The sequence below is a fragment of the Streptomyces sp. S.PNR 29 genome, from assembly GCF_030386795.1.
GTDB lineage: Bacteria > Actinomycetota > Actinomycetes > Streptomycetales > Streptomycetaceae > Streptomyces.
In genome coordinates this window covers 2,601-60,271 of the sequence record NZ_JANUQM010000006.1, presented here as the reverse complement: position 1 = coordinate 60,271, position 57,671 = coordinate 2,601, and the positions used below count along the sequence as shown (strand labels likewise).

The 57,671-nt window shown below is 69.6% G+C and carries 40 protein-coding genes, 2 tRNA genes and 1 pseudogene (1 of these 43 only partly in view); 31 read left to right on the top strand and 12 right to left on the bottom strand.

Annotated features, from left to right (window positions below; translation table 11 throughout):
• Together NW895_RS17590 and NW895_RS17585 are read left to right on the top strand one after the other, a co-directional pair.
• Positions 1-362, top strand: partial view of a PP2C family protein-serine/threonine phosphatase gene (locus tag NW895_RS17590; RefSeq protein WP_289936625.1) — the 3' end only. The gene continues 823 nt to the left of window position 1, outside the view; 362 of the gene's 1,185 nt are visible here — the last part of the coding sequence; the start codon falls outside the window, past its left edge; it ends in the stop codon at positions 360-362.
• Between the two features lie 51 nt (positions 363-413).
• Complete coding sequence (locus NW895_RS17585) at positions 414-905, top strand: HD domain-containing protein (RefSeq protein ID WP_289937014.1); 492 nt, start codon at positions 414-416, stop codon at positions 903-905.
• Here NW895_RS17585 and NW895_RS17580 read toward each other — a convergent pair whose 3' ends face one another.
• The gene (locus NW895_RS17580; RefSeq protein ID WP_289936623.1) at positions 906-2,138 is read right to left on the bottom strand and encodes an acyltransferase family protein; all 1,233 of its coding nucleotides are present in this window, start codon (positions 2,136-2,138) and stop codon (positions 906-908) included.
• Between the two features lie 624 nt (positions 2,139-2,762).
• On the opposite strand from NW895_RS17580, the gene NW895_RS17575 reads away from it, so the two are divergent.
• From NW895_RS17575 to NW895_RS17565, 3 genes are all read left to right on the top strand, one after another.
• The gene (locus NW895_RS17575) at positions 2,763-2,957 is read left to right on the top strand and encodes a hypothetical protein (RefSeq protein WP_289936621.1); all 195 of its coding nucleotides are present in this window, start codon (positions 2,763-2,765) and stop codon (positions 2,955-2,957) included.
• A gap of 78 nt (positions 2,958-3,035) precedes the next feature.
• Positions 3,036-5,276 (top strand): serine/threonine-protein kinase, encoded by a 2,241-nt coding sequence (locus NW895_RS17570; protein ID WP_289936619.1) that lies wholly within the window; start codon positions 3,036-3,038, stop codon positions 5,274-5,276.
• Positions 5,277-5,298: 22 nt separating this feature from the next.
• Positions 5,299-5,907 carry a DJ-1/PfpI family protein gene (locus NW895_RS17565; RefSeq protein ID WP_289936617.1) on the top strand — a complete coding sequence of 203 codons (609 nt, stop codon included), beginning with the start codon at positions 5,299-5,301 and terminating at the stop codon, positions 5,905-5,907.
• 22 nt (positions 5,908-5,929) lie between these two features.
• On the opposite strand, the gene NW895_RS17560 is transcribed toward NW895_RS17565, so the two are convergent.
• The 3 genes from NW895_RS17560 to NW895_RS17550 form a co-directional block, all read right to left on the bottom strand.
• Positions 5,930-6,643 (bottom strand): maleylpyruvate isomerase family mycothiol-dependent enzyme, encoded by a 714-nt coding sequence (locus NW895_RS17560; RefSeq protein ID WP_289936616.1) that lies wholly within the window; start codon positions 6,641-6,643, stop codon positions 5,930-5,932.
• An 11-nt stretch (positions 6,644-6,654) separates the two neighbouring features.
• Positions 6,655-7,164, bottom strand: coding sequence for a GNAT family N-acetyltransferase (locus tag NW895_RS17555; protein ID WP_289936614.1), 510 nt, complete (start codon positions 7,162-7,164; stop codon positions 6,655-6,657).
• A 193-nt stretch (positions 7,165-7,357) separates the two neighbouring features.
• Positions 7,358-7,428: transfer RNA gene (locus NW895_RS17550), tRNA-Gly, on the bottom strand.
• A 166-nt stretch (positions 7,429-7,594) separates the two neighbouring features.
• Here NW895_RS17550 and NW895_RS17545 point away from each other — a divergent pair.
• The 5 genes from NW895_RS17545 (at position 7,595) to clpX (ending at position 12,536) form a co-directional block, all read left to right on the top strand.
• Positions 7,595-7,671 (top strand) — tRNA-Pro (locus NW895_RS17545).
• Between the two features lie 170 nt (positions 7,672-7,841).
• Positions 7,842-9,242, top strand: a complete 1,401-nt coding sequence (tig, locus tag NW895_RS17540) for a trigger factor (protein ID WP_289936613.1) — start codon at positions 7,842-7,844, stop codon at positions 9,240-9,242.
• Between the two features lie 393 nt (positions 9,243-9,635).
• Complete coding sequence (locus NW895_RS17535; RefSeq protein ID WP_289937013.1) at positions 9,636-10,241, top strand: ATP-dependent Clp protease proteolytic subunit; 606 nt, start codon at positions 9,636-9,638, stop codon at positions 10,239-10,241.
• A 111-nt stretch (positions 10,242-10,352) separates the two neighbouring features.
• On the top strand, positions 10,353-11,033 hold the full coding sequence (locus NW895_RS17530; RefSeq protein WP_289936610.1) for an ATP-dependent Clp protease proteolytic subunit: 681 nt from the start codon (positions 10,353-10,355) through the stop codon (positions 11,031-11,033).
• A 216-nt stretch (positions 11,034-11,249) separates the two neighbouring features.
• Complete coding sequence (gene clpX / locus NW895_RS17525; protein WP_289936609.1) at positions 11,250-12,536, top strand: ATP-dependent Clp protease ATP-binding subunit ClpX; 1,287 nt, start codon at positions 11,250-11,252, stop codon at positions 12,534-12,536.
• 74 nt (positions 12,537-12,610) lie between these two features.
• Here clpX and NW895_RS17520 read toward each other — a convergent pair whose 3' ends face one another.
• Positions 12,611-13,594: a hypothetical protein gene (locus tag NW895_RS17520; protein ID WP_289936607.1), complete on the bottom strand. Its 984-nt coding sequence runs from the start codon at positions 13,592-13,594 to the stop codon at positions 12,611-12,613.
• 137 nt (positions 13,595-13,731) lie between these two features.
• Between NW895_RS17520 and NW895_RS17515 the strand changes: the two genes are divergently transcribed.
• The 11 genes from NW895_RS17515 (at position 13,732) to NW895_RS17465 (ending at position 29,258) form a co-directional block, all read left to right on the top strand.
• Positions 13,732-16,356, top strand: coding sequence for a valine--tRNA ligase (locus NW895_RS17515; protein ID WP_289936604.1), 2,625 nt, complete (start codon positions 13,732-13,734; stop codon positions 16,354-16,356).
• Between the two features lie 99 nt (positions 16,357-16,455).
• A complete protein-coding gene (locus NW895_RS17510; RefSeq protein WP_289936602.1) occupies positions 16,456-17,976 on the top strand; it encodes a folylpolyglutamate synthase/dihydrofolate synthase family protein in 1,521 nt (506 codons plus the stop codon).
• A gap of 9 nt (positions 17,977-17,985) precedes the next feature.
• Entirely contained in the window at positions 17,986-18,345 is a 360-nt protein-coding gene (locus NW895_RS17505) for a DUF4233 domain-containing protein (RefSeq protein WP_289936601.1), read from the top strand.
• Positions 18,346-18,412: 67 nt separating this feature from the next.
• Positions 18,413-18,826 carry a nucleoside-diphosphate kinase gene (gene ndk / locus NW895_RS17500; RefSeq protein WP_289936600.1) on the top strand — a complete coding sequence of 138 codons (414 nt, stop codon included), beginning with the start codon at positions 18,413-18,415 and terminating at the stop codon, positions 18,824-18,826.
• 304 nt (positions 18,827-19,130) lie between these two features.
• Positions 19,131-20,150, top strand: coding sequence for a rod shape-determining protein (locus tag NW895_RS17495; protein ID WP_006133575.1), 1,020 nt, complete (start codon positions 19,131-19,133; stop codon positions 20,148-20,150).
• A 144-nt stretch (positions 20,151-20,294) separates the two neighbouring features.
• Entirely contained in the window at positions 20,295-21,242 is a 948-nt protein-coding gene (gene mreC / locus NW895_RS17490) for a rod shape-determining protein MreC (protein ID WP_289936578.1), read from the top strand.
• A 13-nt stretch (positions 21,243-21,255) separates the two neighbouring features.
• On the top strand, positions 21,256-21,927 hold the full coding sequence (gene mreD, locus NW895_RS17485; RefSeq protein WP_289936576.1) for a rod shape-determining protein MreD: 672 nt from the start codon (positions 21,256-21,258) through the stop codon (positions 21,925-21,927).
• 236 nt (positions 21,928-22,163) lie between these two features.
• The gene (gene mrdA, locus NW895_RS17480; RefSeq protein ID WP_289936574.1) at positions 22,164-24,434 is read left to right on the top strand and encodes a penicillin-binding protein 2; all 2,271 of its coding nucleotides are present in this window, start codon (positions 22,164-22,166) and stop codon (positions 24,432-24,434) included.
• A complete protein-coding gene (rodA, locus tag NW895_RS17475; RefSeq protein WP_289936572.1) occupies positions 24,431-25,630 on the top strand; it encodes a rod shape-determining protein RodA in 1,200 nt (399 codons plus the stop codon). The genes mrdA and rodA overlap by 4 nt, the downstream gene beginning before the upstream one ends.
• Positions 25,631-25,719: 89 nt before the next feature.
• Positions 25,720-27,222, top strand: coding sequence for a CYTH and CHAD domain-containing protein (locus NW895_RS17470; RefSeq protein WP_289936571.1), 1,503 nt, complete (start codon positions 25,720-25,722; stop codon positions 27,220-27,222).
• Between the two features lie 71 nt (positions 27,223-27,293).
• The gene (locus NW895_RS17465; protein ID WP_289936569.1) at positions 27,294-29,258 is read left to right on the top strand and encodes a TIGR03960 family B12-binding radical SAM protein; all 1,965 of its coding nucleotides are present in this window, start codon (positions 27,294-27,296) and stop codon (positions 29,256-29,258) included.
• Positions 29,259-29,356: 98 nt separating this feature from the next.
• On the opposite strand, the gene NW895_RS17460 is transcribed toward NW895_RS17465, so the two are convergent.
• From NW895_RS17460 to NW895_RS17450, 3 genes are all read right to left on the bottom strand, one after another.
• Entirely contained in the window at positions 29,357-30,049 is a 693-nt protein-coding gene (locus tag NW895_RS17460) for a triacylglycerol lipase (protein WP_289936566.1), read from the bottom strand.
• Positions 30,050-30,381: 332 nt separating this feature from the next.
• Positions 30,382-31,224, bottom strand: coding sequence for a hypothetical protein (locus NW895_RS17455; protein ID WP_289936562.1), 843 nt, complete (start codon positions 31,222-31,224; stop codon positions 30,382-30,384).
• A gap of 385 nt (positions 31,225-31,609) precedes the next feature.
• Positions 31,610-33,289 (bottom strand): SpoIIE family protein phosphatase, encoded by a 1,680-nt coding sequence (locus NW895_RS17450; protein ID WP_289936561.1) that lies wholly within the window; start codon positions 33,287-33,289, stop codon positions 31,610-31,612.
• Positions 33,290-33,816: 527 nt separating this feature from the next.
• On the opposite strand from NW895_RS17450, the gene NW895_RS17445 reads away from it, so the two are divergent.
• From NW895_RS17445 to NW895_RS17430, 4 genes are all read left to right on the top strand, one after another.
• Positions 33,817-35,874, top strand: a complete 2,058-nt coding sequence (locus NW895_RS17445) for a restriction endonuclease (protein ID WP_289936559.1) — start codon at positions 33,817-33,819, stop codon at positions 35,872-35,874.
• A gap of 289 nt (positions 35,875-36,163) precedes the next feature.
• Positions 36,164-36,559, top strand: coding sequence for a hypothetical protein (locus NW895_RS17440; protein ID WP_289936558.1), 396 nt, complete (start codon positions 36,164-36,166; stop codon positions 36,557-36,559).
• Positions 36,560-36,732: 173 nt separating this feature from the next.
• Positions 36,733-38,118: an FAD-binding oxidoreductase gene (locus NW895_RS17435; RefSeq protein ID WP_289936556.1), complete on the top strand. Its 1,386-nt coding sequence runs from the start codon at positions 36,733-36,735 to the stop codon at positions 38,116-38,118.
• A 65-nt stretch (positions 38,119-38,183) separates the two neighbouring features.
• Positions 38,184-39,641, top strand: coding sequence for a hypothetical protein (locus NW895_RS17430; RefSeq protein WP_289936554.1), 1,458 nt, complete (start codon positions 38,184-38,186; stop codon positions 39,639-39,641).
• 15 nt (positions 39,642-39,656) lie between these two features.
• Here NW895_RS17430 and NW895_RS17425 read toward each other — a convergent pair whose 3' ends face one another.
• The gene (locus NW895_RS17425; RefSeq protein ID WP_289936553.1) at positions 39,657-40,694 is read right to left on the bottom strand and encodes a hypothetical protein; all 1,038 of its coding nucleotides are present in this window, start codon (positions 40,692-40,694) and stop codon (positions 39,657-39,659) included.
• Positions 40,695-40,764: 70 nt separating this feature from the next.
• Between NW895_RS17425 and NW895_RS17420 the strand changes: the two genes are divergently transcribed.
• A complete protein-coding gene (locus NW895_RS17420) occupies positions 40,765-41,010 on the top strand; it encodes a hypothetical protein (RefSeq protein ID WP_289936551.1) in 246 nt (81 codons plus the stop codon).
• Between the two features lie 375 nt (positions 41,011-41,385).
• On the opposite strand, the gene NW895_RS17415 is transcribed toward NW895_RS17420, so the two are convergent.
• Entirely contained in the window at positions 41,386-42,837 is a 1,452-nt protein-coding gene (locus NW895_RS17415) for an MFS transporter (protein WP_289936549.1), read from the bottom strand.
• A gap of 249 nt (positions 42,838-43,086) precedes the next feature.
• Between NW895_RS17415 and NW895_RS17410 the strand changes: the two genes are divergently transcribed.
• Entirely contained in the window at positions 43,087-44,829 is a 1,743-nt protein-coding gene (locus NW895_RS17410) for a fatty acyl-AMP ligase (RefSeq protein ID WP_289936547.1), read from the top strand.
• The gene (locus NW895_RS17405; RefSeq protein ID WP_289936545.1) at positions 44,826-51,623 is read left to right on the top strand and encodes a type I polyketide synthase; all 6,798 of its coding nucleotides are present in this window, start codon (positions 44,826-44,828) and stop codon (positions 51,621-51,623) included. The genes NW895_RS17410 and NW895_RS17405 overlap by 4 nt, the downstream gene beginning before the upstream one ends.
• A 73-nt stretch (positions 51,624-51,696) precedes the next feature.
• Here NW895_RS17405 and NW895_RS17400 read toward each other — a convergent pair whose 3' ends face one another.
• On the bottom strand, positions 51,697-52,518 hold the full coding sequence (locus NW895_RS17400; RefSeq protein WP_289936543.1) for an IPT/TIG domain-containing protein: 822 nt from the start codon (positions 52,516-52,518) through the stop codon (positions 51,697-51,699).
• 472 nt (positions 52,519-52,990) lie between these two features.
• Positions 52,991-54,319 carry a crotonyl-CoA carboxylase/reductase gene (gene ccrA, locus NW895_RS17395; RefSeq protein ID WP_289936541.1) on the bottom strand — a complete coding sequence of 443 codons (1,329 nt, stop codon included), beginning with the start codon at positions 54,317-54,319 and terminating at the stop codon, positions 52,991-52,993.
• A 277-nt stretch (positions 54,320-54,596) separates the two neighbouring features.
• Here ccrA and NW895_RS17390 point away from each other — a divergent pair, with 277 nt between their 5' ends.
• The 3 genes and pseudogenes from NW895_RS17390 to NW895_RS17380 all read left to right on the top strand — a co-directional run.
• Entirely contained in the window at positions 54,597-55,622 is a 1,026-nt protein-coding gene (locus tag NW895_RS17390; protein WP_289936539.1) for an alpha/beta hydrolase family protein, read from the top strand.
• 39 nt (positions 55,623-55,661) lie between these two features.
• On the top strand, positions 55,662-56,906 hold the full coding sequence (locus tag NW895_RS17385; RefSeq protein ID WP_289936537.1) for a glycosyltransferase: 1,245 nt from the start codon (positions 55,662-55,664) through the stop codon (positions 56,904-56,906).
• 58 nt (positions 56,907-56,964) lie between these two features.
• A pseudogene (locus NW895_RS17380) lies at positions 56,965-57,671 on the top strand (hypothetical protein); the annotation flags it as partial.

Genomic DNA, 57,671 nt, shown 5'->3' with positions numbered 1-57,671 from the left:
ACTCCGCCGGCCATCCGCCGGGGCTGCAGCTCAGCGCCGGCACCGGCCGCTGGGAGGAGAAGGCGGCCGAGGGCCCGCTGCTCGGTGTGTACGACGGTGCGCAGTTCGACCCCGTGAAGGGCTCGCTCCGCCCCGGCGACGTGTTGATGCTGTTCACGGACGGCCTGGTGGAGACCGCCGACCGCGACATCGTCGAGGGCATCGACCGCCTCACCGGCGAGGCCGACCGCTATGTCGCGGGCGGTTTCCACGGAGCCGCCTGGCATCTCATCGAGGCCGTGGCGAAGGACGTCAACGACGACCGGGCGCTGCTGCTGATCTGTCGCGAAGGCCCGACGGCCCACGCGGCCGCCGCCCGCTGACCCACCGCCACCCGCTGACACACTGGGGGCGTGACGCACATCCCCCAGCCGATGACCCTGCCGGAAGTGGCGGCCACCGCCCGCGCCGCCCACGACGGCCAGACCGACAAGGCGGGACGGCCGTACGCCGAGCACCTCCGGGCCGTCGCGGAGGGCGTCCGGGAGCGCGGCGGCGACGACGACCAGATCGCGGCGGCCTGGCTGCACGACGCCGTCGAGGACCACGCCCTCTCCGAACGGTGGCTGCACGAGGCCGCGCTGAGCCGCCGTACGAAGGACATCGTCCTCGCGGTCACCAAGCGGACCGGGGAGCCGCCCGAGGCGTACGCCGCACGTATCCTCGCCACCCCCGGCGCGCTGCTGGTCAAGGAGGCGGATCTGGCGCACAACGCGGATCCGGAGCGCCTCGCGGTCCTCGACGAGGCCACCCGCACACGACTGACCGAGAAGTACGCACACATGCGCGCACTTCTCGGTCTCGATCCGAGCGGCGGGTCCGAGCGGCGGGTCCGAGCGGCGGGTCCGAGCGGTGACCGGGAGTGACTAGGCGTTGACCTTCTCGCGGTTCTCCCGCGTCTCACCCTTGTCCTGCTTGTCCTGCCTGTCCTGCTTGTCCCGCCTCTCGCGCTCCCGCGCCAGTTCGGCGGCGTCCCGCTTGAAGGCCCACTCCATCTTCGGCTCCATCACGAACCGGAACACGCGCTGCACGGGCTTGGTGCACAGCAGCGTCACGACGGCGGCCGCGAGGACGGTCACGAAGATCTCACCGAGCGGCCGGTGCAGCCAGGCGGCCTCGTACCAGCCCTGGTAGTCGCCCGCCTTGACCAGGAAACCGTGCAGCAGGTAGCCGTACAGCGTGCCTGCGCCGAGCGCCGTGAACCACATGTGCCGGCGCGGCACCCAGGCGAAGAAGCAGGCGGTCAGCACCAGCGAGCAGCCGAAGAGCGCGAGCACCATGACCGGCCCGGTCCACCACGGCGCATTCATCTCCTGGGCGGCGTCGCGGTGGTAGAACCACGCGGTGTTCATCCGCGGCACCGCCCACCAGCTGACGGCCAGCGCGGCCGCGAACACCGGCACCGACGCGATCCGCACCGAGCGGCGGCGCACCATCTGGAAGTGCTCGGGCTTCATCGACAGGCCGAGCACGAAGAAGGGGAGGAACTGCAGCACGCGCTGCAGGTCGAGGTCGTCGCCGATCTCCGGCGTCGCGGACGCCAGCATCGCGATGCCGAGCGCGAGCGGCAGCGGCCAGCGCACCGTCTTCCAGATGGGGGTGGTCATCCGCCAGATGAACAGCGCGCACAGGAACCAGGTCAGGTACCAGGGATCCAGCAGGCTGATCTCCTGGCCGGGGTCATGGTCGATGACGCGCTTGAAGAGCGGGTAGGCGGTCTCGAAGACGATGTACGGCACGGCGACGCCGGTGATCAGCCGCCTGAGCCGGTCGGGCCGCATGTCGAAGCTGCGCGAGAAGAAGCCGGAGATGATGATGAACGCCGGCATGTGGAACGCGTACACGACCTGGTACGCGGCTTCGAGGATCCGGCTGTCGCCCTTGAGCGGTTCCCAGGCGTGGCCCATGGCCACCAGCGCGATCGCCAGGTACTTGGCGTTGTCGAAGAACGCGTCGCGCTGCGTGCCCGACTTGTGCTGGTTCTTCTGGTTCTGCTGGTTCTGCGGCGTGCGCCGCGGGCTCGGCACTCCCGACGCCGGCGACTGTGCCGGGGGAAGTGGCGTCCTGCGGTTGCCGTACGGTCGCAGCGAGTTCGTCACAGACCCTCCCACCAGGAACTCGGTGAGACGATCCGGGACCTCGCTGCGCTTGCGGGGGACGAGGCAGCGTGGAACATCTGAGGCACCCTAGCGTCGGCTCTGTGATTTCGTAAAACCCTGGACGTCATTCCTGCATATCGATCCCGGGTACCCGCTATTTCGGGGAGGTTGACGCCATTGCCGACGTGACGGCTCACACACTGCCGGATGTCGGGCGGCTGCATCATATGTGCCCCTCTTGTCGTCATTCATCATGACTAAGCGACGCATAAGACCAGCAGGCGACTCCGGTGATATGTCCGCTTCAGGTGTGCTTTGGCGGTCCGCCGGTCGCCCGCTCCTGTGGCTGCCGCAACAATTCGAAATAGCTGCGGGCACGTTGTGTGGACACGGAAACGACACGGGTGAAATTCCTGTGCGGGTTCACCCTCGAATTGCTGTGCGGAGTACGGCTGTTGAGTGTTGCTCGCGGGGGTGGGCACGGGTGGTCCGGTAAGAGCCGGCCGGACGTTGTGTCACGGGCCGCATAGCGTGGCCGGGTTGGTGGCACGATGGTTCTGGCGGGGGTGCGCGGGATTGCACCTCTGGGCCGGGAGAGCGGACCGACCGAGGGTGTGATCAGTTGTGGCCATTTCACTGTCCGTAGTCCTGCTGTTGGCGATCATCCTGGTGGTGCTGGTGAGAGGGGGGAACCTCAAGGCCGGCCCCGCGATCGTCGCGATCCTGTTCGGCTTCTTCCTCGCCTCGACCGGCATGGCCCCGTCGATCAATCGTTTCCTCAACTCGATAGCGGACACCATCAACTCGATCAGCTTCTGATCATCAGCCGCCGGCCGGAGTGACCACCCGGGGTGCCGAAGCGGGCGGATACGCTCGTCCCTGACCGTGGGACGGTGCGTGACGGGGGGACGTACGGGGATGGCGCTGCGCGAGACGGACCCGGCGGAGGTGGGCGGCTACCGCATAGAGGACCGCCTGGGCTCCGGCGGCATGGGCGTGGTCTACCTCGCCCGCTCTCCCTCCGGCCGCCGCCTCGCCGTCAAGGTCGTGCACGGCCAGTACGCGGACGACGACGAGTTCCGCACCCGGTTCCGCCGCGAGGTGGCCGCCGCCCGCCAGGTCAGCGGCGCCTTCACGGCCCCCGTCGTGGACGCCGACGCGGACGCGCCGAGCCCCTGGATGGCCACGCTCTTCATCCCGGGCGAGGACCTCGGCACCCACGTCCGCAACCACGGCCCCCTGTCCCCGCAGCGCCTGCGGGAACTGGCCGCCGGCCTCGCCGAGGCCCTGCGCGACATCCACCGCGCCGGAGTCGTCCACCGCGATCTGAAACCGGCCAACGTGATGCTCGCCGAGGACGGCCCCCGCGTCATCGACTTCGGCATCTCCCGCGCCGCCGAGTTCGCCGCCTCCGACGTGCTGACCCAGACCGGCCGGGTGATGGGCACCCCGCCCTACATGTCCCCGGAGCAGTTCTCCTCCCCCCACGACGTGGGCCCGGCCGCCGACATCTTCTCCCTCGGCTCGGTCCTGGTGTACGCCGCCACCCGGCGCGGCCCCTTCGACAGCCCGAGCGCCTACGAGACGGCGGTCAGGGTCGTCGAGGGCGAACCCGAGCTGTCCGGCGTGCCGGACGAACTGGTCCCCTTCATCCGCCTCTGTCTGGAAAAACACCCGAAGTCCCGTGCCAGCCCCGACGAACTCCTGACCCTGCTGCGCGACGGGCGCCTGCCGGCCCCACGCCCCGAACCGGAGGGAGCGCGGTCCGAGCAGGGGAGAGGGCCGAGGAAAACGGTGCCCGTGGACGCGCGGCCCGAGCCCGCCCCGCCGCGCACCCGACGCAGGTCCGGGTGTCTCATCGCCTCCGCCGCGGCGGCCGTCGTACTCGCCGCGCTGGCCGCCGGCACCATCGCCGTCACCCGGGCCCACACCCCCACCCCCTCGCCTTCCGCCGCCGCGGGCGACCTCCCCGAGGGCTGGCGGCCCTGGGCCGCCAAGGCCAAGGCCCCGGCGGGGACCGAGAAAATACTGGGCCCCGACACCTCCTTCCGGCGCTGCGCCGCCGTCAGCGAGTCCCTGGTGTGTGCCGGCGCCAACCTCATGGCAACCCGCTTCGACCTCGCCGACGGCCGCAACACCTGGTCCCGGCCCGTCGACCCCACCACGGACAGCGGCTCCGGCGACGAGGGCACGATCATCGGCGCGGACGGCGGCCGCGTCTACGCCTACGCGGCCGACGACCGGAACGGGGCGGACGGAGCCCTGCTGACCCGCTACACGGTCCACGCCCTGGCCGCCGACACCGGCGAAGTGCTCTGGCGGACCGCGACCGGCGACGGCGGATCGGCCACCGTGCCCGACAGGGACCAGGGCTCCGCCACCACCGTGCCCGAAGGCGTCGTCACGGCCTACGGCGACCAGGGCCGCCAGTACGCCCTGCTCGACGGCGAGAGCGGCCAGGTCCGCTGGAAACGCCCGCTTCCGGACTCCCCGTACGACTGCCTGCTGCGCTCGGCGGCCGAGCGCGCCTACCTGGTCTGTGCCACCGACATGGAGAAGAGCACCGCCCGCAGCAACGTCTCCCTGCTCGACATGGCCACCGGAAAACCCCGCTGGACGGTCCAGGTCGGGGGCGCTGTGGATGTGCTGGGCGAGGACCGGGGGCGCCTGGTGCTCGGCGACGCCTACCACCCGGGCGACCGGCTGACGCTGATCAACGTCTCCTCACACGTGCTCACCGTGGTACGGCTCGCCGACCCGCAACCCGACGGGGCCAACGCGTACATGACCGGCGGCACCCTCTACTTCACCCGCTCCAGCGGCAGCGTCCGCGCGGTCTCGCCGCGGACCGGCCGGACACTGTGGGAGACCAACTCCACCGTGGAGCAGCAGGGCCCGCCGACCGCCTCCGCCACCCACGTCTACCTAGCGTCCCCCAGCGGGCGCCTGGCCGCCCTGAACGCCCGCACCGGGAAGGTCGAGGCCACCCGCCCCGGCCGCGACGACGGCGGCCCCGCCGGGTCCGGCTTCGTCACCACAGGCGGCGCCCCGCTCGTCCTCGACGGCGACGCACTGTACGTCCCGTACGGCGTCCGCTCCGTCTTCGCCGTCGACGTGAACAACCTTGCGGATCTGTGATGCCGCGCTTGGAGGAGTCGTGATGCAGGTAGCCGTGGTCACCTTCGACGGGTTCAACGAACTCGACAGCTTCATCGCGTCCGCCCTGATCAACCGGTGCCGCAAGGACGGCCTGCAAGCTTTCGTCACGACACCGACGCCGGTGGTCACCTCCATGAACGGTGTCGAGGTGACCGGTCAGCGCCCGATGGAGTTCGTGACCGAGGCCGACGTCGTGCTGATCGGCAGCGGGGTGAAGACGCGAGACGTGGTCGCCGACGACCGGCTGATCTCCAGACTGGTGCTCGACCCCTCGCGACAGCTGATCGGTGCGCAGTGCTCCGGCGCGCTGGTGCTCGCCCGGCTCGGGCTGCTGGAGGGCATGCCCGCCTGCACGGACAGGAACAGCCGCCCGTTCGTCGAGGCCTTGGACGTCACCGTGCTGGACGCGCCGTTCCACGCCGAGGGCAACATCGCCACGGCGGGCGGCTGCCTGGCGTCGCAGTACCTCGCCACCTGGGTGATCACCCGGGTACTCGGGGAGGACGCCGCGCGCGCCGTCATCGACTACGTGGCTCCGGTCGGCGAGAACCGGGAAACCGTCGAGCGCGCCGTGCGTGCCGTCCACGCGGGCGAGGTCGCACCGCGCTGACGCGTCCGCTCCAGGAGCGACGTCAGGGGATTCCGCCCAGGCGCTGTGGAGGGTGGGGCGGCCAGGGCCCGAGAGCGGGCAGCCCCGCCGTCGCCACGGGTGGGACCACGGGCGTACGTCCGGCCAGCCAGGCCGCCAGATCGCGCACCCCTCCGGTGACCACCGTGTCCGGCGGCCCGTCGCCGACGGACCACTGGCGGCGCACGTCCTCGGCGCGCACGTGTGTGCCTGCCGGAAGGCGGACCAGGAGGAAGTCGATGGCATGCGCGGCCAGACCCTCGGGCCAGTCGTCCGGCCGCACGCCGAGTTCCAGATCGACCATGTGGATCCATGCCTCGCGCCAGCGTGCGAAGACGGTGGCGGCGAGGTCCGCGTTGCGGAACGTGACCGGACGCCTCCAGTCGGTGCCGGCGGCGCGTGCCCAGGCCGCCTCCAGCCTGGCCGTCTGCGCGGCGAGTTGCGCGCGGTGCTCGGCGGCGCTGCGGCCCGCGGTGGCCGCGATGATCGCGTTGCGCTCGTCCGTCCCGCCGTCGTAACCCGCCACGAGCTCACCGCGCAGGGCATGCTCCGCCAGACGGGCGAACATCCTCGCGTTGTCCGTGAGATGCGCGAGGACGTGGCCGCGTGACCAGCCCGGAAGGGCGGATGCCGCGGAGACCTGCCGGTCATCCAGGCCGGCCACGAGCCTCTTCAGTTCGAGATGGGCCTCGATCACCGCTGCGACTGGAGGTTGCACGGCTCTCCCTCCTACGGGGCGGAGGTCCGGTCGAGGGGTGCCGGGGCCCGGTCGGCGAGTTCCCCGAGGGGGGCACCGCTCAGCCGGCATACCGTCCACTCGTTCAGGAGCTCCGCGCCGAGCGACTTGTAGAAGTCGATCGCCGGTTGGTTCCAGTCCAGGACCCACCACTCGAAGCGCTCGTAGCCGTTCTGCCGACAGACCGCCGCGAGGGAGGCGAGCAGAGCCTTTCCGTGTCCTCCGCCCCGGGCGTGCGGCCGTACGTAGAGGTCCTCCAGGTGCATGCCGCGCGTGCCGGTCCAGGTCGAGAAGCGGGGGAACCAGAGGGCATAGCCCACGGCCTGACCCGTCTCGTCGTCCTCCGCGATCAGCGCGAACGCGGCAGGATGTTCCCCGAACAGCGCCTCACGGAGCTGCTCCTCGGTCGCTCGGGCCTGCTCGGCGGCCCGTTCGTACGCAGCGAGTTCGCGGATCATCGCACGGATGTCCGCGATGTCGTCCACCATGGCGGCCCGGATCATGCCGGAGATCATCGGCCACCGCACCGCGCCGTGTCCATCGGGTTTCGAGCGCGAGCACGGTCGCATCCCGCGGCGAGCGGTGGCGGCTGGGCGACTCCATCGGGATGTCGGGATGTACGGCCGATCCCGTCCGGGACACGACTGAGGCCCAGGTGCGAGGATTCCTCCTCCGGCCTGGGCCTCAGTCCCACAGAGCGGGCGACGGGAATCGAACCCGCGTAGCCAGTTTGGAAGACTGGGGCTCTACCATTGAGCTACGCCCGCACACAACGCGCCGCAGGTCAGCCGACCGCGGCACTGCACTGCATCGTAGCGGGTGGACCCCCTTCGCCGCACATCCCGTCCCCGTGCGCACCGGACCTTCACCGGCGCTACGGAAATGCGGCGGGCCCCACGGCCTGGCGGCATGTACCCTACGTGTCGCACCAGACGGGGTGTGGCGCAGCTTGGTAGCGCGTCCGCTTTGGGAGCGGAAGGCCGTGGGTTCAAATCCCGCCACCCCGACCAGCCACCTGATCAACTCGCGTGATCGCCTTTTGGGCGGTGTAGCCGCTGCCGTTACTATGCAAGCTGCACGCCCGTGTGTCTCAGCGTCTGAAGTCCTCCGGGCGGCGAAATCCGCCGGGCCGCTCTGGCTCCGGCAGAAACCAAGAAGTCAGCCACAAGGAGACCGAACCGTGAAGAGCGCCGTGGAGACCCTGAACCCGACCCGGGTTCGGCTCACTGTCGAGGTGCCCTTCGAGGAGCTCAAGGACAGCCTCGACGCGGCGTACAAGAAGATCAACCAGCAGGTCACGGTGAAGGGCTTCCGCAAGGGCAAGGTCCCGGCCCGCGTCATCGACCAGCGGTTCGGCCGTGGTGCCGTGCTGGAGGAGGCCGTCAACGACGCGCTGCCGAAGTTCTACACCGACGCGGTCAACGAGGCCGAGCTGAGCCCGCTGGGCCAGCCCGAGGTCGACATCACCGAGCTGAAGGACGGCGAGACGCTGAACTTCACCGCCGAGGTCGACATCCGCCCGGCCATCGAGATCCCGGACTACTCCGGCATCGAGGTCGAGGTCGACGCCGTCGAGGTCACCGACGAGGACGTCGAGAAGTCGGTCGAGCAGCTCCGTGAGCGCTTCGCCTCCACCTCCCCGGTCGAGCGCGCCGCCGAGGACGGCGACGTCGTCACCATCGACCTGGAGGCCAAGGTCGACGGCGAGGTCCTGGAGGACGGCGTGGCCAACGGCGTCTCCTACACCATCGGCTCCGGTGAGCTGCTGGACGGCATCGACGACGCCGTGAAGGGCCTGTCCGCCGGTGAGGAGGCCACCTTCACCTCCGAGCTCAAGGGCGGCTCGGCGGCCGGCCAGGAGGCCGAGGTCACCGTCAAGGTCACCCAGGTCGCCAAGCGGGAGCTGCCGGAGCTGGACGACGAGTTCGCCCAGCTCGCCTCCGAGTTCGACACCCTCGAGGAGCTGAAGGCCGACAGCCGCAAGCGCCTGGAGAACATGAAGCAGTACGACCAGGCCACCCAGGCCCAGGAGCGCGTCCTGGACAAGCTGCTGGAGCTGGTCGAGGTCCCCGTCCCCGAGAAGCTGCTCGAGGACGAGATCAACACCCGTAAGCACAACCTCGAGCACCACCAGCTCGGCCAGATGGGCCTCACCCTCGACAAGTACCTGGAGATCCAGGGCAAGACCGCCGAGGAGTTCGAGAACGAGACCCGCGAGGCCGCGGTCAAGGGCATCAAGACCCAGTTCGTGCTCGACGAGCTGGTCAAGCAGGAGAAGCTCAACGTCAACCAGGAGGAGCTCACCGAGCACCTCATGCGGCGTGCCGCCTCCTCCGGCATGTCCCCCGACCAGTTCGCCCAGGCGGTCGTCGAGGGCGGCCAGGTTCCGCTCCTGGTCGGCGAGGTCGCCCGCGGCAAGGCCCTGGCCGTCGTGGTCGAGGCCGCCACGGTGAAGGACACCAACGGCGAGATCGTCGACCTGGACGACGAGGACGAGGACGAGGCCGCCGCGGAGACGGTCGAGGCGGCGGAGGGCGCCGCCGAGGCCGAGGCCGCCGGCGAGGAGAAGGCCGAGGGCTGACGCCCACGGCGCCTTCTGACGCACGTACGACGGGCCCCGGGACGCACGCCCCGGGGCCCGTCGGCGTACGGTGGAACAGCGGCCGGAACGGGCGCAGGGCCGTATGCGACGTGCGGCTCCGCCGCAGGGGTGCGACCAGCCATCCCCGACCCCCAGCCGCCCGCCGCCAGGCACCACCACGGCGAGCAGCACCGGCCGTTCCAGCGGAGCGCATCGCGCTACGCCCCCGGCGAACACCCTCATCTCCGGGATTCCCCGAAGGGACCCGCGCGTTAGGGTCCATGAATACGGGGGCAGGGAACCCGGCGAAGCTGCCGGAGGCCCCTGGCAGGGAACACGTGAGACGGCCCGGCGCCGTCGCAAGACGAGCAGGTGGATACGTTGACGAATCTGATGCCCTCCGCCGCCGGCGAGCCTTCCATCGGTGGTGGCCTCGGCGACCAGGTCTACAACCGGCTGCTCAACGAGCGGATCATCTTCCTCGGCCAGCCGGTCGACGACGACATTGCGAACAAGATCACCGCACAGCTGCTGCTCCTTGCCGCAGACCCGGACAAGGACATCTTCCTCTACATCAACAGCCCCGGCGGATCGATCACGGCCGGCATGGCGATCTACGACACCATGCAGTACATCAAGAACGACGTGGTGACGATCGCCATGGGCCTCGCGGCCTCGATGGGACAGTTCCTGCTCAGCGCGGGCACCCCCGGCAAGCGATTCGCCCTGCCGAACGCCGAGATCCTGATCCACCAGCCCTCCGCGGGCCTGGCCGGCTCGGCCTCGGACATCAAGATCCACGCCGAGCGGCTGCTGCACACCAAGAGGCGCATGGCCGAGCTCACGGCCCAGCACACCGGCCAGACGGTCGAGCAGATCACCCGGGACTCGGACCGCGACCGCTGGTTCGACGCCCTTGAGGCCAAGGAGTACGGGCTCATCGACGACGTCATCGCCACGGCCGCCGGCATGCCGGGCGGCGGCGGCACCGGGGCCTGAGAGGTCCCCACGGGGCCCGTGGAGCCCCGTGGGGCCGACGGGAGCCCTCCAGGGCCCCAGCGACCCCAGCCAGCCCCAGCCGACCGCCTCAGCCCCTTTCCAGGAGACACCGTGAACGACTTCCCCGGCAGCGGCATCTATGACCGCATGCGCTCCGAGTACACCGGCCCCACGGCCGAGTCCCGCTACGTCATCCCGCGCTTCGTGGAGCGCACCTCCCAGGGCATCCGCGAGTACGACCCGTACGCGAAGCTCTTCGAGGAGCGCGTGATCTTCCTCGGCGTCCAGATCGACGACGCCTCCGCCAACGACGTCATGGCGCAGCTGCTGTGCCTGGAGTCGATGGACCCCGACCGGGACATCTCGGTCTACATCAACAGCCCCGGTGGCTCCTTCACGGCGCTCACGGCCATCTACGACACGATGCAGTTCGTGAAGCCGGACATCCAGACGGTCTGCATGGGGCAGGCGGCCTCCGCCGCGGCCGTCCTGCTGGCCGCCGGCACGCCCGGCAAGCGCATGGCGCTGCCGAACGCCCGGGTGCTGATCCACCAGCCGTACAGCGAGACCGGCCGCGGCCAGGTCTCCGACCTGGAGATCGCCGCCAACGAGATCCTCCGGATGCGTTCGCAGCTGGAGGAGATGCTGGCCAAGCACTCCACCACGCCGGTCGAGAAGATCCGCGAGGACATCGAGCGCGACAAGATCCTCACGGCCGAGGACGCGCTGAGCTACGGCCTGATCGACCAGATCATCTCCACCCGGAAGATGAACAACACGTCGGTTCGCTGACGCGATGCGGGTACCCCCTACTCGGGCGAAGCCGAGAGCTCGGGGGAGTATCGTCTGCGCCCCTTGGCACGGTTTGGCACGGTCCACGTCAAAGTGAACCGTGCCAAGGGGGGCCCGAACGGGGGGCCGGGCAAGGTACCGTCGGACATAAGGCAGCACCAGGAGCCGCTGGACTCAAGGCGTCCAGGCGTCTCCCAGGCGAAGGGGAAGCACACCGTGGCACGCATCGGTGACGGCGGCGATCTGCTGAAGTGCTCGTTCTGTGGCAAGAGCCAGAAGCAGGTCAAGAAGCTCATCGCAGGTCCCGGTGTGTACATCTGCGACGAGTGCATCGATCTCTGCAACGAGATCATCGAGGAGGAGCTCGCCGAGACCAGCGAGGTGCGCTGGGAGGAGCTCCCCAAGCCCCGCGAGATCTACGAGTTCCTCGACGGGTACGTGGTGGGTCAGGAGGCGGCCAAGAAGGCCCTCTCCGTGGCGGTGTACAACCACTACAAACGTGTCCAGGCCGGCGAGAACGGCGGGGCGAACGGCCGTGACGACGCCATCGAGCTGGCGAAGTCCAACATCCTGCTGCTCGGGCCCACGGGCTCCGGCAAGACGCTGCTCGCCCAGACCCTGGCCCGCATGCTCAACGTCCCCTTCGCCATCGCCGACGCGACGGCGCTGACGGAGGCGGGCTATGTCGGCGAGGACGTCGAGAACATCCTGCTGAAGCTGATCCAGGCGGCGGACTACGACGTCAAGAAGGCCGAGACCGGGATCATCTACATCGACGAGATCGACAAGGTCGCGCGGAAGAGTGAAAACCCGTCGATCACGCGCGATGTCTCGGGCGAGGGTGTACAGCAGGCCCTGCTGAAGATCCTGGAAGGCACCACGGCCTCGGTCCCGCCGCAGGGCGGCCGCAAGCACCCGCACCAGGAGTTCATCCAGATCGACACGACGAACGTCCTGTTCATCGTGGGTGGCGCCTTCGCGGGCCTGGAGAAGATCATCGAGGGACGCGCGGGCGCCAAGGGCATCGGCTTCGGCGCGACCATCCGCTCCAAGCGCGAGCTGGAGGCCAAGGACCAGTTCGAGGACGTCATGCCCGAGGACCTGGTCAAGTTCGGCATGATCCCCGAGTTCATCGGCCGCCTCCCGGTCATCACGAGCGTGCACAACCTCGACCGCGAGGCGCTGCTGAAGATCCTGGTCGAACCGCGCAACGCGCTGGTGAAGCAGTACCAGCGCCTCTTCGAACTCGACGGCGTGGAGCTGGACTTCGAACGCGAGGCCCTCGAAGCCATCGCCGACCAGGCCATCCTCCGCCAGACCGGCGCACGAGGCCTGCGCGCCATCATGGAAGAGGTCCTCCAGGGCGTCATGTACGAGGTCCCGTCCCGCAAGGACGTGGCCCGTGTCGTCATCACGGCGGACGTCGTCCTCTCCAACGTCAACCCGACCCTGATTCCGCGGGATTCGCGCGGGCGGGGGCCGGGGGAGCAGAAGACGGCGTAACGGTCCCGCAGACAGCGAAAGGGCCCCGGTCGACCAAGGTCGACCGGGGCCCTTTCGACGTCGAGGCGCAGGTGTCAGGCCTTGACGCGGACTTCCTGGCGGAGCTTCGTGGTGATGTCCACTGCCACGTCCTTGGTGATGCCCTTCGAGGCGTCACCCGGCGACACCATGGCGATGGTGCTGTAGTCGGCCCACGCGCAGAACCAGTCGGTCTTCTCCTTCTTGGTCAGCGGGTCCGGGCCCGTGGCCGCCTGGCACTTCATGACCGCGCCGTCGAGTTCGGCCTCCTCGGGCTCGCCGACCAACTGTGCGCTCTTCGGGCCGGTGCCGCTGTCCGAGGACTTCTCCTGCGTCGACTTCTTGAAGTTGGCGAAGAACGCGTCCAGGGCCGCCTCGGGATCGGAGACCTCGCCGTAGACACCGGCGTAGGTGATGCCCTTGGCCGTCGCCATCTGGGCTGCGGAGGAAGGGTCGTCCGGGTCGTACTTGCCGGCGTCCGCCGTCGAGTAGATGCCGAGCACGGACTTGCCGTTCTTGACGCCGCTCTTCTCCAGCTCCAACGCCGAGTCGTCGCCGGCGCTCGCACCGTCCTTGGAGACGCGCTTGTACTCACCGAGCGCCGTGGCCGGTGTCGTCAGCTTGTGGGCACCGTCGTCCTCGACACCGCCCCCGCCCTGGCCGATGACGAAGAAGGCACCGACTCCGATCGCGGCCACGGCCGCGACCGCGCCGAGGATGATCCCCGTCTTCTTCTTGCCGCCCCCCGGCGCCGGCGGCTGCGGCACCCCGTACGGGGCCTGGCCGTACGGGGGCTGTTGGCCGTACGGGGCCTGGCCGTACGGGGGCTGCTGCCCGTACGGGCCGGGCTGGGGCGGGACGCCCTGCGGGGGCTGCTGGGGGTAGCCGTAGCCCGGTTGGGCCGGAGGGGGCTGCTGGGGGTAGCCGTAGCCGGGCTGGGCCGCAGGAGCCTGTGGCGGCTGCCCGTAAGGGCCCGGACCGCCGTATGGTCCGGGCTGCTGGGGCTGCCCGCCGTACGGGCCCGGCTGGTTGTAGCTCATCTCTGGGTTCCCCTCCAGATACTCATGTGGCCCTGACATCCTGGCGCAGGCATGGCGTGTGCAGGTCACCGGGGGGCCCGCCGTTACAGAAGAATCGCGTTTCGGGACTGCCCCGTGACACCTCTAAACTGACCCCCGTGACCGAGAACACTCAGCAGCCGAAACCAGCGCCCACGACCGAACTGCCGACCCAGTACACGCCGGCCGAGGTAGAGGGGAAGCTGTACGAGCGCTGGGTAGACAAGGGTTACTTCGCCGCCGACGCGAAGAGCGACAAGCCCGCGTACACCATCGTCATCCCGCCGCCGAACGTCACCGGTTCCCTGCACCTGGGGCATGCCTTCCAGCACACGCTGATGGACGCGCTGACCCGCCGTAAGCGCATGCAGGGCTTCGAGTCCCTGTGGCTGCCCGGCATGGACCACGCCGGCATCGCCACCCAGAACAAGGTCGAGCAGCAGCTCGCCGAGGAGGGCAAGTCGCGGCACGACCTGGGCCGCGAGACGTTCGTCGAGCGCGTCTGGCAGTGGAAGGAGGAGTACGGCGGCAAGATCCTCGGCCAGATGCGCCGGCTCGGGGACGGGGTCGACTGGTCCCGTGAGCGGTTCACCATGGACGAGGGGCTGTCCAAGGCCGTCCTCACCATCTTCAAGAAGCTGTACGAGGACGAGCTGATCTACCGCGCCGAGCGCATCATCAACTGGTGCCCGCGGTGTCTGACGGCCATCTCGGACATCGAGGTGGAGTACCAGGAGGACGACGGCGAGCTCGTCTCCATCAAGTACGGCGAGGGCGACGAGACCCTCGTGGTCGCCACGACGCGTGCGGAGACCATGCTCGGCGACACCGCCGTCGCCGTTCATCCCGACGACGAGCGGTACCAGCACCTGATCGGCAAGAGGATCAAGCTGCCGCTGACCGACCGGGCCATCCCCGTCGTCGCGGACAGCCACGTCGACCCCGAGTTCGGCACCGGTGCCGTCAAGGTCACCCCGGCCCACGACCCGAACGACTTCGCGATCGGCCAGCGGCACGGCCTCGAATCGATCACGATCATGGACGAGCGGGCGGTCATCACCGCGCACGGCCCGTTCCAGGGACTCGACCGGTTCGAGGCGCGCGCGGCCATCGTCGGCGCCCTGCGTTCGCAGGGGCGGATCGTCGCCGAGAAGCGGCCGTACGTCCACAGCGTCGGACACTGCTCGCGCTGCAAGACCACCATCGAGCCGCGTCTGTCCATGCAGTGGTGGGTCAAGGTCGGTCCGCTGGCGAAGGCCGCCGGTGACGCGGTCCGCGACGGGCGGGTGAAGATCCACCCCGAGGACATGTCGAAGCGGTACTTCGACTGGGTCGACAACATGAACGACTGGTGCATCTCGCGCCAGTTGTGGTGGGGCCACCGGATCCCGATCTGGTACGGCCCGGACGGTGAGATCGTCTGCGTCGGCCCCGACGAGGAGCCGCCGGCCGGCGAGGGCTGGAAGCAGGACACGGATGTCCTCGACACCTGGTTCTCCTCCGGCCTGTGGCCGTTCTCCACGCTGGGCTGGCCCGAACAGACCGAGGACCTGCGGAAGTTCTACTCGACCGACGTCCTGCTCACCGGCCACGACATCATCTTCTTCTGGGTCGCCCGGATGATGATGTTCGGCCTGTACGCCATGGACGGCGAGGTCCCCTTCCGCACCATCGCCCTGACCGGTCTGGTCCGTGACGAGCGCGGCAAGAAGATGTCGAAGTCCTTCGGCAACGTCGTCGACCCGCTCGACTGGATGGACAAGTACGGCTCCGACGCCGTCCGCTTCACCCTGGCCCGGGGCGCCAACCCCGGTACGGACGTGCCGATCGGTGAGGACTGGGTCCAGGCGTCCCGGAACTTCGCCAACAAGATCTGGAACGCCACGCGCTTCGCTCTGATGAACGGCGCGACGGTGCGGGGCCCGCTGCCGGACCCGTCCGAGATGTCCTCGACGGACCGGTGGATCCTGTCCCGGCTCAACAAGACCGTCGCCGACGTGGACGCCTTCTACGAGGACTTCCAGTTCGCCAAGCTGTCGGACGCGCTGTACCACTTCGCGTGGGACGAGGTCTTCGACTGGTACGTCGAGCTGTCCAAGACGACGTTCCAGGCGGGCGGAGAAGCCGCCGAGGTCAGCAAGCGGGTCCTCGGTGAGGTCCTCGACGTCACTCTGAAGCTGCTGCACCCGGTCGTCCCGTTCGTGACGGAGGCGCTGTGGACGACGCTGACCGGGGGTGAGTCGGTGGTCATCGCCGACTGGCCGACGGACAGCGGTTTCCGCGACGAGGCCGCCGAGCGGGAGATCGAGACGCTCCAGTCGGTGATCACCGAGGTTCGCCGCTTCCGCGCCGACCAGGGTCTGCAGCCCGGTCAGCGGGTTCCGGCGCGCCTGTCGCTGGAGGGTACGACCCTCGCGCCGCACGAGCCCGCCATCCGTCAGCTGCTGAGGCTCCAGCCGGAGGGCGAGACCTTCACGGCGACGGCGACGCTGCCGGTGGCCGGGGTCGAGGTCGCCCTCGACCTCTCCGGTGCGATCGACGTTGCGGCGGAGCGGAAGCGGCTGGCCAAGGACCTCGCCGCCGCGGAGAAGGAGAAGGCGCAGGCCACGGCGAAGCTCGGGAACGACGCCTTCCTGGCCAAGGCCCCGGACCACGTCGTGGAGAAGATCCGGACGCGGCTGGCCAAGGCCGACGAGGACATCGCGCGGATCCAGGCACAGCTGGAGCGGTTGCCCCAGGCGTAGGCGCCCGTACGCGCCCCACGGCCCCGGAACTCACGGTTCCGGGGCCGTGGCGTCGGGTGGGTGCACGCCGTTGTCGGTCGGCCTCCGTAGACTGGCCCCGTGAGTGAGCTCCCCCCGAACGGCAACGACGACCAGCCCGACCCCCTCGACTCCTTCGACGAGATCATCGCGGCCGAGACCGAGCGCGATCCCGATCTCGCGGTCATCGAGGCCGGCAGCCGCACCCTGCGCACACAGGGCGGGCCGCCGGAGGCCGACGTGCCCGCGCGGCCGGAGGATCCCGCGGTGGACAAGGCGCTGCGGGAGGTCGAGGCGGAGCTGGCCACCCGCTGGGGCGAGACCAAGCTGGAACCGTCCGTCAGCCGCATCTCCGCGCTGATGGACGTCCTGGGCGAGCCGCAGCGGTCGTACCCGTCGATCCACATCACCGGGACCAACGGCAAGACCTCCACCGCCCGCATGATCGAGGCCCTGCTCGGCGCCTTCGAACTGCGCACGGGGCGGTACACCTCACCGCACGTGCAGTCGATCACCGAGCGGATCAGCCTCGACGGGGCGCCCATCTCCGCCGAGCGGTTCGTCGAGACGTACCAGGACGTCAAGCCGTACATCGAGATGGTCGACGCCCAGCAGGAGTACCGGCTCTCCTTCTTCGAGGTGCTCACCGGGATGGCGTACGCCGCCTTCGCCGACGCGCCCGTCGACGTCGCGGTCGTCGAGGTCGGGATGGGCGGGAGCTGGGACGCCACCAATGTGATCGACGGCAGCGTCGCCGTCGTCACCCCGATCGATCTGGACCACACCGACCGGCTCGGCGCCACGCACGCCGAGATCGCGACCGAGAAGGCCGGGATCATCAAGCAGGACGCCACCGTGATCCTCGCCCAGCAGCCGGTGGACGCGGCCCAGGTGCTGCTGAAGAAGGCTGTGGACGTCGACGCCACCGTGGCCCGGGAAGGGCTTGAGTTCGGCATCGTGGGCCGGCAGGTCGCCGTCGGCGGGCAGCTGCTCACCCTGCGCGGGCTGGGCGGCGACTACACCGATGTGTACCTGCCGCTGCACGGCGCCCACCAGGCGCACAACGCGGCCGTGGCGCTCGCCGCCGTCGAGGCCTTCTTCGGGGTGGGGGCCCAGCGGGCCGAGCCGCTGGACGCGGACACCGTGCGCAAGGCCTTCGCCTCCGTCGCCTCCCCCGGGCGGCTCGAAGTCGTCCGGCGGTCTCCCACCGTCGTCCTCGACGCCGCGCACAACCCGGCGGGCGCGCGGGCCGTTGCCGAGGCGCTCGGGGAGGCCTTCCAGTTCAGCCGGCTCATCGGCGTCGTGGGCGCGAGCGGTGACAAGAACGTGCGGGAGCTGCTGGAGGCCTTCGAACCGGTCTTCGCCGAGGTCGTCGTGACCCAGAACTCCAGCCATCGCGCCATGGACGCCGACGAGCTGGCCGCGATCGCCGTCGAGGTGTTCGGCGAGGAGCGGGTGCAGGTCGAGCCGAGGCTGCCGGACGCGCTGGAGGCCGCGATCACGCTGGCCGAGGAGGAGGGCGAGTTCGCGGGCGGCGGCGTGCTCGTCACCGGCTCGGTCATCACCGTGGGCGAGGCCCGGCTGCTGCTGGGGAAGGGCTGAGGTCCGGCAATGCGTACGCTCTGTGCTTCGACGCTGATCGGCGAGTTCTTCATCATCGGCTTCGCCGGGCTGGTCGCCATGAAGGACCCGGACCTGTCCATGTCCACGGTGTGGACGGTCAGCGGTGTCGCGATGTTCCTGTGCCTGGTGCTGTGCGGCCTGGTGACCCGCCCCGGCGGAGTGGCCCTCGGCTGGGCCCTGCAGATCGCCCTCATCGCCTCCGGCTTCGTCATCCCGACGATGTTCTTCATGGGGGCGGTCTTCGCGGCCCTGTGGTGGGCCTCGGTGCACTACGGGCGGAAGGTCGACGAGGCGAAGGCGAGGTTCGCGGCGGCTCAGGCCGACTCCTCCACACCTGACGCTGTGTAACAAGGGCAAGGCCCCGCCTGTAACCTCTTCTCCCCGCACTAAACCTGATTTTTCTAAGGAGCCCGTCGTGAGCCAGCGCACCCTCGTCCTCCTCAAGCCCGACGCCGTCCGTCGTGGCCTGACCGGCGAGATCATCAGCCGTATCGAGCGCAAGGCCGGCTGGCAGATCACCGCGCTGGAGCTGCGCACCCTGGACCAGGACACCCTGGAGCAGCACTACGGCGAGCACAAGGGCAAGCCCTTCTACGAGCCGCTGGTGGAGTTCATGGCCTCCGGCCCGGTCGTGGCCATGATCGTCGAGGGTGAGCGGGTCATCGAGGGCCTGCGCACGCTCGCCGGTCCCACCGACCCGATCGCCGCGGCCCCCGGTTCCATCCGCGGCGACTTCGGCGTGATCGTCCGGGAGAACCTCATCCACGCCTCCGACTCCGAGGAGTCCGCCGAGCGCGAGGTGAAGATCTTCTTCCCGGGCCGCGCGTGATTTTTTCGAACGTTCGTTTTTTCTGACGCCTCGTCAGCCGAATGGCCCATCTGACCTGGGCGGCCGCATAAAACCGGCCGCCCAGTGGCATATGCCGTGCCGATCGGGGGAACGAATGCCTCCGTTGGCCCGTCTCCACAAGCGGGGCGGTACGCCATCTGCTGACAATGGCGAAGACCCTCGCGCAGTGTTCGGGAAGGCGCGTCTACGATGGAAGCCTTCACGTCACAGCACCCACCTTTGCCGACCTGAAAAGCCCTCAAAAGCTCGTGGGAAGGCCAGACGAATCCTGATGGGGAACTCAATGTCGTTCATCGGCCGTGACATGGCTGTCGACCTCGGGACCGCCAACACGCTGGTGTACGTCAGGGGTCGCGGGATCGTACTCAACGAGCCGTCCGTCGTCGCGATCAACACCAACACCGGTGGCATCCTCGCGGTCGGCGCCGAAGCGAAGAAGATGATCGGGCGCACGCCCGGCAACATCGTTGCCGTACGTCCGCTGAAGGACGGCGTGATCGCCGACTTCGAGATCACCGAGCGGATGCTCCGCTACTTCATCCTGAAGATCCACAAGCGGCGGTATCTGGCTCGTCCGCGGGTCGTCGTCTGTGTGCCCTCCGGCATCACGGGCGTCGAGCGCCGCGCCGTCATCGAGGCGTCGTCCCAGGCCGGCGCCCGCCAGGTGCACATCATCGAGGAGCCCATGGCCGCGGCCATCGGCTCCGGCCTGCCGGTCCACGAGGCCACGGGCAACATGGTGGTCGACATCGGCGGCGGCACCACGGAGGTCGCGGTCATCTCCCTCGGCGGCATCGTCACCGCCCAGTCCATCCGCGTCGCGGGCGACGAGCTGGACAACGCGATCATCCAGCACATCAAGAAGGAGTACTCCCTCCTCCTCGGTGAGCGGACGGCCGAACAGATCAAGATCACGATCGGTTCGGCGTACGACCTCGACACTGACGAGCACACCGAAATCCGCGGCCGGGATCTCGTCTCCGGGCTGCCGAAGACCGTCGTCATCTCCGCGGCCGAGGTCCGCAAGGCGATCGAGGAACCGGTCAACGCCATCGTCGACGCCGTCAAGACGACCCTCGACAAATGTCCGCCGGAGCTGTCCGGCGACATCATGGACCGAGGAATCGTTCTGACCGGCGGTGGAGCGCTGCTGCGCGGCCTCGACGAGCGGCTGCGCCGGGAGACCGGCATGCCGATCCACATCGCCGAGGACCCGCTGGACAGCGTCGCGCTCGGCTCCGGCAAGTGCGTCGAGGAGTTCGAGGCGCTCCAGCAGGTGCTGGACGCCCAGCCGCGCAGATGACGTGACTCTTCGATTCCGCCGTACGAGATCATCGCCTCTCGTACGGCGGATCGTTGATATGGAGGCATAAGCTCCCCCATAGCGCCCGTCGTTGGCGCCCACAGACATTCCCGAATTCCGACGAGGAAGGCACGGCCGCCGCACGTGAGGGACACACGAGAGAGCCGGCTGCTCCTGGTGCTGCTGATCGCCATCGCGTTCGCGCTGATCACGGTGGACATCCGCGGCGGGGAGGACTCACCGGTCGACGGTGCCCGGCAGGCCGCGGCCACCGTCTTCGGCCCGATCGAGAACGGGGTGTCCGCCGCCGTCGCCCCGGTCGGCAACGCGGTCTCCGCGATCCGCGACTCCGGCCGGCGGCACGACCGGCTCGCCGCGCTCGAGAAGGAGAACGCGGCCCTCAAGGCGAAACTCGGCAGTGACGACCGCAGCCGCAGCCGCCTCAAGCAGCTCGACAAGATGCTGAAGCTCGCGGGCGCCGGCCAGTACGGCATCAAGGGCGCCCAGGTCATCGCCATCGGGGCGGCCCAGGGCTTCTCCTGGACCATCACCATCGACGTCGGCGCCAACGACGGCATCAAGCGGGACATGACCGTCCTGAACGGGGACGGTCTGGTCGGCCGGGTGACGACCGTGGGCCCGAACACCGCCACCGTCCTGCTCGCCAACGACCCCGACTTCACCGTCGGCACCCGGATGGAGGCCAGCGACGAACTCGGCTTCGCCTCCGGTCAGGGCGACCGCCCGCTGCGCGTCGAACTCCTCAACGGCAAGGCCGAAGTCGAGAAGGGCGACCGGCTCGTCACCTTCGGCTCCCAGGCCGACAAGCCCTTCGTGCCCGGCGTACCCGTCGGTGTCGTCTCCCGCGTCGACCCCTCCGGCGGCAACCTGACGCGCACCCTCTACGTCACGCCGTACGTCAGCTTCAGCAAGCTCGACATCGTCGGCGTCGTCGTCGACGTCCCGAAGAAGGACCCGCGGGACACGGTCCTCCCCGACAAGCCCAAGCCGAAACCCACGCCGACCGTGACGGTGACCGTGACCCCGTCCGCCGAGGCGCCCGCCGACGGCCAGTCCCAGGAAGAGCAGTAGGAGCTGTTAGCCCATGCGCGTCAACCGGATCCTGCTGTCCTCGGCCCTGGTCGTCCTCGCCCTGGTGATCCAGGTGAGCATCCTCGCCCGCCTGCACCTCCCCGGCGCCGTCCCCGACCTGCTGCTGCTCACCGTCCTCGGCCTCGCCCTGGTCTACGGCCATGTCGGCGGCGCCCTCGTCGGGTTCGGCGCGGGGCTGCTGGCCGACCTGGCCCCGCCCGCCGACCACGCCGCCGGCCGCTACGCCCTGGTGCTCTGCGTCATCGGCTACCTCGCCGGGCTCGCCAAGCCGGACAACGGCCGGCTGAAGTCGGCCACCGGCCCCATGGTCGTGGTGGTCGCCGCCGCCCTCGGCTCCACCCTGCTGTACGCCGGAGTCGGCGCCCTCGTCGGCGACACCGCCGCCCGCAACGTCGGCCTGGGCGGCCTGCTGTTCACGGCCGCCCTGTACGACCTGCTGCTCGCCCCGTTCGTCGTCCCCGGGATCATGGCCCTCGCCCGGCGCGCCGAGAACGACCCGCTCGCCGAGACCACCTCCTCGGCCAAGGCGACCGACATCTCCTCCGGCTGGCTCGTCGGCGGTACGGGCCTGCGCATCGGCGGTCAGCGGGGCGGGCTGCGGGTGAAGGCGGCGCGGGCGCGGATGGCCCGGGCGGGGCGCATCAAGGGGGTCAAGCGGCTGTGAGCGCGGCGGAATTCACCGGAACGGGTGAGAGCGGGAGGAACCCTGCGCCGCGGGCCCGCCGTTCACCAGTCGTACACACACGACACCCACACACACGGCACGTACACACACGACGCGTACGTACGAGACTGGTCGACGCACCTCTCGTCCACGCGCGTCCCGTGCCCGCCCGTGCCGCACGCACGAGCCTCGTACACACACACACGTACGCGCACTGAGAGGGGGAGGCAGCAGCAGTGACCAACATCCCCGAGACCGGACGGTCCCCACGCGTCCAGATCCGGCTCGTCGTCATCCAGGTCCTCGTCCTCTCCCTCCTCGGCACCCTCGGCGGCCGTCTGTGGTACCTGCAGATCCGCGAGGGCGACGAGTACGCCAAGGAGGCCTCCGGCAACCACGTCCAGCAGGTCGTCCAGCCCGCCGTCCGCGGCTCGATCCTGGACGCGCGCGGCGTGCCGATCGCCGACAACGAGACCCGGCTCGTCGTCTCCGCCTCGCGCACCGACCTGATGAAGATGCAGGACGACGGCAAGGCGGTCCTCACCAAGCTCGCCGGCGTGCTGGGCATGACGCCCAAGGAGGTCATGGAGAAGGTCCGGCTGTGCGACGCCAAGACGCCCCAGCCCTGCTGGAACGGCTCGCCGTACCAGCCGATCCCCATCACCGACGAGGCAACCCCCAAACAGGCCCTCCAGATCCGCGAACGGGCCGAGGACTTCCCCGGCATCACCGCCGAACCGCAGGCCGTGCGCCGCTACCCGAGCCCCGGCAAGGCCAACACCGCGCAGGTGCTGGGCTACCTCTCCCCGGTGACGGACCAGGAGATCCAGCAGGCCAAGGACACCGACTCGCCGTACCTGCGCTCCGACCAGGTCGGCCGGTCCGGCCTGGAGCGCCAGTACGACAAGGAACTGCGCGGCAAGGCCGGCGTCACCCGCTACGAGGTCGACAACCTCGGCCGCGTCATCGGCCAGGCCGAGGCCGACCCCGCCCAGCCCGGCTCCAACCTCGTCACCAGCATCGACGCCCGCGTCCAGCGCGTCGCCGAGTACGAGCTCAACGAGGCGATGAAGGAGGCCCGCAAGCAGCACGACCGGAACACGGGTACCAACTACAAGGCCGACGCCGGCGCGGTCGTGGTGATGGAGGCCAAGACCGGCCGCATCGTCGCCATGGCTTCCAACCCGACCTACGACCCGAACGCCTGGGTCGGCGGCATCTCCGCCAAGGACTACAAGCGGCTCACCGGGAAGAGCTCCAACTACCCGCTGCTCAACAGGGCCATACAGGGTCAGGCAGCCCCCGGCTCGATCTTCAAGGTGGTCTCCTCGGCCGCCGCCGTCCAGGCCGGGTACGAGTGGAACGGCGGCTACGACTGCTCCAGCGCCTACTCGGTCGGTGGCCAGGTCTTCAAGAACTTCGAGTCACAGAGCCACGGCGCGATCAGCCTCGGCCGCGCCCTGGAGGTCTCCTGCGACACCGTCTACTACCGCCTCGCGCACAACGAGTGGAAGAAGGACGGCGGCATCAACCCGAAGAAGGGCCAGCCCAAGGACTACTTCTACAAGGCCGCCCACCAGTTCGGGCTCGGCAAGGAGACCGGCATCGACCTGCCCAACGAGGTCTCCGGCCGCGTGCCCGACCGCGAGTGGAAGCAGAAGTACTGGGAGGCCAACAAGGACGCCTGGTGCAAGACGGGCAAGAAGGACGGCTCGTACGTGGAGAGGATCTCGTACGAGAACTGCCTCGAGGGCAACAAGATGCGCGCCGGTGACGAGATCAACTACTCCATCGGACAGGGCGACACCCTCGTCACCCCGATCCAGATGGCCACCATCTACGCGGCCATCTCCAACGGCGGCACCCTGTACACCCCGACCGTCGGCAAGGCCATCGTCAGTGCCGACGGCCGGCAGGTCAGCGAGATCGAGCCCAAGTCGCACGGCAGACTGCCGATAAGCAAGGCGACACGGGACGAGATGGACCAGGCGCTCGCGGGCGTGGCCACCCGGGGTACGGCCGCCTGGCGGTTCGGCGGCTGGCCGCAGAACCAGATCCCGATGCACGCCAAGACCGGTACCGCGGAGGTCTACGGCAAGCAGACGACCTCATGGTTCGCCACGTACACCAAGGACTACGCGGTCGTCATGACGATCTCCCAGGGTGGTACGGGCTCCGGAGCCTCGGGGCCGGCCGTCCGCAAGATCTACAACGCGCTGTACGGCGTCTCCGAGGACGGCGCGATCGACAAGAAGAGGGCACTGCTGCCCGAGCCGGAGAAGAGCCTGCCGAAGGTCAAGGCGGACGGGACCATCACCGCGCCGAAGATCTCCAAGGACCCGGCCAAGGACCAGCAGGCCACCAAGAAGGACAAGAACGCGCCGGACGACCAGCAGCAGCCGGCGACCGTGACGTCACCGTCGCCCGAGAACCGTGACACGCGCAGACGGCGGCGCGGCAAGGGGTGCAGGAACGGCCGCAGGGGGAGCCGGAGGATGCTCACATGACGGGCGCGAACAGCTTCCAGGTCTCCGGGTACGGGCCCGAACGCGCCGGCTGGGCGCGGCTGTTCGCCCGCGACTCGGTGACGCGCCGGATGGACTGGCCGATGCTGCTGTCCGCCATCGCGCTGTCGATCGTCGGCTCGCTGCTCGTCTTCTCGGCCACGCGTAACAGGACCGAGATCAACCAGGGCGACCCGTACTACTTCCTGATCCGGCACGTCATGAACACCGGCATCGGTATCGCCCTGATGATCGGCACGATCTGGCTCGGCCACCGCGCGCTGCGCACGGTCGTGCCCATCCTGTACGGCGTGTCGGTGCTCCTGATCCTGCTGGTGCTCACACCGCTCGGCTCGACGGTCAACGGCGCGCACTCGTGGATCGTGTTCGGTGGCGGCTTCTCCCTGCAGCCCTCGGAGTTCGTGAAGATCACGATCATCCTGGGGATGGCGATGCTGCTGGCGGCGCGGGTCGACGCGGGCGACAAGCAGTACCCCGACCACCGGACGGTGCTGCAGGCGCTGGGGCTTGCCGCCGTGCCGATGCTGATCGTGATGCTCATGCCCGACCTCGGGTCGGTCATGGTGATGGTCGTCATCGTGCTCGGTGTGCTGCTCGCCTCCGGCGCGTCCAACCGGTGGGTCCTCGGCCTGATCGGTGCCGGGGCGATCGGGGCGGTGACCGTCTGGCAGCTCGGGGTGCTGGACGAGTACCAGATCAACCGCTTCGCGGCGTTCGCGAACCCGGAGCTGGATCCGGCCGGGGTCGGCTACAACACCAATCAGGCGCGGATCGCGATCGGGTCGGGAGGCCTGACCGGGGCCGGCCTCTTCCACGGCTCGCAGACGACCGGCCAGTTCGTGCCCGAGCAGCAGACCGACTTCGTGTTCACGGTCGCCGGGGAGGAGCTGGGGTTCCTCGGCGCCGGTTTCATCATCCTGCTGCTGGGCGTGGTGCTCTGGCGCGCCTGCCGCATCGCCCGCGAGACGACCGACCTGTACGGCACGATCGTGGCCGCCGGGATCGTCGCCTGGCTCGCCTTCCAGACCTTCGAGAACATCGGGATGACGCTGGGCATCATGCCGGTCACCGGTCTGCCGCTGCCGTTCGTGTCGTACGGCGGCTCGTCGATGTTCGCGGTGTGGGTGGCGGTGGGGCTGTTGCAGTCGATCACGGTGCAGAGGCCCATGTCGGCGTGACCGCTGCGAGGCGCTGTGCCGGGCTCGGCGGGGGTGCGCGTTGGCGTCGCCCCCTGCCGCGCCGCCGCAGGCCGCACTAGATTCGGCCCATGGCGGACATCAAACGCGAGATCGAGCGCAAGTACGAGTCCGACGAGAGTGGGCTGCCCGACCTGACCGGCGTCGCCGGGGTCGCGGCTGTCATCGACAAGGGCGTCGCCCACCTGGACGCCACCTATTACGACACCGCCGACGAACGCCTCGCCGCCTCGAAGGTCACCCTGCGCCGCCGCACCGGCGGCTCCGACGCCGGCTGGCACCTGAAGTTCCCGGTCGCCCCGGGAGTCCGGGACGAGATCCACGCCCCGCTGGCCGACACCGTCCCCCGCCCCCTCGCCGGCCTCGTCCGCTCCCGCGTGCGCGACGGTGAGCTGCTGCCCGTCGTCCGCCTCGTCTCCGACAGGGACGTACGCCACCTCGTCGACGCCGACGGCCGTCTGCTCGCCGAGGTCAGTGTCGACGCCGTACGCGCCGAACGCCTGACGGGGAAGGGAGGCGCCGCCGAGTGGACCGAGATAGAGGTGGAGCTCGCCGACGGCGGTGACCCGGTGTTCCTGGACAAGGTGGAGAAGCGGCTGCGCAAGGCGGGCGTACAGCCGTCCGCGTCCTCGTCGAAGCTGGCCAGGGCCCTGGAGGAGACGGCACCGAAGAAGAGGCGGAAGAGCCGGGCAGCGCGGGAGGCCGTCACCGCCGGCGATCACGTCCTCGCGTACGTGCGCGCGCAGCGGGACGCGCTCGTCGAGCTCGACCCCGCCGTTCGCCAGGACGTGTACGACTCCGTGCACCGGATGCGCGTCGCCACCCGCCGCCTGCGCAGCGTCTTCCGCTCGTACGACCGGGTCCTCGACCGCGCCGTGACCGATCCGGTCGGCGAGGAGCTGAAGTGGCTGGCGGGCGAGCTCGGCGTCGACCGGGACCAGGAGGTGCTCACCGAGCGGCTGACGGCGGCCGTGGACGCCCTGCCGCGTGCGCTGGTCGTCGGCCCCGTCCGCACCCGCCTGCGCACCTGGTCGCAGGCCCGGCGCGGTGGGTCCCGGCGCCGGCTGATCGCCGTACTGGACGGCGCACGGTACCTGGAGCTGCTGAACGCGCTGGACGCCCTGATCACCGACCCGCCGTTGCTGAAGGCGGCCTCGGGAAAGCCGGAGGCGGTGATCGCCAAGGCCGTACGGAAGGACTTCGGGAGGCTTGCCGGGCTGGTCGAGCAGGCCCTCGCCCGGTCGGCGGGAGGCGAGCGGGACCTCGCGCTGCACGAGGCCCGGAAGAAGGCCAAGCGCACGCGGTACGCGGCGGAGTCGGCCGTCGACGTCATGGGCCGGCCCGCGATCGGGCTGGCGAAGGCGATGAAGGATCTCCAAGGGCTGCTCGGCGATCATCAGGACAGCGTGATGACCCGCCAGGCCCTGCGTGAACTGGCACGGCAGGCGCACTCGGCGGGGGAGAGCACGTTCACGTACGGGGTGCTGTACGGGCGTGAGGAACAGCGGGCGGCGGCCGACGAAGCGGAGCTGCCCGGGACCTGGACGGAGATCAACCGCAGGGCGTGGCCCTGAAGCGTGCTGGGCACCTGTCCGGCCGCGTTAGTCTTGATGGTCACCCCTGTCAGCACACAAAGGTTCGCGAGATGCCTGCCGAAGCCGCCGAGTCTGTGTTCCCGCAGCTCGAAGCTCTGCTCCCGCATGTGCAGAAGCCGATCCAGTACGTCGGCGGAGAGCTCAACTCCACGGTCAAGGACTGGGACTCCTGCGACGTCCGCTGGGCGCTGATGTACCCCGACGCGTACGAGGTCGGGCTGCCCAACCAGGGCGTCATGATCCTCTACGAGGTACTGAACGAGCAGGAGGGCGTCCTCGCCGAGCGCACCTACAGCGTGTGGCCGGACCTGGAGGCGCTGATGCGGGAGCACGGCGTCCCGCAGTTCACGGTGGACAGCCACCGGCCGGTGAAGGCCTTCGACGTGCTGGGCCTGAGCTTCTCCACGGAGCTGGGCTACACCAACATGCTGACCGCCCTGGACCTGGCGGGCATTCCGCTGGAGTCCAGGGACCGCGGCCTCGACGACCCGATCGTCATGGCCGGCGGCCACGCGGCCTTCAACCCGGAGCCCATCGCCGACTTCATCGACTGCGCGGTGATCGGCGACGGTGAGCAGGCGGTCCTGGAGGTCACGGAGATCATCCGCGCCTGGAAGGAGGAGGGCCGCCCCGGCGGCCGCGAGGAGCTCCTCTTCCGCCTGGCGAAGACGGGCGGGGTGTACGTCCCCGGCTTCTACGACGTCGAGTACCTGCAGGACGGCCGTATCGCCCGGGTCGTACCGAACCGCAGCGGTGTCCCGTGGCGGGTCTCCAAGCACACGGTGATGGACCTCGACGAGTGGCCGTACCCCAAGCAGCCGCTGGTCCCGCTGGCCGAGACGGTCCACGAGCGCATGTCGGTCGAGATCTTCCGCGGCTGCACGCGCGGCTGCCGCTTCTGCCAGGCCGGCATGATCACGCGCCCGGTGCGCGAACGCTCCATCACCGGCATCGGTGACATGGTCGACAAGGGCCTGAAGGCGACGGGCTTCGAGGAAGTGGGCCTGCTGTCCCTCTCCTCGGCGGACCACTCGGAGATCGGCGACATCGCCAAGGGCCTGGCGGACCGCTACGAGGACGACAAGATCGGCCTCTCGCTCCCCTCCACCCGGGTGGACGCCTTCAACATCGACCTGGCGAACGAGCTGACGCGCAACGGCCGTCGCTCGGGTCTGACCTTCGCCCCCGAGGGCGGCTCGGAACGCATCCGCAAGGTCATCAACAAGATGGTCTCGGAAGAGGATCTGATCCGCACGGTCGCGACGGCGTACGGCAACGGCTGGCGCCAGGTGAAGCTGTACTTCATGTGCGGTCTGCCGACGGAGACCGACGACGACGTCCTCCAGATCGCCGACATGGCGACCAAGGTGATCGCGAAGGGCCGCGAGGTCTCCGGCTCCAACGACATCCGCTGCACGGTCTCGATCGGCGGCTTCGTCCCCAAGCCCCACACCCCCTTCCAGTGGGCCCCGCAGCTGTCGGCCGAGGAGACGGACGCCCGCCTGGCCAAGCTCCGCGACAAGATCCGCGGCGACAAGAAGTACGGCCGCTCCATCGGCTTCCGCTACCACGACGGCAAGCCCGGCATCGTCGAGGGCCTGCTGTCGCGCGGCGACCGCCGCATCGGCGCCGTCATCCGCGCCGTCTACGACGACGGCGGCCGCTTCGACGGCTGGCGCGAGCACTTCTCGTACGACCGCTGGATGGCCTGCGCGGAGAAGGCGCTGGAACCCTTCGGCGTCGACGTCGACTGGTACACGACCCGTGAGCGCACCTACGAGGAAGTCCTCCCCTGGGACCACCTCGACTCCGGTCTCGACAAGGACTGGCTCTGGGAGGACTGGCAGGACGCCCTCGACGAGACGGAGGTCGAGGACTGCCGCTGGACCCCGTGCTTCGACTGCGGGGTGTGCCCGCAGATGGACACGCAGATCCAGATCGGACCGACCGGGAAGAAGCTGCTGCCTCTGACGGTCAAGAACGCGGCGCCGACGCCGAGCGGGCACTCGCACTGAGGAGGGCGAGGCGCTTGATCGGGTGACCTGGGTGCCGGCAGAGGCCGCGGTGAGCGGCCCATGGCAGCCGCGGCCTCTGCCGGCTGGTCGGGGAAGGGTCAGTGGTTGATCGCGTCCCGGGTCTGGGCGTAGACCGTTGCGTCGACGAGCAGGCCCGAGTGGCTCAGGCAGGCGGTCTGGGTGTTGGCCGCGCCGGACAGGGAGACGGAAGAGTCCGGGTTGATCACCGTGTCGCAGGGCGAGCGCCAGGTCGCGTAGCTGAGCGAGCCCGGCGTCTCATCGCCGGAGTTGAGATCGGCGAGGAAGCTTGAGCCGATACGCATCTCGGTGCAGGAGGTGTCGAAGCAGCTGTTTGCGCTGTCGGTGCCGTGGTTGGGGCCTCCCAGGGACACCCATGCGTCGACCTTGGAGGTTCCGCCGAGGTTCTTCAGGTAGTAGCGCGAGGAGAGACCGCCCATGGAGTGGCTGACGATGTCGACCTCGGTGGCGCCGGTGGCCGCCAGCAGACGGTCGACCTCGGTGGACAGTTGCTGGGAGGTCGTGGCATTCGACTGGCGCCAGTCGTAGGACCACTTGTCGAGGTGGGAGGATGGCCAGCCGTCCGTCAGGAAGCGGTTGGCCATGGTGTTCCAGTTGCTGGCGTCACCGGTGTAGCCGTGCACGAAAAGGACGGGATTGCTTGTCGTCGGGTCGAAGGTGGAGCTGCTCGACGCCTGGGCGGGAACGGACGCCTGCACGGCGAGAAGGGCGCCGGCCGTGGCGACGGCCGCGCCGGCAAGGGTTTTGTTCACGGGGACTCTCGCGTGGGTTCGGGACAGCGCTCGACGGCGCGTTCTGACAGGGGACAGCGCTGGGGCGTTTTCCCGGGGTGCGGGAGCTGTGCCTACAGGCGTGCGGGGGCCGAGGGGCCGGTTCGCCGGGGCCGCACGGGGAGGAGGACACCGGTGTCAATCGAGGGTGGCGTGAGCGTACTGACCGGTAGGTATAGGTGGTCAAGAGGTGTGCGTGAATTTTCCCGCCAGGGCGGACGCCTGGGAGCGGCGCGTCCGGCACGGTGACGTCCGTGGCGCCACGGCCGCGGATTCCGGTGCGCTTGGGCGAGGGGGTGAGAGGTGCGAGGGTCCTACGGAATGAACAGGTCCGCCAGATAGGTCGGTTCGGCCTCTATCTCCGCATAGCGCCCCGTCTCCTTCGACCAGGCGACGTTCCCGGCGGTGAGCGCGTGGAAGTCCCTGACGCAGCGCAGCGCGTCCTCGACGAGGTCGTCGGCGAGGCCGGAACGCGTCAGCCGCCCGGGCAGGACCTGCTCGAGATCGATGATGCGCTCGACGTATCCGGCCTGCATCACGGCCACTCGCTCCACCGCCTCCTGGAGGCTGCACCGGTGATGATGGCAGATCACCGTCACGGCGTTGAACGCGTAGTCGTGCGCGAGTTCTTTGGGCAGCGAATAGAGATCGTTGATGCAGGCATTCGCGTAGATCACGGCCTCTCGCATGTCCGCGAAGGCCGGGTGAGCATGCAGTTCGTCGGACAGGTCCACACCGGTACCGATCTCCATCAGATCGAGGACGGCGTCGAATGCGAACGAGGCGCGGCGGTGGGCGAGATACTGCTGCAAGCCGGGCACGCGCCCTTGCTCCCGATGCATCATCTCGGCCCGGTAGCTGTCGAAATACCACAACAGGTGCGGGACGAATCTTCGCTGCCACGCGGAAGAGCGGACGGCCTTCGTACGGCGCCACAGATCGGCCAGGGAACTCGCCAGTCGCCCAGCCGAGACGGATCCGTCGAAGACGGCGAACAACGGCCCGAACGCCTCCCGCCAGCGCTCGGGCTGGTAACCGCGCACCGGGTCGTCGTCGAACTGGTCGTCCAACTGGAACAGCCATGCGTTCCACTGGGTGATCAGCGTCAACGCCTCCCGTGAGGCGTTCGGGCACAGCCAGGCGGTGAGCCGGTCCACACGAGTGCGCTGTACATGTCGACGTGTCTCCTCGGTGGGCACCAGACCGAACTCGTCCAGCCAGGCCTCCGTGGCCGCCGTCGCCTCTTGGAGTTCCGGATTGAGCGCTGCCGGTACGGGTATGTAGAGGTCCGGAATCCGGAATGTGTCCATACGTCAGCTCGCTTCTCGCTAATCTCTGCCATTCGCGACATCCGGCGACGTTGCCGATGCGCATGCCCAGGGCCGCATGGAGCATGGCCGGGGCAGTCCCGGCCACCGACGTAAATTACCCTGCATGCCGGTGGCGTTCGACGGAGGTCCCGGTTCTACAGGCCGTTGAACTCAGGCAGGTCGCAGGGCCGGCGCCCAAGGCCTGTGGGAAACAGGCCGGGTCAGAACCGGGTCAGGTGCGGCCGCCGGGCCGGTTCAGACGAGCCAGGAGCAGAGCGACGTCGTCGCCCAGGCCGTGCGCCTTCTGCGTACTGGCGAGGAGGTCGTCGACAAGGGTCTCCAGGTCCGCCGTGGGAGCGCCCCGCAGACCCTGGAGAAACCTCTCGGTGCCCTGGTCGATGTCCTTGTTGACGGCCTCGAGCAGGCCGTCGGTGGTCAGCGCGAGCACGCTGCCCGGAGCGATGCGCAGGCGGGTGGTCGGGTACCGCTGCTCCCGGTCGATCCCCAGAGGGAGGCCGCCGGGCACCTCCAGGAGGCGCGGCGGCTTGCGGGGTGTGATCAGCGCTGGGGACGGATGACCTGCCCGGCACACCCGGAGCGTTCCGTCGGAGGGGTTGAGCGCCATGTAACAGCATGTGGCGAACAGGGCGCTGTCCGGGTCCGAGTTCAGCTCGGTCAGCAGGCGGTTGGTGCGTTCCAGGACGGCCGCGGGCGGGTGCCCTTCGTTCGCGTAGGCATGCACGGCGGTACGCAGCCGCCCCATGAGGGACGCGGCGTGAACGCTGTGTCCCTGCACATCTCCTATGACCAGAGCCACCCCGCCGTCGGGGAGGGTGATGGCGTCGTACCAGTCGCCACCGATCCACATGCCGGAGGTGGCGGCCTGGTAGCGGGCGGCGATGGTCACACCCGGCACCGTGAGCGGCCCGCGCGGCAGCATGCCACGCTGGAGTTCGGTGGCGAGCGCGTGTTCCGACTCGTACATGCCGGCTCGCTCCAGTGACTGGGCGAGCAGTCCCATGGCGGCGACCAGGAGGGCCCGCTCCTCGGGCAGAAACTCCTGCGGCTCGGGGAAACTGACGAGGCAGGAACTGACGCGGCCGCGCGAGTCCGTGAGCGGCAGTGCCGCCCACGCCTGCGGGGCCGACTGCGCGAGTGGTGCCAGGTGCGGATAACCGGTGATCAGTGCGTCCGCGGAGCCGATGAGAACGGGCGCCCTGCGGTCGAGTGACTCCTCCACGAGTGTGCGGGCCGTCGCGTCGAGGACGTGCGGGGAGCCCTCACCCTGCTGGTCGTCGGCGCACGAGGCGACGATCGCCAGCTGGTTTCCCTCCGGGGCGATCACCGCGAGCGCGTCCGCTCCGAACGTACGCAATCCTGCCTGTGCGGCGGCCATGATGTCCTTGACCGTCACCGCGGCCGCCAGCGCCGCGGTCAGCTCCCGCATCCAGCGGTCACGGGTGGCGCGCTCGTACAACCGGCGTCTCTCCGCCTCGTGGCGTTCATGGACGGCCGTGGTGTCCATGACCACTCCGACCATGCGGGCCGGCCGGCCGTCGGCGTCGGGCAGGACGCGGCCCCGGGCTTCCAGGGACCGGTGCCGGCCGTGGTCGGAAGTGACGCGGTACTCGATCTGGTAGTTGCCGCAGGATTCCGCTATCAGTCCCAGGGCATCGCGTACATTGGCCAGATCGGACTCGTGCACTGCGGCCAGGAAACTCGAGATGTCCGACGGTCCACTCTCGGGCATGCCGTGCAGCGCCAGGGTGAGCGGATCGCAGCTCACCTCGCCTGTGGCGATCTCCCAGCAGAAGAAGCCCGCCTGGACGATGCTCGCACTGGCTCGGAAGGTGCCGGGATCGGACTCCTCTTCCCGGAATACGGCAGTACGTACCGACCCGACGTCATTCACTAGATCTCCCTGCCGCGGCGTGAACTACTTCCCTTCGAGGGATCAACCGTGCTCAACCGGATGGGCCACGCACTGTAGTGCGTGGCCGATGAAAACCAGCCAGTGAGGTGACCTGAGAGCCTAGGGGATTGCGACACCATTCCCTCCCAAAGGTGAACGGGGCTCTCGCAGCGGAGTGTGCTTCCGCACGTTCAGGGAAGATCGCCTGACCGACCCGACTCTGGCCGGATCGTGCGCATGGTAGTGACTTTCCTGATCTTGCGCCAGACAGCGCACCCGGCACACCGCGTCGGCCGGGGCTTGCGAAGGGCCTTTCCTCCGCCCGGATCATGCCGGTTGCTGAACGTGCGAGACAACTGGGCGATGGCGGGGGAGTCGTGACCTGCCCGGACGATCGGTTCGAGTGGGTTTGGCAAGGTGATGTCCGGGACGCCGGTTGCTGGATACAGTCGTTTTGTTACTCCTGGTTGTGGGGGCAACCAGAGCTTGGTCGGCGTAGCCGACGTCCTGGGGAGGGCCTGTAGCGCATGAGTCGTCGCTCTGCTGGTTTTGTCGGTGCCTGGGCTGAGATCCAGCGTCAGCAGCAGCGCCAGGCGGAAGCCGAGGCCAGACGGCGGCGGGAGGAGGCGCGACAGGCGCGGGACTACCAGCGACTGGCTGCTCAGAGCCACCGGGAGTTCCGGCAGGCGGAGGCCAGGCGACGTACGGAGGAGCTGGATGCCCAGGTCGCGGCCCTGCAGGGGCTGCTGGTCGCGGGCTGCCGGGCGCCGGCCTTCAGGGCCTCGTCCCTGATGCGCGCCGAGGAGATCCCGCCGTTCGATCCAGGGCGGCTCGCTTGGCCGGTGCGCATGCCGGACCCGAGCCAGTACCAGGCGCAGGGAGGCTGGACCGCCAACCGACGGGCACAGGCGCAGGCCGAGGCGCGGGCTCGTTTCGAGCGGGACTGGCATGCCGCACAGGCTTCCGAAGCGCAGCGACAGCAGCAGTTGGCTGCGCTGCAGCGGGACTACGAGCAGAGGACAGAGGCTCAGCGGGCCGAGGTGCGTCGGCACAACGCCGGGGTCATGCGGGCGACCGAGGGGGTCAGGCGGGGCGAGCCCGACTCGGTGGTTGAGTACTTCTCGGCTGCGCTCTACGCATCGACGGCCTGGCCGGAGGGGTTTCCTCGGCAGGTGGCGGCGGCCTACGACGCAGCGGGGCGGCAACTGGTGCTGGACTGGGAGCTTCCCGGCTACGGCGTCGTCCCGGAAGCGAAGTCCGTCAAGTACTTGTACGGGCAGGATCAGTTCAAGGACACGGCTCGCCCTGTGACTCAGCGCCGTGCACTGTATCGAGGGGTGCTGGCACAGAGCATGCTGCTGGTGCTGCATCAGCTGTTCACGGCGGACGAGTACGGCATCCTCGACTCGGTGGCGTTGAACGGCTTCGTGGACGCTCATGACCCGGCGACAGGCAGGCGGACGTGCGTCTTCCTGGCGACCGTCATGGCCCCTAGGGCGGACTTCACGGATCTGCAACTGGAGCAGGTGGACCCGGTCAGCTGCCTGACCGACGCGCTGAGGGGGCAGCTGGCGACGCGGCCCGACCAGCTCACCTCTGTGCGGCCGAGCCGGCAGCCCCAGGACGTTGGGAGCCCTGTGGCCGCTCACGGCGGCGATCACGAGCCGGACCTGTACGACATGGATCCGATCGCCTTCGAGTCCCTCGTCGCCGATCTGTTCCGCGCAATGGGGATGCAGGCCGTGACGACTCAGCGCTCGAACGACGGTGGCGTAGACGTCGACGCGATGGACCCGACTCCCATCCGAGGCGGCAAGATCGTCGTACAGGTGAAGCGCTACCGCAACACGGTGCCGCCCACGGCCGTGCGCGATCTGTACGGCACGGTCCAGGACGTCGGCGCCAACAAGGGTGTCCTGGTGACGACCTCCGGTTTCGGCCCGGGCTCGCACACCTTTGCGCGGGGCAAGCCTCTGGAGCTCATCTCGGGTGGCGAACTCATCGATCTGCTGCACCGGCATGGGCTTCGTGGACGCCTGGGGGAGGGAGGGCAATCCACACCAGCGCAGCCGACGCCGACTGGTCCGGCAACTCGGCCCGATGACTACAACGTGTTGGGCATGACATGGTCCGGCAACGTTGCGTTGGACGTGTGCGCGCTCGTCTGCCGGGGCAACCGAGTCCTCAGCGAAGACCACTTTGTCTTCTTCAACAACCCGCAGACCCCGGACGGCTCGGTACGCGCAGTGCCGGCTGCTGCGCCGGACAAGGCAGCGATGCGTGTCTCCTTCGACGCGCTGCCGGGGGAAGCCGATCGGTTCGTGCTGGTGGCTGCTGTGGATCCAGAGGTGAACCCGCAGGCCGACCTGTCCGGATTCACCGATGCCCGTATCCGGTTGCTGGACCCGGCGATGACCGAACTCGGCCGGCTTGAGGTCTCCGACGGCCGTGGCCGAGAGACCGCGTTGGTCCTCGGCTCCTTCCGACGCAGGCCGAATGGCGACTGGGACTTCGTGCTCGGTGGGAAGGGCTACACAGGCGGTCTGGAACAGCTGGTCCGGGAGTACGGAATCGAAGTGGAGTAACGCCTGGCACCGTCTCAGCCGACGGTCCCGGAGAAGGCCGTGCATGGCGGCTGTCGCCTGAACGGCTGCTCTCTGTTCGCCAGGTTGCTGCTGGCTTCCTACCGTGGCGATATCCGCTACAGAGGAGGCAGGCATGCCGGCGAGTGAGCCGCCTGCGGGTGGTCCTCGGTGGGGGAGACCTGGCAATGGCCCTTCCCCTTCTGGGAAGTGGGCGTCTGCCGCCGGGCCGCCGAAGAAGAAACAGCGGGGCCGTGCCTGTCTATGGGGGTGCGCCGGCGTCCTGGCCGCGGTGATCGTCATCGTTGTGGTTGTGCTGGTGATCGCGCTGGGGAACGGCGATGAGGACACCACACCCGCGCCCACTCAGGCCACCACCGAGAAGACGCAGGACGCCCAACGCGAACGGGCGGACCTCATCAGCTTCCAGCTGGACGATCGCTCAGAGGCCGGTATCACCAATATCTGGGTCGTCTGGACGATCAAGAACGGCAGTAGTGAGAAGTCCGACTACTCATGGGATTGGGAGGCGGTCGACGCCGATGGCACACGACTGACGAACGGTTCTCAAGTGGAGACCGACGTGCAGCCCGGCCAGACCGCGCGGGGTGAGTACCCCACGGTGCTCAAGAACGTGGAGGGCGTCAAACTCAACATCACCAGCTTCAATCGCACTGCCAGTAACTGAGCAGGTACGGCGCCACCTCCGGAATTGCAGGGCCTGTCGGCCGGCGGGAGGCTGGTGGTGTCAGCCCTGCGGTGCGCTGACGTACAACCGGCCGGGGGGCCGTGATCGGTGGTGCCGCCGGAGAGCGCCGAAACCGGATGTGGTCTGGTCCGTGCTCCCCTCAGGAGGCCGTCATGGACAGCACGACTCTGGAAGCGATGCGGGCGACCCTGCGCGGGCCGGTCATAGGTCCGCAGGATGCCGAATACCCCGAGACCCGCAAGATCTACAACGCGATGATCGACAAACGTCCCGCTGCCTTCGCGCAGTGCGCGGACGCCGCCGACGTCATGGCTGCGGTCGACTTCGTCCGCGACAACGGGCTGGAACTCGCCGTCCGGGGCGGCGGGCACAGCGGCCCCGGACTCTGTCTGGTGGACGGAGGCGTCACCATCGACCTCTCGCCGATGCGCTGGGTACGTGTCGACCCCGTCGCCAGGATCGCCCAGGTCGGTGCCGGCAGCCTGCTCAGCGACCTCGACCACGCCACCCACGCCTTCGGCCTCGCCACCCCCACCGGCATCATCTCGATGACCGGCGTCGCCGGCCTGACTCTCGGCGGCGGGCACGGCTACCTCACTCGCAAGTACGGCCTGACCGTGGACAACCTGTTGGCCGCGGACGTCGTGCTGGCCGACGGCAGCTTCGTCACGGCGAACGAGACCGACCACCCGGACCTGTTCTGGGCCCTGCGTGGGGGCGGCGGCAACTTCGGCGTCGTGACCTCGTTCACCTTTCGCCTCCACCCGGTGGAGACCGTCGGGGTCGGGATCACCGCGTGGCCGGTCGACCACACGCGGGAGGTGCTGACGTGGTACCGCCACTTCCTTCCGCAGGCACCGGAGGACGTCTACGGCTTCTTCGCGCTGTTCACCATCCCGCCGGGCCCGCCGTTCCCCGAGGAGATCCACGGCCGGAAGGTGTGCGGCGTCGTGTGGTGCCACACCGGTGACCTCGACGGCTTCGAAGAGGCGTTCGCCGCGGTGAACGAGGCCGGACCGCCGCTTTTCCACTTCACGTCGCCCATGCCCTATCCCGTACTGCAGAGCAGTTTCGACGAAGTGATCCCCACGGGGTACCAGTGGTATTGGCGGGGGGACTTCTTCGACACCATTCCGGACGCCGCCGTCGATGTGCATCTCAAGTACGGCGAGAACCTCCCCAGTCCCCTGTCGCTCATGCACCTGTACCCGGTCGACGGTGCCGTCCACCGGGTGGGCCCGGACGCCACCGCCTGGGGTTACCGGGACGCCGTGTGGTCCGGCGTCTTCGCGGGTGTCGACCCCGACCCGGCCAACGCCGAGACCATCAAGCAGTGGTGCGTGAACTACTGGGAGGAGGCACACCCGTACTCCATGGGCGGCGCGTACGTGAACTTCATGGGTGAGGGCGAGGACGCGGGACGGGTCCGGGCCACCTACCGCGACCACTACGACCGGCTCGCGCAGGTGAAGCGGACGTACGACCCGGACAACCTGTTCCACGCCAACCAGAACATCGGGCCTGCCCAGCAGCCCTGACAGCCGGGCCGCCAACCGGGGGAGTTCCGCATGCACGGTGCCGGCTCGGGTTCGAGCCTGGTTCCATGAGCATTCGTCCATGGGTCGTTGTCGAGGCGCCGGACAGTCGTGGTCTTCGCCGGGTCACCATAGGCAGCGAGACGGTTGGCAGTGCGTGGTCGTTGGACGAACTGCGTGAATTGCTCAGCCGTCTCGGTTATCCGGAAGACCTGGATATGGAGGACCCGGCATCCATATGCTGGCGCGGAGGGGACAGCCGTACCTGGCCCGACCGGGCGGGGAGAAGACGCGCAACCCTCGTCCTCATGGTGGCGGGACTGCTCGCCGCCATGGCCCTCAACGCGGTGATCGGATGGCCGGACGCGCTTGGCGCCCTGACCTTCGCGCAACGGATGACCGGGGCCTTGTTCGTCCTGTCCGGTGCGGTGCTGGGTGTGGCGGCGATCGCGGCCCTCGACTACTGGGGAAGACGGCAGTACAAGGTCTCGGGGGCGGTCGTCCTGCTGGGGGTCCTCGTCTCGCTGGCCACGGACAGCCTTCTGGTGTTCATGTGGCTCGAAGAGCGGGAGTACACGCCCTACCTGTGGGTGTTCATGCCGCTCTGGTGCTGGTCCGTGTGGGCGCTCGTCCTTCTCGTCCGCGGGAAATCATGGAAGGGAGTTCCGCAGCCCAAGAGGTTCGCGGCCGGGGTGGTCGTCACTGCCCTTCTCACCGCCGTCAGTCTGGCGTATTCCACGATGTACCAGCCGGCGGCGGCTCCTGTGCACTTCATCTTGAAGGCGGAATTCGGGACATCGCGGGCAGATAAATGGCTCCCGCTCGTGCATGTGCCGCTGAAACTCTACCTGAAAAACGATGGCGGAATCCCGGTGTATATCATCAATGATGACTACACGGTCTACGGCAGAACTGCAGACTACTCGGAGGGTCCCATTGTGAGAGGGTGGAGGAAGAGTATCGACAAACATGGCGACGAAGAGGCGGATGCCGAACTGTATGTTGACCATCTGGAATACACCATCATAAGCAGCGGACATGTTTACGGCCCTGGCCGCTGGCTGGAAGTCGGCGAGGAATTCACGCTGCAGCATGTCTTTCAGTTGCCGCAGAACGCCAAAGATTTCGACACGGTAAGTGCCGTCTTTCAGATTTCATACATGAGGAAGGACAGAGGCAAGCTCGCCGTGGATGAATTCGAGGTCGCCCACCACTCGTGGAACCGGCGAGAGGGGCGGTACTATTGCCCTCCGGCTCTGAAGGGCTGTGATGAGCGAGTCATCTATCACGGCAGGGTGCGGCACAACAACAACCTTGTCAACGTGACACGCAAGCCGCGCTATGTCACCGCGATATGGTCCCTCTTCGATCGTCCCGTGTTCTCCATCTCGTCGTCATTCGACTTCAGGCGGGCAAAAGCCGATGTCTCGGAGGAGAAGAGGGAGCTCGACAGGTATGGTGCTTCGACCGTCCATGTCGATTCCGAGGTTTCCGTCGCGGAACTGATGAAATCTGCCGGGGTCTGACCCCGATCCGCGCACTCACGGGCCGCCATCCTTCTTCTCCATGGCCAGCTGGAGCCAGGTCCCGGCCCTGATCCCCAGCTCTTCGTGGAGGCGCCAGGCTGATTGGAGGCAGTAGAGAGACGGATTCCCGATGGTCTCGACGAGCCGGTCTGCCGGGAGCAGCTCCGCGAGCTGGGTGACGAGCCGTGCGGTCTCGAACGGTGCATTGGCGTACTCGTCGTTCTGCAACTGGGCGGTGACCTTGAGGGATTCATTCCCTTGTTCCGTGGCTATCCAGAAGTCCTTGACGCCTTCCGTGTCCCACCTCTCGGGAAGTAGTATGCTCAGGCCCCAGTTGAGAGCGCGCTCCGGCACCATGGAAAAGGCGGCACTGGTACACACCTCGGCAGCCTTGCCCAGCGACACGTCCGGCAGGTTCTGAGCGGAAGCTGCTTTCTTCTGCTCTTCCTGCATCCGGGCGACCTCCTTTTCCAAAGCCTTCCGGGCTTCGGCCTTCTCCTCGGTCGACGAGCTGGGGTCGCTGAGTTTCTCCAGCGACTCACCGACCTGATGTGTGCTCTTCGCGAGTCCTTTCCGCTCTCTCTTGGGTGTGTCCGGATCGCCGATTTGGTTCATTGCGGCGCCCATGTCCCTGGCGACCTTGGCGACTTCCTTCTTGTCGTGTCCTTCCGCGAGGGCGGTGAGCATTCGATTCGCGGTTCCGGCCAGCTGTTCCTGCTGGTCCTGTGGCGTGTTGGGGTCGCCGAACAGGGGAAAGACGCGCGCCGTTTGCTGTGTGACCCAGGTGATCATGCGCCGCTCCTCCGGCGGTACCTCCGGGTCCTGGCCCATCTCCAGTGTGGAAGTCGTCTGCTGGACGAGCTCGGTCAGCTGTCTCCGCAGCTCGCGAGGTGTGCCGGGATCGTCGATCTTCTCCAGCAAGGCGATCACCTCATGCGTGCTGCTGAGGACCTCTTGCCTGTCTTGCGGTGATGTCCCCGGGTCCTCGACCTCCCGCAGAGTGGCGGACAAGTGCTCCAAGGCCGGGACGAGTTCGCCAGGGGCTTCCTCCATCTCCCTGTTCAGGCTTGCCGTTACGTCTTCAATTTCTTTCTGCTGATCCGTCGGAGCATCGGACTTCGGCGTGCTCGGCTCCTCCGGCTCGGGCGGCCTCTCGGAGGTCTCCGTGTCACCCGGCTCCGGCGTCCTGGTCGGCTCCGGTGTCCCGGTCCTGGTCGGCTCCGGCGTCCCCGTACCGGTCGGCTCCGATGTGCCCGTACCGGTCGGCTTCGGCGTCCCGCTCGGCGTGGACGGGGGAGGCGCCGTGGTGGTCGGCGCAACACCCGGCGACGACGGGGGAGGCGGCGTAGGCGTCGGAGTGGGGGCCTGAGTGGGAGCCTGAGTAGGAGGTGTTGTCTGAGCGGGTGCCTCGGCCCTGCTCACGCCGCCATCCTGAGGCCCTGCCGTGGCAATCGCCAGGCCGGCCGGCAACGCGAGGGCCACGGCCGAGACGGACGCGCCGACCGTACGGAAGACGTGTCGCCGGGCGGTTCTGGCCATGATGGTTCCAGATTGCGGTGTGCGTCGAACGGTCCTGTCGAACCGTCCTGTCGAACGGTCTTGTCGAACGGTCTTGTCCATCGCGGACCGGACACTGTGGGGTGCTGCCCCTCCTTGTTCAGTTCTGAACTCAAACAGAACAGACAGAACAGAACCCCTATGAACCCACTCTTCACCCGCTCGGCGCATCCCGCATGCCGGGCTGTCAGTCCCGTCGGCCGGCCGAGCAGGCCCTGGTCCGGCAGCAGCCCTCCCGGCCGCACACACGGGGGCGCAGAGCCCACACGGCGACGGGAGCTCCCGCTCCCGCCAGCGCGGCGGCGATACACAGACCCGCCTGATATCCCGACACGAACGCCTCGACTTGCGGGACACCGCCGGATACGGAGGCCCGCTGCACGAGTGTCACGATCGCGCCGACGAAAGCGATGCCGAACACCCCGGACAGTTCGCGGGTCCCGCTGAACAATCCCGCCGCGAACCCGGAGAGACGGCCGGGGGGCGATTCCAGGGCCCGGGTCGTCAGGGGCAGGGCGAGAGCGGATCCCGCACCGACGGCCACCAGCCCGGGCAGCAGGTCGGCGAGACCGCCGCGCAGGCTGCCCAGCGCCACCAGCAGCAGCCCGAGGGCCACCAGCAGCAGGCCCGCGGCGGAGACTCCGCCGTCCCCCCAACGCCGGGTCAGGACGGTGACGAACGGAACCGTCAGGAGCAGAGCCGAGGCGACGGGAACAAAGGTCAGTCCGGCCGACGTCGGACTGAGCCGCAGACCGGTTTGCAGGAACTGGGAGGTGTAGAAATACACGCCGCTCACTCCCAGCCCCCACAGCAGCTGGGTGATGAGTCCCCCGGTGAAGGCGCGTTGCCCGAACAGCGTCCGCAGAGCAGGGATCGGGCGATGCGTCACGGCGAAGCAGACCCCTGCTGCCGCGGTCGCGGAAATGACCCCGGACACGACGACTCTCGGTGCCGTGACGCCGAACGTAGGGCCTTCGATCAGGAAATAGACGAGGGCCGCGAGAGAAACACAGGCCAACGCGACAACACGGAGCGGAACAGCGGCGAGAGCCTTCCGGGAGCCGGGGCTGACGAGCGAGGAGGAGCGCGGAACGGCGGCGGAACCGACAACCAGGCTGGAAAGCCCCAGGGGAACATTGAGGAGGAACAGCCATTCCCACCCGAGGTGCTGGGTCACCACACCGGAGATCACAGGGCCGAAGGCGAGCGCAAAGGCGAGCGTGGCCGCTGTCGCGCCGAATCCGGTGGTGCGCGCACGCTGCGGCAGATCGTGGGAGAGAATCGCCAATGAGGCCGGCAGGGTGAACGCGGCACCGAGTCCTTGCAGACCGCGCGAACACACCAACATCACTCCGTCGGCGGAGAGAGCGCAGCACACGGACGCAGCGGTGAACACGGCGAGACCAGTCGTCAGCGTCCAGCGCCGGCCCTTGGCATCGGTCAGGTGACCGCCCAGCAACAGGAAGCTCGCGAGGGTGAGTGGATAGGCGGTCGCCACCCACTTCAAGTCCGTTTCGCCCAAGCCCAGTTCTGTACGGATTCGCGGCAGCGCGATATTCACGACGCTGTTGTCGAGAGCCGTCAGGAACGTGCAGAGAATGACAGCCGCAAGGACGCTCAGATGGCGCAGTCGACTCATGATTCCGGCGTCCTCCCGTCCTGCGAATCAGAGCCGGGCCGTCCGTACTCGTGCACTGTAAGTCATAACGAATTACGTTGTACCTGGTCCCGCTCCGCTGTCGGCGTGTCACTGGTAGGGGAGGACAACACCGTGTTTCGCTGTTGTCCGCTGCTTTCCTCCGGTAGCGACCGGGGCCCGGTTCTTCCCCTGGGAACGAAGGTCGGTGACTCGGTGCCATCACCAATGACACAAACACTCAGCCACTGTTTGGCCGAGGCAGCGGCTGCCCGGCCCGGCGAAACTGCTTTCACCTTCGTCGACTACAGCACCGACATGGGCGGAGTCACCCGCACGCTGACGTGGACGCAGCTTGAGAGCCGGGTACGCCAGGCCGCCGCCGGACTGCGTCACGCCGGGGCGGTGGGCGAGAGAGTCGCCGTCGTCGCACCGCAGGGCCTGGACTACATCGTCGCGTTCCTCGCCGCCGCGTGCGCGGGCTGCGTCGCCGTCCCCCTGTTCCCTCCGTCCCTGCCGGGCCACGACGACAAACTCGTGGCCGTGCTTCAGGACGCCGCCCCGATGCTCGCGGTCACCACCGAGGAGCAGCAGGCCTCCTTCACGGAATTCTGCGCCACGCGCGGCCTCTCCTGCGGCCCGCGGGTCATCACCGAACGCCAGCTGCGGGAGATGGCGGAGAAGCCGGACGAGCCGGCCAGGCCGTGGCACCCCCGCCCCCAGGACGTCGCCTATCTGCAGTACACCTCAGGGTCGACACGCACCCCGTCCGGTGTGGAGATCACGCACGCCAACGTCTGCGCCAACGCCCGCCAGGCGCTGGAGGCCTACGACATCCGCACCGGCCGCAACTGCACCGTGGGATGGCTGCCGCTCTACCACGACATGGGCCTGGTCCTGGCGGTCGCGATGCCGGTCGTGGGGCAGGTCCCCTCCGTGCTCATGGACCCCCTGGCCTTCATCCAGCAGCCGGCACGCTGGCTGCGCCTGCTGACCCGGCATCCCGGTGCCCTCACCGCCGCACCGAACTTCGCCTACGACTACTGCGTCCGGCGCGTCCAGGGCGAGGAACGCGCGGAGCTGTCGCTGGGATCCGTCACCGCCATGGTCAACGGCAGCGAACCCGTCGGGGCCCGGACCCTGGAGCGGTTCCAGGCGGCCTTCGCGCCCGTCGGCATGGTGCGGACCATCATGCGGCCGTCGTACGGGCTGGCGGAGGCGACCGTGTTCGTCTGCGCTTCTCCGGCGGGAGAGGAACCGACCGTCACGTCCTTCGACCGGGACGCCCTCGGGCTGGGGGTCGCCCGCGTCGTGGAGCCGGACGACGGCGGGGCCGTGGCGGAGCTCGTGGCGTGCGGCCGCCCGGCCGGCCAGGAGATCGCGGTCGTGGACCCCCTCACCGGCCGGCTCCTGGAGGACGGCCGGGTCGGAGAGATCTGGCTCCGTGGTCCCAACATCGGGCGCGGCTACTGGGGCCGTCCCGAACAGAGCGAAGCCACCTTCCGGGCCACTCTGCACGGCGACGACCCGGGCGACCCGGCGCATCACTGGCTGCGCACGGGGGACCTGGGCGCCTGGCACGACAAGCAGCTCTACGTCACCGGCCGCCTCAAAGACCTGGTGATCATCGACGGGGTGAACCACTACCCGCACGACATCGAGGCAACGGTCCAGGACGCGCACCCGGCCATCCGGGCCCACCACATCGCCGCGTTCTCCGTGGACGCCGACGGCGAGGAGCGCCTGGTCGTCGTCGCCGAGCATCACCGTGACGTCACCGACCCCGGCGGCCTCGTCGAGGAGGTGAAGCGGGCCGTGTGCGCGGCCGTGGCCACCGGGCACGGTGTCTCCGTCCACGACTTCGTCCTGGCCCCGCCGGGAACCGTCCCGCACACCACGAGCGGAAAGGTCGCCCGCAGCGCCTGCCGCGCGCGTTATGCGGCGGGCGACTGGACGGCGGACGGGGGAGCCCAGGAGAGGACCGGCAGCGCATGACGGCTCACGGAGAGGAACAGACGGAACCGGGCCGGGAGGCCGCCGCCGCGGCCGGCCGTACGTCGGCGCCGGCCACCCGGATGCGTGCGACCCTGCGCGGGCTCGTCACGGACGTCTGCGGCATCCCCGCCGAGGACCTCGACGAGCACCGCCCGTTGGCCGAGTACGGCCTGACGTCCCGCGACGCCGTCGCCTTGACCGGGCATCTGGAACAGCTGCTGGGCCGACCGTTGCCCGCGACGCTGCTGTGGGAGAACCCGACCATCGACAGGCTCGCCGATGCCCTGGCCACGCCCCACGAGCCGGGGACCGGGGCGAAGGCCACGACGCCGGACGATCCCCGCCCCGCCGCGACGCCCGCCGGCCCCGGCGGCGACGCCTGCGCGGCCCCCTGCGCCATCGCCGTCATCGGGATCGGGTGCCGCCTTCCCGGCACGATCGACGGGCCGGACACCTTCTGGAAGCGTCTGCTGGCGGGCACCGACGTCGTGGGCCGCGTCCCCGGCAGACGCTGGCGGGACTTCGCCGCCGGTCCCGGCGGTGCCGCACTGGTCGAACGCACCACCCGATGGGGTGCCTTCCTCGACGACATCGAGGCGTTCGACGCGGACCACTTCGGCATCACCCCGCGCGAAGCCGAGGTCATGGACCCGCAGCAGCGTCTCCTGCTGGAAGTCGCCTGTGAGGCCCTGGACCACGCCGGCACCCCCGCCCACATGCTCCAGGGCAGCGACACGGGTGTCTTCGTGGGCCTCAGCTCCCTTGAGTACGGCCACCTCACCACCGCGGACCCCGCCCGGCTCACCCCTTGGACCAGCACGGGCGCCGCGGGAAGCATCGCCGCCAACCGCCTGTCCTACCTGTTCGACCTGCACGGCCCGAGCATGACCATCGACACGGCCTGCTCGTCCTCCCTGGTGGCCGTGCACCAGGCATGCCGCAGCCTGCGCGGCGGCGAGTGCGACACGGCGCTGGCGGCGGGAGTCAACATCCTGCTCTCGCCGGCCGTCACCGCCTCCTTCCAGCAGGCCGGCGCGCTGGCGGCGGACGGACGCTGCAAACCCTTCGACGCGGCGGCCGACGGCATCACCCGGGGCGAGGGCTGCGGCGTCGTCGTGCTGAAACGGCTCGCCGACGCCCAGCGCGACGGCGACAGGGTCCTCGCCGTCATCAGGGGAACAGCGGTCAACTCCGACGGCCGCTCCGCCGGCCTGATGGCCCCGAACCCCGATGCCCAGGCGTCCCTTCTGCGCAGCGCGCTCGGCGATGCGCAGGCCGAGGCCGCCGACATCGACTACGTCGAGACCCACGGAACCGGCACCCTCCTGGGAGACCCCATCGAGGCAGGCGCCCTCGGTGCCGTCCTCGGCAGCGGCAGACCGGCCGAACAGCCGCTCCTCATCGGATCCGTCAAGAGCAACCTGGGCCACCTGGAAGGCGCCGCCGGCATCGTCGGCCTCATCAAGACCGTGCTCGCGCTCCACCACGGCCGGATCCCTCCGAGCCTGCACTTCAGGGAACCCAACCCGCACATCGACTTCACCGGGCTGCGGCTGCGCGTCGTCACCCGGCCCACCCCGTGGCCGGACCGGGACCACGGCCCGGCCCGGGCCGGGGTGTCCGCCTTCGGCTTCGGCGGCACCAACGCGCACGCCATCCTCGAACAGGCACCCACGCCCTCCCCGGGCACCCCCGCACCGCGGCAACCCGCCCACGGCCGCGACGGCGACGCGGACATCCCGCACGTCCTGGTCGTCTCCGCCCGGAACAGGGACCGTGTCGCCGACGTGGCCGCCGGCCTCGCCCGATGGATTGCTGCCGAGGACGCACCCGCACTGCCCGACATCGCCCACACCCTCGCCCGCCACCGAAGAGGACCGGTGTGCGCCGCCGTCGTGGCGCGCACCCACCAGGAGGCGACGGACCGGCTGGCGGCCCTCGCACGGGGCGAGGAGGCCCCCGGCCTCGTCGCCCCCTGCACCGACAACCCCGCGGCGCGGGCGGCCGGCACCCACCGTCCGGTCCTCGTGTTCTCCGGATACGGCTCCCAATGGCAGGGCATGGGACAGCACCTGCTCCGGCACGAACCGCTGTTCGCCGCCGCTGTCGACGAACTCGACCCGGTCTACACCGCGCAGACGGGCATCTCCCTGCGGGACATGCTCGCCCGGACCGGGCCCGCCACCGGCGTCGACCACACCCAGCCCCTGCTGTTCGGCATGCAGCTCGCCCTGGCCCGTGCCCTGCGGGCCTACGGAGTTCGACCGGCCGCCGTCATCGGCCACTCGATGGGAGAGGTCGGCGCCGCCGTCGTCGCGGGAGCCCTCGATGATGCCGAGGGCTTGCGCGTCATCCTCCACCGCTCGACGGAACTCGCCGCCATCGACGCCCAGCGCGCCGGTGCGATGGCCGCCGTCGAACTGCCCGAGACGGAACGGGCGGACGTCCTCGCGCGATTCCCCGGCGTCGAGGTCGCGGTTCACTCCTCTCCCCGCAGATGCACCGTCGCGGGACCGGCAGCGGCCGTGCGGCACCTGGTCGATGAACTGACCGAACAGGGCATCCTCGCCCGCCTGCTCGACGTCGGCGCAGCCGGACACTCCCCGGCCGTCGACCCCGTCGTACCCAGACTGCGTGAGCTGCTGGCGACACTCCGGCCCCGCACCCCGGAGGCGGCCTGGTACAGCACCGTGCTCGACGATCCCCGGGCCGGCGTCCACGCGGACGCCGAGTACTGGGGCGCCAACGTCCGGCGCCCCGTGCGCTTCCGGCAGGCGGTGGCCGCTGCGGCAGCCGACGGACACGACCTCTTCCTGGAGATCGCGCCCCACCCCGTCGCCCTCGTCCCCCTGGCCGAAACCCTGCAGGTGGCGGCGTCCACATCCGAAGCCGTGGTGATCCCGACCCTGCGCAGGAACGGCGACGAGGCGGTCGACCTGCGTGCCGCTGTGGCCCGGCTGCACCTGGCCGGCGTGCCCGTGGACGAGCGGAAGCTGTGGCCCGGCGGCCGGCGGACCCCGCTGCCCACCCCCGCGTGGCGCCACCAACGCCACTGGGTCAGCCGCCGGGGCCCCGCCGTCCACGCGGCGGGCACGGGCCACCCCCTGCTGGGCCTCAGGACCGACGACCCCCGCACGGGCGCCGTCCTCTGGCAGGCGGACCTCGGTACCGACCGGACGCGGTTCTCCGGGCGAGGCCCTCACGACCGGCCGGTCCTCACCCTTCCCGCCTCCGCGGCCCTCATGATCGCGGCGGCCAAGGACATCCACCCGCACGACGACATCGGCTGTCTGCGGATCGAGGACCTGACGGTCCACCAGTGGCTGCCGCTCGCCGGCAGCACCCCCGTCACCCTCGTCTGGGAGCCGACCGCGGCCGGCGCGACCGTCACGATCAACGCCCGCGGCGCCGACGGCACCTGGCGCTGCCACGCCTCGGCACGGCTGCACACGGGCCCCGAGCCCGACGACGACCCGCGCGCCACCCCACCGGCCAGGGTCACCGAGTGGACCCCCACCGAGCCCGAGGAGCCCTCACCGCAGCCACCGGACGACGAGGAACTTCTCACCGCGATGCTGTACGCGCCGGCCGGGACCTCCGCGGCGGAGCCCGGCAGCGACACCGTCCACTCGGCGCGCGACGCCGCCGAGATCGTGCCGACCGCCGTGCGGTCCCTGCAGCTTCACGGCCTCACCGTGGACGACGCCCCGCACCGCATCGAGTGCTTCCCGAGCCCGCGAGACGACGACCCGGCACCCGGGGAAGCCGCACAGGGCTCCGCGGCGGGCGACGGAACCGGCCACCACTGGGACATCGTGGCGCGGGCCGTACGGACGCGGATCACCGCACGGGGAGTGGAACTGCGGCCCACAGAACGCCGTGACGTGCCCCAGCCCCTCCAGGCCTTCACCTACGACATCCAGTGGCAGAAGTCCCCCCTGCCGGTTCCGCGTCCGCTCGACCGTGTCCTGTTGCTGACCGACGAGCCCGACAGCGGCGCGGACGGTCTGCGCGCAGCCGTGAGCACGGCCCTGCAGGCGAAGAACGTACAGGTGACCGCCGCCTCCGGGACCACGGACACCGACCAGGTGCTCGACGACTGGCTGCGGGACGCCGCACAGGACACCCCCGGCGCCGTCGTCCTGCTGCTGACCCGGCCCGCCGCCTCCCCCGAGGACGACCGGGCATTGCGGGCGGCCGCACGCCTGGCCCGGCGCCTCGCCGCCGGCCGGCCCGGACAGCCCGTCCCCCGGCTCCGGCTGGTCACCGTGCGGGCCCAGGCCACGGCACCGGGAGAACCCGGCGACCCGGCAGCGGCCTGCCTGCGCGGTCTCGTCCGCGTCCTCGCCCTGGAGCAGCCCGCCCTGCGCGCAGGTCTGGTCGACATCGACACCCAGCCCGACTCCGCCGACGACCTCGCTCAGGAACTGCTCGGGGACAGCGCCGACGACGAGGTCGCCTGGAGAGCGGGCACCCGTCTGGTCGCCCGCCTGGCCCGCGCCGACCTGACCGGGCAGCAGTACGAAGCTCCCTTCGTCCGCCCCGACGGTGCCTATGTGATCACCGGCGGCCTGACGGGCCTCGGTCTGGCCACGGCCCGTCGGCTCGCCGAACGGGGAGCCGGCCGCCTGGTCCTCAACGGCAGGCGGCCCCCCGGACCCGAGGCCCGGACGGTCCTCGCCCAGGTGCAGGCCGCGCACGGCACGTCCATCACGGTTGTGCAGGGGGACATCGCCGACCCCGACGTGGCACCGCGCCTGGTGCAGGCCGCCCTCGACGAAGGGCACCGGCTGCGCGGTGTCGTCCACTGCGCCGGAGTCCTCCACGACCGCATCATCACGGACCTCGAATCCTCCGACATCGACACGGTGCTGCGCCCCAAGGTCCTCGGCGCCCTCCACCTCGAAGCGGCCACCGCGACCCAGCACCTCGACTGGTGGGTGTCCTACAGCTCCGCCGCGGCACTCCTGGGCTCTCCCGGGCAGGCCGCCTACGCCGCCGCGAACGCCTGGCTGGACGCGCTCGCACACCGGCGCAGAGCGGAGGGCCCGCCCGCCGCCTCGATCGCCTGGGGACCCTGGAGCGACGTCGGTGCCGCGCCCGCCCATCCGGCTCTGGCCCTCGACCCGATCACGCCCCCCGAGGGGCTGGACGCCCTGCAGGCGCTGGTCGTGCACAACCGGGCGCACACCGGTGTCGTCCATCTCGACGCCCAGCGGGTGCTGGAGGCCTACCCGGGCCTGTCGGACGTCCCCTTCTTCGCGGACGTCCTGCGCGAGGCCGCCTCCCAGGCGGACGACTGGCCCGGCCCCGCCGGGGTCGAGGCCTTCGGGGACGCCGCCGCCGAGAAGGTGTACGAGCGCCTGGTCAAACGCACCGCGGGCATCATGGGATTCCGTGTGCGGGACCTCGACGACGCGGTCCCCCTGACCCACCTGGGCCTCGACTCGCTGATGACGGTGCGCATCCGCAACGCGGCACGCCAGGACTTCGCCGTCGACATCCCCGCGAACCTCATGCTGCGCGGCGCGACGCTGCGGCAGGTCGGTGACACCGTGCTGGAGACCCTCGGGCTGCACCGCGGCACCACGGACACCGCCGCCTCACGGAATCCGTCCGAAGCGGGTCTTCCCCCGGCAGCCGGGCGGCGTCCCGGCCCCGCGCTGCCGAACTCGATCCTGCCGCGCGACGCCGCCGAGCGCCTGGTGGCCGGTGTCTGGGCGGAAGTCCTGGGACACCGGCCGGCCGATGTCCGCGCCGACTTCGTCGCGGACGGCGGTGATCAGCGGGCGGCGGAGGCATTCGTCGACGCCGTCCGGGGCCGCCTGGGCGATGCCGAGCCGGCGCTCACGGCCGAGGCGGTACTGAGCGAGCGCACGGTGTCCGCCATCGCGGAACTGATCCGGCCCGTGGTGAACCCGACGGGCGAGTCCGTGGTCAACGTCCTCCGTCCGCCGCGCGCCGGCTCCCGGCGGCTTCCCCTGTTCACCTTCCATCCCGCGGGCGGCCCCACATCGGTCTACCTGCCCCTGACCCGGCTCCTGCCGTCCGACCAGGCCGTGTACGGGATGGAGCGGCTGGACGCGGTCGCCTCGATGGAGGACAAGGCCGCCCACTACGTCACCCTGATCAGGGACATCCAGCCGCAGGGGCCGTACCGCCTTCTCGGCTGGTCCTTCGGCGGCTGCCTGGCCTACGAGGCGGCATGCCAGCTGAAGGAGAACGGCCAGGGCGTGGCCTTCCTCGGGCTGATCGACACCATCCTGCCCGCCGCCCTCCCGGACCTCGACTCACAGGACCTCCTGCTGGAGCGCTTCGGACGGTTCGCCGAGTACATCGAGAAGACGTACGGGCACCGCCTCGACCTGCCCTGGGACGAACTCGCGGCCACCCCGGACGACCGGCAGATCGATGTGATCATGCGTCTGGTGGCCGAGGCGGGCCTCGACATGAGCCCCGGGATCATGGAGCACCAGCGGACGTCGTACGTCGACGCACGCATCGGCGAGCGCTACGTGCCGCGCCCCTACGACGGCCGAGTCGTGCTGTACCGCGCGCAGCAGGCCCAGCCGCTCACGACGGCTCTCGACCCGCGCTACCTGCGGTCGGAGGCCGACCTCGGCTGGGCGCCGCTGTGCCCCTCGCTGGAGATCGTCCCGGTCGAGGGTGACCATCTGTCCCTCATCGACCCTCCCCACGTCACCACCATCGCCCGGCACCTCGCCCGGGCCCTGCGGCCGCACGCTCCCGGTCCTGGGGCAGCCGACGACCGGACGCCGCCGCGTCCCGGATAGGCGTGCCGGGCGGGTCCGGGGACGCGGACACGCCGGTGGCCCGGCCGTACGCCGGGCCACCGGACTGTGCGGGTCACTGGTAGGTGAACCCGCCCGCGACGGTGGCGCTGCCCGTCGGAGTGGTCACCTGGACGGCGACGTTGCCGGCGGCTCCCGGGGGAGTCAGACCGGCGATCACGGTGCCGTCGGCGGTGACGACGATGTTGGTCGCCGGGACGCCGCCGAAGGTGACGCCGGCGCCGGTCAGGTTCGAGCCGGTGATCACGAACGGGGTCCCGCCGGCGATCGGCCCGGTCGTCGGGATGAGGGAGCTCACGGTCGGCGGGGCCGGCGCAACGTAGGTGAAGCCGCCGGGGACGGTCGCACTGCCCGCCGGAGTGGTCACCTGGACGGTGGCGTTGCCGGCGGCTCCCGGGGGAGTCAGACCGGTCAGCACGACTCCGCCGATCACGTTGACGTTGGTGGCCGGAACACCGTTGAAGGTGACCGACGCGCCGGTGAGGTTGGTGCCGATGATCGTGAACGGCGTACCGCCGGTGGTCGGCCCGGTCGGCGGGGTGATGCCGAGGACCGTGGGCGGCTGCGGCGCCGGAGGCGCGACGTAGGTGTAGCTGGTCGGAGTGCTGGTGCCCGCCGGGGTCGTGACGACCACGGGGACGGTGCCCGCCGCGTGCGGCGGGGCGACAACGGTGACCAGGAACCCGGACGGGTCCACGGAGACGATCGTGGCCGGCGTCCCGCCGAAGGTGACGGATGTCGCCCCGCCGAGGTTGAGGCCGATGAGCAGGACGGTGTTGCCTCCCGCGGTGGGCCCGGAGTTCGGAATGGCGGCGAGGAGGAACGGCTGCGTCAGGATGGGGGGCAGGGTCAGGCCTGGAAGCAGGGTCGCGGACATGGACTTCTCCTGAACATGAGTCGGTGATGTCGTCCGGTGGGATGTCCGTCGAGACGCATGCGTGGCCGGAGCGGCCGGCCCAGCCCTGGGAGAGGCAACGCGACGCATCGTGCGGCGTGTTGAACGGTGGCTCGGCCGGGGGCGAGTGGCGCGGAGCGCTTGCGCTCACGGGCGTCCGTGGTGGACCGCCGTGCGGCCTGCCCTGCTTGCTGCTTGGGCGATGCAACGTCGAAGGAGCCGGAACGGCTCTTCGGGGCAGGCCAGCGGACATCCGGGATGTGCACTGCCCGGCGTGGATGGGCTGCCTGCCGGTATGTCCAGTAATAGATGCGCGTTACGGGACAGGCAAGGGGACCGCACGAGAACCACCCGTGTGAGGGAGCGCGTCGCCTTGCCCGAACACGCCCGAGGCGCTACGCACGGCGCGCCCGGAGGCCACCGTTCCCCCGCGTTCCGGTGGCCCGGCGCCCGCTCACCCCCGGAACAGGGCCAGCCGCTGCTCACCGATCCGGGCGCGGGCCTGCGGGTCGGTGACCCCCAGGCCGGGCTCGGGGGCGAGGCACAGCACGCCCACCTTGCCGATGTGCTGGTTGGTCTGGACACTGCGGGCCGCCGCGGCGACCTCGGCCAGCGTGTAGGTCTTCGACAGAGCCGGAATCAGGCGCCCGAGTGCGACGAGCCGGTTGACCTCGTACTGCTCGTGCAGGTTGGCGCCGTGGCTGCCGATGATCCGCTTGAGGCGCATCCACAGGTACCGGTTGTCGTAGACGTGTTCGTAACCGGTGCTGGACCCGCAGGTCACCACGGTGCCTCCGCGCCGGGCGAGGAAGACCGACGCCGCGAACGTCTTCCTGCCGACGTGTTCGAACACGATGTGCGGGTCCTCTCCCACGAGGGAGCGCACGGCCCGTCCCATCCTCTTCCAGCCGTCGGGGCGGTCCAGCAGCGTCGGATCGCCGTCCAGGAGCTCTTCACGATCGATGACGGCCTCGCAGCCCAGGGATCTGAGCACCTCGGCCTTTTCCGGCGAGTTGACCACGCCCACCGGGATCCCGCCCCCGTTGAGGACGAGTTGGACGGCGTAGGAGCCCAGGCCGCCGGTGGCCCCCCACACGAGCACGACGTCGCCCTGCTTCATCCGGGCGCCGCGGTCGCTGACCAGCATGCGGTAGGCGGTACCCGCACACAGGGGGTTGGCGGCCGCTTCCTCCCACGTCAGCGCCGGGGGCTTGGGCATCAGCTGGCTGGCCCGTACGACGGCGTAGTGCGCCAGTCCGCCGAAGTTGGTCTCGAATCCCCAGGCCTTCTGGCCTTCGCCGAGCATGCCGTCCTGGTGCGTGTCGGGCTCCTGTTCGTCGACATACACGGGGGAGACCACGACGTGGTCTCCGACGTTCCACCTGCGCACGGACGATCCCGTGCGGACGATGACGCCCGAGGCGTCGGATCCCACGATGTGGTACGGGAGGTCGTGCCGTGCCTCCCAGCCGCCCTTCTTCCCCATCTGCTTCAGGAACTGGAACGTCGGAAGCGGTTCGAACATCGCCGTCCACACGGTGTTGTAGTTGATCGAACTCGCCATCACCGCGATCAGGGCCTCGTCGGGCGCCAGTTCCGGCATGGGCACCTGGTCGACGAACAGGGATTTGCGGACGTCTTTGTCCTCCATGCCCTTGAAGGTGTCGACATCGCTTTCTCTTACGGTGGCCGCAGGGAAATGGCCGGGCACAGGGAGCGATGCGATGTCCGCCGCGTCGGCGCCCGCGACAACCGCTTCGGACATCACCTGAGAAGACTGCATCGTGATTCCCTCTCCCTGTCAGGGCATGCGTTGGTGTCTCGTCGGCGATCGTTTCCCGACTGTCTCCAGCAAGCAGTCGTGAGGCCGCTGACGCAACCGCAAAGGCAGGCCGCCCGTCAGCCGCCGGAAAACAAACGCAGGTCAGAGAAGCGTCCGCGACAGCGGGGGTCCACCGCGTGGCGCACCGCCGAAAGGAGCATGGGAACGACCATCTCCTGGTGACCCGATCGGTGTGGCTATTGGAATTTAATATGAGGAATCGTCACTGTCTGTTCTCATGCGTGTCGACTTCCTGATGGCCGGCGCATTCACCGGCCGAGCGCGACGTGGCCGCCGCTCGCTGCTCGTCTGCTTGATGCTTCTTCCGCTGCTCTGCGGCGCGGGGACGGCTTCGGCCGCCCGCGCGGCACAGACCGCGCCCCGTTCGCCCGGCACCGATGCCCAGATCACGGATGTCCGGGAACTCGACGAGCGCACCCTCGACCTCACGGTCAGCTCACCGGCTGTGGGCGCCCTGGTCCCCGTCCGGGTCATCCTCCCCAGGAGCTGGCACAGCGACCCGGAAAGCAGGTTCCCCGTGGTGTACCTGCTGCACGGCGGGAACGACGACTACACCTCCTGGACACGTGAGACGGACGTCGAGGAGTTGGCCGAGCATTCCGACGCGCTGATCGTGATGCCCGACGCGGGGAAAGCCGGCTACTACAGCGACTGGTATGCCGGCAGGCCCCGCTGGGAGACCTTCCACACCGCCGAACTGGTGCGGCTCATGGAGCGGACGTTCCGCGCCTCCTCCGCCCGGGCCGTCATCGGCCTGTCCATGGGCGGCTTCGGCGCGCTCAACTACGCGGCACACCATCAGGGGATGTACCGCTATGTGGCCTCCATGAGCTCCTACGTCGACCTCGACGGCCCGGCGGCGCGCGTGGCACTCGGCCTCGGCTCCCTGACGGACGGTGTCGACCTCCGCGACGTCTGGGGCGACCCCGTGGCGAACGCCGACGTCTGGCGGGACCACAACCCGGCCGCCATGCCACACGCCTTCAGAGGAGCGAAGGTGCATCTCTCCGTCGGCGACGGGAAGCCCGGGCCCTGGGACGAGAACCGGCCGGTCCCGGTGCTCGTGATCGCCTCGGTGGGAGAGAAATACCTTCCGGAGTCGATCGCCGGTTTCGCGGCGTCGCTCCGCTCGGCGGGCGTCGAGGTGACCACGCACTTCTACAGCCCCGGGACGCACTCCTGGCCCTACTGGGAACGGGAACTGCACCTCATCTGGCCCACGGTGATGAAGGAACTCACGTAGAACCGCTCGCCGTGCCCTACGGAGCACCAGGAGATGGTCATGGGCAGAACATTCGTGATGATCGCGGCCGGATCCCGCGGAGACGTCCAGCCGTGTCTCGCGCTGGGCCGGGCCCTGGCCGGCCAGGGCGACAGAGTGCGCGTGCTGGCCAGCAGCCGCTACCAAGAGCTGATCGCGGCGGCGGGGCTGGAATTCCACCCCCTTCCGGCGGACCCGGCCGACATCATCGGATCGCCCGAGGGCCAGGACCTGCTCGCCGGCCGGAGCAATCCGGTCGCCTTCATCCGCGGCATCCACCGGATCCTCCGGCCGCTGATGAACCGCATCCTCGCTCAGACCCAGGCCGCCGCCAAGGACGCCGATCTCGTGCTGGCCCCCACGCTCGGCTTCCTCGGCCTTCACCTGAGCCAGTATCTGCGGGTGCCGCACGCGATCATCCACTTCCAGCCGAGCCAGCCCACAGGAGTGTTCCCGCACCCCTTGCTGCCGGCTGCGCGGTTCCTCGGAGCCCTGGGAAACCGCCTCAGCTTCGCAGCGGTCGACCTGGGAGCCTGGCTCGTGTTCCACCAGTTCCTCAACGACTGGCGCCGCAAGGACCTCGGCCTTCCCGCCGTGTCCCCGCGCGCCCTTCTGCGCCTGGCCCGGCAGGCACCGGTGCTCTGCGCGTTCAGTCCCACCGTCGTGCCACGGCCGGCCGACTGGGGGGCGAACGTCCATCTGACCGGGTTCTGGCACCACGAGCAGCCGCTGTGGAAGCCGCCGCGGCGACTGCTCGACTTCCTGGACGACGGCACCCGCCCGGTGTACGTGGGGTTCGGCAGCATGAGAACCAGCGACCCCGAGGCCACGGACCACCTGGTACGGACAGCGCTGCGGCGGGCGGGACTGCGGGGCGTGCTGGCCGGAGACCCCGCCACCAGTGAGAGCGACATGCTCGTGGTGGGCGAGACCCCCCACGACTGGCTGTTCCCGAGGATGGCCGCGGTGGTCCACCACGGTGGGGCGGGCACCACCGCCTCCGCACTGCGCGCCGGGGTGCCCTCCCTGGTCTGCCCCTTCTTCGGCGACCAGACCTACTGGGCGGCCCGCGTGCACAGCCTCGGTGCGGGCCCCACGCCTTTGCCGAGCCGCCGCCTCACCGTCTCCGCCCTGACCGGACGTCTGCGCGCCGTCACCGGCGACCCGGCCCACGCCGCAGCCGCCCGCCGACTCGGCCGGGCACTCGTGAAAGAGGACGGCGTCGCGCGCGCCTGCCGCGTCGTGCGACGGCTCGTCGACGGCTGAGCACACAAGCCATACGACCGGCTGCATCCGGACGGGGCGCTGAGGCGTCTGTGCCGGTATGGAGTCGGAGAAGCCGTCCGCCGGGCAGACCGCTCGGTCCGAGCCGCCCGCACGGCGTGGGGAGCAGGAGCAGCCCCCGGGGTGTCTCGTCGTCGCGGTCCGCGTCCCCGTGCGGATCGCTGTACTGGTGCTGGTCGTGCCGGTGCGGATGGTGTGGGACGCGCTGGTCGTCGGGGGCCGGTTCCTGAACGATGCCGTGCTCCGGCCGGCCGGGCGTGCGCTGCTGTGGACCGGGCGGGCGGTGTTCGTGTGGCCGTTCGTGGGGCTGTGGCGGTATGCCGTCGTGCCGGCCGGGAAGGCGATGGCCTGGCTCGGGCGCACACTCGTCGTCGTCCCTCTGGTCTGGCTGTACCGGCAGGTGCTGGCTCCCGTCGGGCGCGGGACCGCCTGGGTGGTCCGTGGGATCGGTGCTGCGCTGGGCCGGCTGTACGCGCGCGTGCTGACGCCGGTCGGGCACGCGGCGCTGTGGGTGCTCCAGGGGGCCGGGGCCGCGCTGGCCGCCCTCGGGGCCGGTGGGTGCGCGGCCGTGGTCTGGCTGGTGCGGTATCTCGTGGTCGTCCCCGCGGTGTGGCTGTACCGGCAGGTGCTGGCTCCCGTCGGGCGCGGGACCGTCTGGGTGGTCCGTGGGATCGGTGCTGCGCTGGGCCGGCTGTACGCGCGCGTGCTGACGCCGGTCGGGCACGCGGCGCTGTGGGTGCTCCAGGG

Coding starts and splice junctions, on each gene's coding strand:
- NW895_RS17585 (WP_289937014.1), top strand. CDS start 414: ATGACCCTGCCGGAAGTGGCGGCCACCGCCCGCGCCGCCCACGACGGC.
- NW895_RS17565 (WP_289936617.1), top strand. CDS start 5,299: ATGCAGGTAGCCGTGGTCACCTTCGACGGGTTCAACGAACTCGACAGC.
- NW895_RS17555 (WP_289936614.1), bottom strand. CDS start 7,164: ATGATCCGGGCCGCCATGGTGGACGACATCGCGGACATCCGTGCGATG.
- NW895_RS17535 (WP_289937013.1), top strand. CDS start 9,636: ATGCCCTCCGCCGCCGGCGAGCCTTCCATCGGTGGTGGCCTCGGCGAC.
- NW895_RS17520 (WP_289936607.1), bottom strand. CDS start 13,594: ATGAGCTACAACCAGCCGGGCCCGTACGGCGGGCAGCCCCAGCAGCCC.
- NW895_RS17505 (WP_289936601.1), top strand. CDS start 17,986: ATGCGTACGCTCTGTGCTTCGACGCTGATCGGCGAGTTCTTCATCATC.
- NW895_RS17495 (WP_006133575.1), top strand. CDS start 19,131: ATGTCGTTCATCGGCCGTGACATGGCTGTCGACCTCGGGACCGCCAAC.
- mreD (WP_289936576.1), top strand. CDS start 21,256: ATGCGCGTCAACCGGATCCTGCTGTCCTCGGCCCTGGTCGTCCTCGCC.
- rodA (WP_289936572.1), top strand. CDS start 24,431: ATGACGGGCGCGAACAGCTTCCAGGTCTCCGGGTACGGGCCCGAACGC.
- NW895_RS17470 (WP_289936571.1), top strand. CDS start 25,720: ATGGCGGACATCAAACGCGAGATCGAGCGCAAGTACGAGTCCGACGAG.
- NW895_RS17465 (WP_289936569.1), top strand. CDS start 27,294: ATGCCTGCCGAAGCCGCCGAGTCTGTGTTCCCGCAGCTCGAAGCTCTG.
- NW895_RS17445 (WP_289936559.1), top strand. CDS start 33,817: ATGAGTCGTCGCTCTGCTGGTTTTGTCGGTGCCTGGGCTGAGATCCAG.
- NW895_RS17435 (WP_289936556.1), top strand. CDS start 36,733: ATGGACAGCACGACTCTGGAAGCGATGCGGGCGACCCTGCGCGGGCCG.
- NW895_RS17430 (WP_289936554.1), top strand. CDS start 38,184: ATGAGCATTCGTCCATGGGTCGTTGTCGAGGCGCCGGACAGTCGTGGT.
- NW895_RS17425 (WP_289936553.1), bottom strand. CDS start 40,694: ATGGAGGAAGCCCCTGGCGAACTCGTCCCGGCCTTGGAGCACTTGTCC.
- NW895_RS17415 (WP_289936549.1), bottom strand. CDS start 42,837: ATGAGTCGACTGCGCCATCTGAGCGTCCTTGCGGCTGTCATTCTCTGC.
- NW895_RS17405 (WP_289936545.1), top strand. CDS start 44,826: ATGACGGCTCACGGAGAGGAACAGACGGAACCGGGCCGGGAGGCCGCC.
- NW895_RS17400 (WP_289936543.1), bottom strand. CDS start 52,518: ATGTCCGCGACCCTGCTTCCAGGCCTGACCCTGCCCCCCATCCTGACG.
- ccrA (WP_289936541.1), bottom strand. CDS start 54,319: ATGCAGTCTTCTCAGGTGATGTCCGAAGCGGTTGTCGCGGGCGCCGAC.
- NW895_RS17390 (WP_289936539.1), top strand. CDS start 54,597: ATGCGTGTCGACTTCCTGATGGCCGGCGCATTCACCGGCCGAGCGCGA.
- NW895_RS17385 (WP_289936537.1), top strand. CDS start 55,662: ATGGGCAGAACATTCGTGATGATCGCGGCCGGATCCCGCGGAGACGTC.